The organism is Ruegeria sp. BHSC026, assembly GCF_059613065.1.
This window is the reverse complement of the sequence record NZ_JBXWRV010000010.1, coordinates 1-57671: the sequence shown is the minus strand read 5'-3', so window position 1 is coordinate 57671 and position 57671 is coordinate 1. Positions and strand designations below refer to the sequence as shown.

Below are 57671 nucleotides of genomic sequence, written 5' to 3'. Positions count from 1 at the left end.
TCTGGCCGAGGCCAATCAGGGCTATCAGATGGCTTACGGCGCCGACGATCTGATGAACGAAGTGCGCGACCGGATTCGGGCCATCTTTGAGGCGCCCGGGGCAGCGGTCTATCTGGTGGCAACCGGAACGGCGGCCAACTCGCTGGCCCTGGCGACCCTGTCGCAACCGTGGGAGACCATATTCTGCTCGCCCGTCGCGCATATTCATGAGGACGAGTGCAACGCGCCCGAATTCTACACCGGCGCCAAGCTGACGCTGGTTCCGGGCGGCGACAAGATGCAGCCGGATGCACTGCGCCGCACCATCGCCGCAGAAGAGACCCGCGGCGTGCACGGTCCTCAGCGTGGCCCGGTGTCGATCACTCAGGTGACCGAGCGGGGCTCGGTCTATTCGCTGGCCGAGCTGCAAGCGCTGTGCGGGGTCGCCAAGGAGTTCGGCCTGCCCGTCCACATGGATGGCGCACGGTTCACCAATGCGCTGGTCACGCTGAACTGCTCTCCGGCCGAGATGACGTGGAAGGCGGGCGTGGATGCGGTCAGCTTTGGCGGCACCAAGAACGGGCTGATGGGGGTCGAAGCGGTGATCTTCTTCGACGAAAGCAAGGCCTGGGAGTTCGAGTTGCGCCGCAAGCGCGGGGCGCATCTGTTTTCCAAGCACCGGTATCTGTCGGCCCAGATGGCGGCCTATCTGCGCGATGATCTGTGGCTGCGATCGGCCCGAAAGGCTAACGCCAACTGTGCGCGTCTGGCCGATGGGCTGCGGGCTGCGGGTGCGCAGTTTCTGCATGAACCCCAGGCCAACATCATCTTTGCCAGCTTTCCCCGCAGCCTGCACAAGCGGCTGGACGCGGCCGGTGCGATCTATCACCTGTGGGGCGACTCGCTGGACGGCCTGGACGAGGACGAGATGCTCGCCTGCCGGTTCGTCTGCGACTGGTCGACACCGACCGAAGAAATCGACCGGTTCCTGGCGCTGCTCTAGGCGCGCCAGAACGCCTCGACCTGCGCTGCCGTCTCGCCCGGGTGCGAGATGGGCAGCATGTGCCCTGCCCCCTCAAGAACAGCCTGCCGGGCATCGGGCAAGCGGGCGCGCAGCCCGGCATTGACCACCGCCATGATCGGGTGCGAGGCCGAACCATGCAGCAGCAGGATCGGCATCGTAGCCCGCGCCATGGCCGTCGGGGCCAGCAGGCCAGTAGTATCGCGGAACAGCGGCCCCTCGACCGCGCCAACCACGCCAACACCCCGGATCATCGCATTTCGGGTCCGCTCGGGCAGATCCGGCCAGCGCGGGCTACGGTCGGTCGTGCCCCACATGCGGTTGAACAGGCGGGCGGCCCGGGGCGCGTCGCCTTCAGCAAGGGCGGCTTTGTAGGGCTGAGACTCGGCCGCGTGTTGCGCCGCAAGCGCAGGCGCGTCTTGGTGGGCGACGGCAAAGAACACGGGTTCGATCAGAACGGCGCTGCGCACCAGGTCCGGGTATTCGATGGCCAGCCGCAGCGCGACCATCGCACCGAAACTATGCCCGATCACGTCCATCGGTTCGCTCAGCTGCGCCCGCGACAGGGCTGTGGTCAGGTCGAAGAAGTCTCCCTGCCCGTCCCAATCCGGGCTGCGCCCGTGCGACAGCATGTCGGGTGCGATCAGCGTGGCCCGGTTGCCCAAAGCGGCCGCCAGACCCGACCACGCACCGGAATGCGCGATCGTGCAATGCAGCGCCAGCACCTTTCGGGTGCCCGCCTCAAGAGTGCGAACGTGAACGGGCGGCAGCACGGGCTTGGCCTTGGTCATGCCTTGAGCGTCGCCAGATGCTGGTCCAGATCCTCAAGCCGGTCCTGCCCCCAGAACCTTTGGTCGTCTTGCGTGATGTAGAAAGGCGCGCCAAACACGCCGCGGTCCACCGCTTCTTCGAGATTGGCGGCGTAGGTCTCGGCCCCGATCAGCAGGCCGCTGTCGGCCAGCGCCGGGTCAAAGCCCGCCCCGGCCAGACAGTCGCGGATCACGTCATCCTGCGCGATGTCCCTGTCCTCGGCCCAGCAGGCGCGCAGAAAGGAATGGCACAGCTTGCCCACGTCGCCCGATCCATCCTGAATGGCCGCGATGATGGCGTATGAGGACGGCGCTGCGTTGGTCGGCCAATGTGCAGGTTGCAGGTTGAACGGCAGGCCCGTCTTCTTGGCTTGGCGCACCAGTTCCTGCGCACGATACTCGATGCGCGACGGGTGGCGGTCCTTGGGGGGCACGCCGCCGGTGCGCCCGAACAGCGCTATGATGTCAACAGGCTTGTACGCGATGGTGGCGCCGTGCTTGGCCGCGATCTCCTCCAGCCGCAGTCCGGCGAGGTAGGAATAGGGCGACAGTGTCGCAAAAAAGTAGTCAATGTCGGCCATGTGCACTTTCTCCACCCTGTTATCTTTGCGTGACGGTAAGGCCATGCTAAGCGGTGTCAACATCACGAATCTGTCACATTGCCACTGCTGCCCGGGGACCTCAGCCGATGCCGACACGTCACGAACCCAAGCTTATCGCTGGGAACGCAAACCTTCCGCTTGCCGAATCCATTGCCCGCCGCATGAGCCTGCACCGAGGTGTCGAGCAGGGGTTGGTCGATGCCCGCGTCGAACGCTTCAACGACGGAGAAATCTTCGTCGAGGTGTTCGAAAACGTCCGCGGCGAGGACATGTTCATCATCCAGCCGACCTCGAACCCGGCCAATGACAACCTGATGGAGCTGCTGATCATCGCCGACGCATTGCGCCGGTCTTCGGCGCGTCGGATCACGGCTGTGATCCCCTATTTCGGCTACGCTCGTCAGGACCGCCGCACCAAGGCCCGCACCCCGATCAGCGCCAAACTGGTGGCCAACATGCTGACCGGTGCCGGGATCGAGCGGGTTCTGACCATGGATCTGCACGCCGCCCAGATCCAGGGCTTTTTCGACATCCCAGTCGACAACCTCTATGCCTCGCCGATCTTTGCGCTGGACGTGAAAAACCAGTTCAAGGACCGGCTGGACGAAATCATGGTCGTCTCGCCCGACGTGGGCGGCGTGGCCCGTGCCCGCGAACTGGCCAAACGCATCAACGCCCCGCTGTCGATCGTGGACAAACGCCGCGAAAAGGCCGGAGAAGTGGCCGAGATGACTGTGATCGGCGACGTGACCGACAAGATCTGCCTGATCGTGGATGACATCTGCGACACCGCCGGGACCCTGTGCAAGGCGGCCCAGGTCCTGATGGACAACGGGGCCAAGGAAGTGCATTCCTACATCACCCATGGCGTCATGAGCGGCCCCGCCGTCGAGCGGGTATCGAACTCGGCGATGAAATCGCTGGTTCTGACCGACACGATCCAGCCCACCAAGGAAATCCAGGATGCCAAGAACATCCGCACGGTTCCGACCGCGCCGATCTTTACTCAGGCGATCCTGAACATCTGGAACGGAACCTCAGTGTCGTCCCTGTTCGAAGACAAAACCCTGACCCCGATCTACGAGACGCTGTACCACACGAGCTGACCGGGCGACCGCCTGGACCTTCACGACCCCAAAGCGAAAACCGCTCAGCCGGTTTTCGCTTTTTTTCGTTGCCCGACAAAGCCGGTCACGAGATGTCCCAGTCATCCGGGTGCGAAACCTCGCCGGTTGCCGTCCATGCGACCCGAATTCGGGCGATGCGGGTGTCGGACCATGTGCGAAACACAGCGTCAAAACCTTGCGGGCTGATGTTCTCGGCCAACAATTCGGCGCGCAGGGCCGAAGACGTATCGACATCCCAAAGAGAAACGCCAATCTGCACGACCGGGGCCGAGCGGAAAGCTTCGTTGAAGCGAATGGCGGCGCGCCGCTCGCGCGGCCCTTCGCCTGTCCACATATCGCCGCCGTCGGCGAATTCCGAAAACAAGACCGCCTCGCCTTGGTCAATTCCAATAGGGTGAGTCAGAAATTTCTTCATCATTCTTCTTTGGCTTGAATTTCCGAAGCTTAGCCCTGCACCCTGACAAAATCACGACAAAAAAACGGCCCCGCAGCAGCAGGGCCGTTTCCAATTCCGATAGTGCAGTGGCCTTACAGGCTCATATGCGTTCCCAGCGCTTCCATGTCGGCCAACAGCTTGGCTGCCTCGTCGACAATGGTCTGCTCGCCGTTTTCCTTCGCCGCCTCGTGCGAGGCGCGCGCCTCGGCAATCAGCTCGTCCAGATGGGTGCGGGTCACTTCGTCAACCGGGATGGCCTTTTCGGCCAGCACCGACAGGGCATCGCCGTTGATCTGGGCAAACCCGCCGGTGACCAGGTATTCGCTGGTCCCTTCGGGCGCTTCGACCTTCAGGATGCCCGGACGCAGCGTCGTGATCGTGGGGGCATGATCGGGCATCGCCGTCATGTCCCCGTCCGCGCCGGGAATCTGGACCGCGCTGGCCTGAAGCGAAGCAAGGCTCCGCTCCGGGCTGACGAGGTCGAATTGCATCGTGTTTGCCATCGGGGATACTCCTTAGGCAGCTGCTGCGGCCATCTTCTCGGCTTTGGCGATCACTTCGTCGATGCCACCAACCATCAGGAAGGCCGCTTCGGGCAGGTGGTCGAATTCGCCGGCCACGACACGCTCGAACGAGTCGATGGTAACTTCCAGCGGAACCTGAACACCCGGCGAACCGGTGAAGACTTCGGCCACGTCGAACGGCTGCGACAGGAAGCGCTCGATCTTACGGGCGCGGGCCACGGTCAGCTTGTCCTCTTCCGACAGTTCGTCCATGCCGAGGATGGCGATGATGTCCTGCAGCGACTTGTAGCGCTGGAGGATCTGCTGAACGTCGGTCGCAACCTTGTAGTGACGCTCGCCGACGATGGCCGGGTCAAGCAGGCGCGAGGTCGAGTCGAGCGGGTCCACGGCCGGGTAGATACCCTTTTCCGAGATCGCACGGTTGAGAACGGTGGTTGCGTCCAGGTGCGCGAACGAGGTTGCCGGCGCAGGGTCGGTCAGGTCGTCCGCGGGCACGTAGATCGCCTGCACCGAGGTGATCGAGCCCTTCTTGGTCGAGGTGATGCGTTCCTGCAGGGCGCCCATGTCGGTGGCCAGCGTCGGCTGGTAGCCCACAGCCGAAGGAATACGACCCAGCAGAGCCGACACCTCGGAGCCCGCCTGCGTGAAGCGGAAGATGTTGTCGACGAAGAACAGAACGTCGGTACCGGACTGGTCGCGGAACTGCTCGGCCAGGGTCAGACCGGTCAGAGCAACACGGGCACGCGCCCCCGGAGGCTCGTTCATTTGGCCGTAGACCAGGGCCACCTGGCTTTCCGACAGGTTGTCGGGCTTGATGACGTTCGATTCGATCATCTCGTGGTACAGGTCGTTGCCTTCACGGGTCCGTTCACCAACACCGGCGAACACCGAGAAGCCCGAGTGCACTTTCGCGATGTTGTTGATCAGCTCCATGATCAGAACGGTCTTGCCCACACCAGCGCCGCCGAACAGACCGATCTTGCCGCCTTTGGCGTAGGGGGCCAGCAGGTCAACGACCTTGATGCCGGTGACCAGGATTTCCGACTCGGTCGACTGTTCGTCGAACGAGGGGGCGGGCTGGTGGATGGCGCGGGTTTCAGTCGCTTCGACCGGGCCTTTTTCGTCGATCGGCTCGCCGACCACGTTCAGGATGCGGCCCAAGGTGGCGTTGCCGACCGGCACCGAGATCGGTGCGCCGGTGTCAACAACCTCGGCCCCGCGGACCAAGCCTTCGGTTGCGTCCATCGCGATGGTACGGACGGTGTTCTCACCCAGGTGCTGGGCAACTTCCAGCACCAGGCGCTTGCCGTTGTTTTCAGTTTCCAGCGCGTTCAGAATTTCAGGCAGCTGATCGTCGAAGTGCACGTCGACGACGGCCCCGATGATCTGTGTGACTTTGCCTTTTGCATTCGCCATGTTTCGTCTCCGGTTTGTCTCTACAGCGCTTCGGCGCCGGAAATGATTTCAATCAGCTCGTTGGTGATCACGGCCTGACGCGAGCGGTTGAACTGGATCGTCAGCTTGTCGATCATCTCGCCCGCGTTGCGCGTCGCGTTGTCCATCGCGGACATCCGTGCACCCTGTTCCGAGGCCCCGTTTTCAAGCAGAGCCGAGAAAATCGCCGTGGCGACCCCCTTGGGCAGCAAATCGGCCAGAATGGCCTCTTCGCTGGGCTCGTAGTCGAACACGGCGCCGCCGTCGTCCCCTTCGGCATCCTCGAACGAGGCGGGGATGATCTGCTGGGCCGTCGGGATCTGGGTCACGACGTTCTGGAACTTCGCGTAGAAGATCGTGGCAACGTCGAACTCGCCCGCGTCGAAACGCGACAGGATGTCCTTTGCGATGTCCTGCGCATTGGCATAGCCGATGCGCTTGACCTCGCTCAGGTCGATGTGACCGACGAACAGGTCGCCATAGTCACGCTTGAGCGCGTCGCGACCTTTCTTGCCTACGGTCAGGATCTTGACCGTCTTGCCCTTGCCGCGCAGCTCGTCCGCCTTGGCGCGGGCCAGGCGGGCGATGTTCGAGTTGAAGCCGCCGCAGAGCCCACGCTCGGCCGTCATCACGACCAGAAGGTGGACATCGTCGCTGCCCGTGCCGCGCAGCAGCTTGGGGGCGCTGTCGCTGCCCCCGACCGATGCTGCCAGCCCCGCCATCACGGCATTGAACCGCTCGGCGTAGGGGCGCGACTGTTCCGCAGCTTCCTGGGCGCGGCGCAGTTTCGCGGCCGCGACCATCTGCATGGCCTTGGTGATCTTGCGGGTCGATTTGACCGACTCGATCCTGTTTTTAAGGTCCTTAAGACTTGGCATCGCCGCGTCTCCTTAAGCGAAGGTTGCGGCGTATTCGTCCAGCGCAGCCTTGATCTTGTCGGCAGCCTCGCCCTTGATCTTGGGATCTTCGTCGGTGATCCACTGCAGCAGATCGGCATGCTTGCCGCGCAGATGCGCCAGCAGACCGGCCTCATAACGGCCAACGTCCGAAACGTCGATCTTGTCGAGATAGCCGTTGGTACCGGCGAAGATCACGCAGACGATTTCCGCGTTGGTCAGCGGCGAGTACTGCGGCTGCTTCATCAGCTCGGTCAGACGCGCACCACGGTTCAGCAGCTGCTGGGTTGCGGCATCGAGGTCAGAGCCAAACTGCGCAAAGGCAGCCATTTCGCGATACTGGGCCAGTTCCAGTTTCACCGGACCGGCAACCGACTTCATCGCGTTGGTCTGAGCCGACGAACCCACGCGCGAAACCGACAGACCGGTGTTCACGGCGGGGCGGATACCCTGATAGAACAGCTCGGTTTCCAGGAAGATCTGGCCGTCGGTGATCGAGATCACGTTGGTCGGAATAAAGGCCGACACGTCGCCGCCCTGGGTTTCGATGACCGGCAGAGCGGTCAGCGAACCGGCGCCGAAGTCCTCGTTCAGCTTGGCCGAACGCTCCAGCAGGCGCGAGTGCAGGTAGAAAACGTCGCCCGGATAGGCTTCACGCCCCGGCGGACGGCGCAGCAGCAGCGACATCTGACGATAGGCGACGGCCTGTTTGGACAGGTCATCGTAGATGATCAGGGCGTGGCGGCCGTTGTCGCGGAAGTATTCAGCCATCGCGGTTGCGGCATAGGGTGCCAGGAACTGCATCGGCGCCGGGTCAGACGCAGTTGCGGCCACGACGATCGAGTATTCGATGGCGCCGGATTCTTCCAGTTTCTTCACCAGCTGGGCCACGGTCGAACGCTTCTGGCCGATGGCCACGTAGACGCAGTACAGCTTTTTCGATTCATCGTCGCCGGCGGCGTCGTTGTAGACCTTCTGGTTCAGGATGGTGTCCAGAGCCACGGCGGTCTTGCCGGTCTGACGGTCACCGATGATCAGCTCGCGCTGGCCGCGGCCGATCGGGATCATAGCGTCAACCGACTTCAGGCCGGTCGCCATCGGCTCGTGCACCGATTTACGCGGGATGATGCCCGGCGCCTTGACGTCGGCGACGCCGCGCTGCTTGGCATTGATGGGGCCCTTGCCGTCCAGCGGGTTGCCCAAGCCGTCAACAACGCGGCCCAGCAGCTCGTCACCAACCGGAACGTCCACGATCGACTTGGTGCGCTTGACGGTGTCACCTTCCTTGATGTCACGGTCCGAGCCGAAGATCACGACACCGACGTTGTCGGCCTCGAGGTTCAGCGCCATGCCCATGATGCCGCCGGGGAACTCGACCATCTCGCCTGCTTGCACGTTGTCCAGGCCGTACACACGGGCGATACCGTCACCGACGCTCAGCACACGGCCGATTTCGGCCACTTCGGCTTCTTGACCAAAATTCTTGATCTGGTCCTTCAGGATCGCAGAAATCTCTGCAGCTTGGATACCCATTTATCCGACCTCTTTCATTGCATTCTGTAGGGAGTTGAGCTTGGAGCGGATCGAGCTGTCGATCATCTGCGAGCCCACTTTGACGACAAGACCACCGATGAGGCTTTCATCGACGGTCGCATGGATGGTCACGTCCTTGCCCACGCGCTCGGACAGTGTCTTGGACAGCTTTTCAAGCTGGGTCTTGGTCAGCGATTTGGCCGACACGACTTCGGCAGTGATTTCCCCGCGCTCCTCGGCCAGCATCTCGCGCAGGACCTTGATCAACTGCGGCAGCACGAACAGCCGGCGTTTCTGCGCCATCAGCGCCAGCGTGTTGCGCAGGATCGGGTTCAGCCCCATCTTTTCGGCAACGGCAGTGATCGCCTTCTGCTGGTCGGCGCGCGAAATCAAAGGTGAAGAAATCACGTCGCGCAACTCGGCGCTTTCGCTCAGGGCCTCCGACAGGTCGTTGATGCCGGATTCCAGGCCCGCAAGGTCATTGTTCTCTTTTGCGATCTCGAAGATCGCCGTGGCATAGCGCTTGGCGATGCCCGTGGAAATCGAAGCTGGTTCGGACACGTCCACCCTTCCGATATTTTAGGCCCCGGATTTGCACGGCAACAGCCAGCCCGGGGGCGTGAAGAAACCCCGTCCTTGAAGGGCGGGGATCAAAATCACCGGGGATGTAGCAGAGCCAATCCAACCTAGCAATATGTTATGCCGGATGGCAGTTTATCCACAAAACCTTTGATTTCATGCACTTACGTCAAGTGCGACCCTTTGAACCCATCTAGCGCGGTGAAAAATGTTACCAGGTTGCGGGTTTTTGCGATTCCTGTGGCCGATTTCCCTCAGCTTTTCGCCTCTGTGCCTGACCTTCCGCGCCTAGGCCATCACGCCGGCTTCAACAGCCCGTCCAGCGCTTTGATCGGGCGTTTTTGCCGATCTTTCGTGACGCTGCCGCTGGGGGGAAACACCTGCTTGCCGGCCTCGACCATCAGCACCCCGCCGGCCATGATCGTCGGAATGCGCTGGCCGGCTTTCTCGATCAGACTGCCCGAGCGCAGCCAGAAGCGCCGAAACGACGGCGGCATGTAGAGGGCCGAGCAGTGTTTTTCGGGCAGGAAATGGTGAGCCCGCAGCTGTTTGTCCAACTGGGTCGCCGAGTACGGGTGGCCATACCCGAACGGCGTGCGATCGGTCCGTGACCACAGCCCGGCCCGGTTGGGCACTACGAATATGGCGCGTCCGCCGGGGCCCAGCACGCGCCAGCATTCCTCCAGCAACTGGCTGGGCCGTTCTGAGGTTTCCAGCCCGTGCATCACCACCAGCTTGTCCACATGTCCGGTCTCAATGGGCCACGCGGTTTCTTCGGTCAGCACCGACACATTGGGCATTCCCGCGGGCCAGGGCATCACCCCCTGCGGGCCGGGCATCAAGCCCACCACACGCCTCGCATCCGCCAGATACGGACGCAACAGCGGAACGGCAAAGCCGAACCCCGCAACCGTCTGTCCTTTGGCCTCGGGCCAAAACTCGACCAACCGCCCACGAATGGCGGCCTGCGCGGCCCGCCCCAACGTGCTGCGATAGTAGAAGTTTCTCAGATCCTGCACATCGAGATGCATTGCGGACACCCGGTCAATCGGCTTAGCTGGCCGCAGTCTAGCAACGAAAGGGCAAAAGGCCATGCCTCTTGAAATCGTCACCGTTCCGTGCCTCAGCGACAACTACGCCTTTCTGGCCCATGACGCGACCACCGGCGAAACGGCCCTGATCGACGCCCCCGAGGCTGGCCCGATCTTGTCCGAACTCGACGCACGCGGCTGGCGCCTGACCCATGTGCTGCTGACCCATCACCACTGGGACCACGTCGATGGCTTGGCCGACATACTGGACCGGCACCCAGCCCAGGTCGTCGGCGCCGCGGCCGACGCGCATCGTCTTCCCAGCCTGGATATGCAGGTGGCCGAGGGCGACCTGTTCGAAATCGGCGGCGAACCTGTCGAGGTCTTTGACGTTTCGGGACACACGGTGGGCCATGTTGCCTATTACATGCCGCAAAGCCATGCGGTGTTCACCGCCGACAGCCTGATGGCGCTGGGCTGCGGCCGCCTGTTCGAGGGCAACGCCGAGCAGATGTGGTCCTCGTTGTCCAAACTGGCCGCCCTGCCCGACGATACGCTGGTCTGTTCCGGGCACGAATATACCCAGTCCAACGCGCGGTTTGCCTTGACCGTCGATCCGGAAAACCCCGCCCTGCAACGACGCGCTGCCGAAATCGACGCGGCGCGGGCGGCAGGCCGACCGACCGTTCCGTCATCATTGGGCCTGGAAAAGGCAACGAACCCGTTTCTGCGCGCCAGGGATCCCGCCATTCAGGCGCATCTGGGCATGGTCGGCGCAGACCCCGTCCAGGTTTTTGCCGAGATCAGGGCTAGAAAAGACCGTTTTTGATGCCTAAATGCCCTTCATCACGGACACGGTCGCAGTAAATGTGACTGTCAAGTGAAAGAAAACCCTTGAAGCGTCGGCCTGATCAACCAAACTCTAATAGTATGAGGTCATGGTTGGGATGGGGATCCGACCCATTCTCGAACCCCCTGTCCGGCCCAATACTAGAGGAGCACCCGCGTGCCTTCATTCTCGAGCACACTTGAACAAGCCATCCATGCGGCCCTGGCGGCGGCGAACGAACGGCGTCACGAATTCGCAACGCTGGAACATCTTCTGCTGGCGTTGCTTGAGGAGCCTGACGCGGTGCGCGTCATGAAGGCGTGCAGCGTGGATCTGGAAGAATTGCGCCGGTCTTTGGTCGAATTCATAGACGAAGACCTGTCGAACCTCGTCACCGACATCGACGGGTCCGAGGCGGTGCCGACCGCGGCATTCCAGCGCGTGATCCAGCGAGCGGCGATTCATGTCCAAAGTTCGGGTCGGACCGAGGTGACCGGTGCGAACGTGCTGGTGGCCATTTTCGCCGAGCGTGAAAGCAACGCCGCCTATTTCCTGCAAGAGCAGGACATGACCCGCTATGACGCGGTGAATTTCATCGCGCATGGTGTGGCCAAGGACCCGGCCTATGGCGAAAATCGCCCGGTCACCGGGGCTGATCAGGGCGAAGAGGAAACCCAGTCCTCTGCCGGCGAAGCCGACCAGAAGGAAAGCGCGCTGGGCAAGTATTGCGTGGACTTGAACGCCAAGGCCCGCGCAGGCGATGTCGATCCGCTGATCGGTCGCGCCGACGAGGTCGAGCGCTGCATTCAGGTTCTGTGCCGCCGACGCAAGAACAACCCGCTGCTGGTGGGTGATCCGGGTGTGGGCAAGACGGCGATTGCGGAAGGACTGGCCTACAAGATCGTTCAGGGCGACGCGCCCGAGGTGCTGTCGAACACGACCATCTATTCGCTGGACATGGGCGCGCTGCTGGCCGGCACGCGCTATCGTGGCGATTTCGAAGAGCGGCTCAAGGCCGTGGTGACCGAGCTTGAGGACCACCCCGACGCCGTGCTGTTCATCGACGAGATTCACACCGTGATCGGTGCCGGCGCTACGTCGGGCGGGGCCATGGATGCCTCGAACCTGCTGAAGCCTGCGTTGCAGGGCGGCAAGCTGCGCACCATGGGTTCGACCACCTACAAGGAGTTCCGCCAGCACTTCGAGAAGGACCGCGCGTTGTCGCGCCGGTTCCAGAAGATCGACGTAAATGAACCCTCGGTCGAGGACAGCGTGAAGATCCTGCGCGGTCTCAAGCCCTATTTCGAAGAGCATCACGACATCAAATACACCGCCGACGCGATCAAGACCGCGGTCGAGCTGTCTGCGCGTTACATCAACGACCGCAAACTGCCTGACAAGGCGATCGACGTGATCGACGAGGCCGGTGCGGCCCAGCATCTTGTGGCTGAAAGCAAGCGGCGCAAGACCATCGGCGTCAAGGAGATCGAGGCCGTGGTGGCCAAGATCGCGCGCATTCCGCCGAAGAATGTCACCAAGGACGATGCCGAGGTTCTGAAGGACCTTGAGAACTCGTTGAAACGGGTGGTGTTCGGGCAGGACCAGGCAATCGAGGCTCTGTCCAGCGCAATCAAGCTGGCACGGGCCGGTCTGCGCGAGCCGGAAAAACCGATCGGAAACTACCTGTTCGCCGGCCCGACCGGTGTGGGCAAAACCGAGGTCGCCAAGCAACTGGCCGATACACTCGGCGTGGAACTGCTGCGCTTCGACATGTCGGAATACATGGAGAAACACGCGGTCAGCCGTCTGATCGGTGCGCCTCCGGGCTATGTCGGCTTCGATCAGGGCGGACTGCTGACTGACGGCGTTGACCAGCACCCGCATTGCGTGCTGCTGCTGGACGAGATCGAGAAAGCGCACCCAGATGTGTTCAACATCCTGCTGCAGGTGATGGACCACGGCGAGCTGACCGATCACAACGGCCGGACGGTGAACTTCCGCAACGTGGTGTTGATCATGACCTCGAACGCGGGCGCGCAGGAACAGGCCAAGGCCGCTATCGGCTTTGCCCGCGACCGGCGTGAGGGTGAAGATACCGCCGCAATCGAACGGATGTTCACCCCTGAATTCCGCAACCGTCTGGACGCGGTGATCTCGTTCGCCCCGCTGCCGAAAGAGGTCATCCTGCAGGTGGTCGAGAAATTCGTTCTGCAGCTTGAGGCGCAGTTGCTGGATCGTGGCGTGACCATCGACCTGACCCCAAAGGCTGCCGAATGGCTGGCTGACAAGGGCTATGACGACAAGATGGGCGCCCGCCCATTGGGTCGCGTGATCCAGGAGCACATCAAAAAGCCCCTGGCCGAAGAGCTGTTGTTTGGCAAGCTGGCAAAGGGCGGCGTGGTTCGCGTGTCGGTCAAGAAGGGCGAGTTGGATCTGGAGATTCTCGGCCCTGAAAACCCGCGGATTTCCGGCAACAAACCGCCACTGTTGACAGCGGACTGACCCCGATGGGACATCAGACATGGGACCCGGCAGCGGTGCTGCCGGGTTTTTTTATGCGTTGCTCCCATTTGGCGGGCCCAGCGACGGATCGGCACCTGCCAACCGTATAATCCGAAACAGCCATCCAATTCGGAAAACGGTATGACCTGCCAAATCGCAATTATCTGGACAATTGCCCTTGCGACCACAGCCATAGGCTGCATTGCCATGGCAGGAACCGGCCCAGGCGATGCGCCTGGGACCATCGCGACTTTTTCTTCGATATGCAACTGCATTGAGGCGGACAACCGGCTGCCGACGTCCGTTCGAAATTCGCCGTGTCAGCGTTCGGTCAGCTTCAGCTCGATCCGGCGGTTTCTTGCGCGGGCTTCGGGCGTGTCGGCGTTATCCACGGGCTGAAACTCACCAAACCCGTTGGCGGCAAGCCTATTGGGTGGGATTCCCAGTTCGTCGACCATGTAGCGCACGACCGACAAAGCCCGCGCCTGACTGAGCTCCCAATTATCGCGATACCGCCCGCCGGGCGTCACCGGAACGTTATCGGTATGACCGTCCACACGGATCACCCAGTTCAGTTCCGACGGGATTTCCGCCGCCACGCTGCGCAGGATGTTGGCCACCTTGGCGACTTCGCGCTTGCCGTCTTCCGACAGGACGGCCGACCCCGGCGGGAACAGAACTTCGGAGGAGAACACGAAACGGTCGCCCTCGATGCGCACCCCCTCCTGGTTGCCCAGAACGTCCCGCAGCCGGCCGAAGAACTCGGAACGATAGCGTTGCAGATCCTCTGCCTGCCGCGCAAGCTCCTGGTTCTGGCCGGCCAGTTTCTCGGCCTCGGCCTCGAGACGGATCCGTTCCGCCTCTTCCAGAAGCCGCCGTTTCCTCTCTTCCGAAGCGGCCCGCGCCAAAGCTGCGTTCAGGTCCTGCCCAAGCGTCTGAATCTGCACCTCGGCGGCGGCGTTGCGTTCCTTGTAGTCATCCAACAGGGCCTGAAGCGACCCCAACTGATTGCGCAAAGCGGCTATCTGCTGGTTCAGCAAAGCCGTCTGGCGCTGCGCCTCGGTCGAAATGGCCTTTTCCTCGGCCAGCGTGTCACGAGCAATCTCCAACAGGGCCTCGCGCTCGGCTGCCAGCCTCCGTTGCCGGTCGGCCTCGGTCTCGGCCTCTGTCCGGGCGGTCAACGCCGCCTCCAACCGGACCTTGAGTTCTTCGGGGTTCAATTCACCGAATTGCCGCTCCAGCTCGGCCTTGGCGGCCTCGGCCGCCGCCAGCAGGGTCAGGGTTTCCTCGGCCTCTTTCCGCTGCGCCTCGAGCGCCAGCGTCATCGCGGTCAATTCGGCATCCGCGTCCTGCAGTTTCTCACGCAACGCTTCGGCGGCCGCAGTCTCGGCCAGGCGGGCGGCTTCTTCCTCGGTCAACCGGGACTGCAACTGGGAAATCTGCGCCGCCTGCTCCTCGCCGGCCTTTTCCAAATCCGCCACCATCGCCTCAAGCGCCTCGCGCCGCGCCGCCGCCAGCCGCGCGGCCTCGGTCTGGGCGTCGATCTCGTTCCGGCTTTGGGCCAGCGCCAGGTTCAGCGCCTCCTGCTCGGACAGCAACTGCTGACGTTGATCTTCCAAAGCGCCAATCCGAGCCTGCGTGCGCTGCTGTTCGGCCAGCAGGGCGGCCACCTGCGCTTCGAACCCGGTGATCCGCGTCTGGGCGGCCTCCAGTTCGGCGGCGCGCTGGTCGCGCTCGGCGGTCAACGAAGACACCAGCGCCTGTGCCTGTGCCAGATCCTGTTCCGTCTGCGACAGGGTTGCATTCAAGGCGCCCAGGCGAGCCTGAAGGCGACTGTTTTCCCGCTCTTCCAGCCCCAGCGCGTCGGCCAGCGCCGCGACCTTGTCCGACAGCAGGGTCAGTTCATCCTCCTGCCCCGAAATCGTTTCACGCAGAACGAACTGCACCACCATGAAGATCGTCAGCACGAAGGTCAGCACCATCAACAGCCCCGTCATCGCATCGACGAATCCGGGCCAGACCGAGCCCTGAAAACGCTGACCGGTGCGGCGGGACAGGGCCATGATCTAGTCTCCTCCCGAGGCCGGTCGCACCGCCCCGCGTGACGAGGTCAGCGCCTTGATCAGTACCTCGAAATCCTTGCGCAATTCGTTCATGCTGTCTTGGCGACCGGCCGCAATCTCTTCGAGAATGCGCAGCAACTGCACGTCCATCGACCGCAGGCGCATGCGGCTTTCGGCATCGAACCCCTCGCCCGCGCCATGTTCGCGCATGTGATCCAACAACGCCTCTTGCCCCAGCGCCACACGTTCCAGCGCGGCGGTCACGTCCTCGCCCTGCGCCTGGCGCTGGTTCATCTCGGCGATGACGTCGACCAGGCTGCTCAACCTGGCCGAAACCTCGGCCCGGTCTTCCTGCTGGGCGACGAACAGATCCTGCAGCGCGTCCATCTGTTCGGACATCGCATCCAGAACCGGCGTCAGCACGGCCAGTTCGGCGCCGCCTTCGTCGCCGGCGGCAAACCCGACCCGGGTGATCGAGGACAACCACTCCTCAAGCTCGCGGTAGAACCGGTTCTGACCGTGACCCGCGAACAACTCGAGCAGCCCGACGATCAACGACCCCGCAAGCCCCAGCAGCGAAGAGCCAAAGGCCACGCCCATGCCCTGAAGCTGGCTTTCCAGACCGGACATGAGACGGTTGAACACGGCCAAGCCTTCTTCGCCTTCCTGCGGGTTCAGGCTGCGGATCGTGTCGACGATGGCCGGAACGGTCGTGGCCAGACCGAAAAAGGTGCCCAACAGCCCCAGATAGATCAGAAGGTTGGTGATGTAGCGGGTGAACTCGCGCTCTTCCTCGATCCGCACGGCCACCGAATCCAGAATCGACCGGGCCGAGCTGGCGCTGATCTGGGACCGCGCCCCGCGTGACCGCAGCAGCGACGCCAACGGGGCCAGCAATTGCGGTGTCTGGGCGTCCTCGCGAACGACGCCGCCAACGAAGGCCTCGATCCAGCGAACCGAACCGATCAACTGCGTCACCTGATAGAAACAGGCCAACACCCCGATGAAAAAGACCAGAAGGATGAATCCGTTCAGATAGGGGTTCGCTTCGAAGACCGGCCGCACATAGGGAAGCGCCAGAAACACGCCCAGCCCCGAAAGCCCGATTGCGATCAGCATCATCACGATTTGCCGGATCGGTTGCGAGAAATGTGGTCTCGCGCCGTGCTGTGCCTGCGCCATGCGCGTTGTTCCCGGTTTTTGCCTGCTTTGTCGAGAATCTACAGAATTTCCGCCGGCGACGCCAAGGCTTTATGCGGTCAGGCTGCGCACGCGTCTCGACAACCACTCGAGTTCCGGGTCGTGCAGGCCGATCTCGGCCAGATGTGCGGCGGTGTTGTACAGATATTCGGTGTTGGGGCCGCGCCCGCCGACGGCCACGGCTATGATCTGCGCCTGCTCTTCCAGCGGCAGACCGCCGCAATACTGCACATGGTCGGGGTCGATCACATAGGTCACCGCATTCACGGTTCCTCCGGCATCCAACTGAACGTCCAGCATCTTTTCCACGTAGGCCGACGAGATCAACTCCCGCTCGCGCAGTTCGTCCAGCGTGCGCGCCTCGTGGCCCGGCTCGACCGCCAGCGCCAAGCCCTTGCAGTGCGCACTGGGATGTTCATCCAGCGCCAGGACCAGCCCGGGGTTTTCTTCGGTTCCCCGGTGGTGGATCGACCGCATGCAGAACGACCGGGCATAGCCATGCAGCGTCGCGTGTTCGCGCCGCGCCACGGGAAAGCCCGGATTCCACAAAAGCGACCCGTATCCGAAAACCCACATCGTCATAGTTCTGGTCCTTGCCCGTTTGGGTCTATAAACATCAATTCCAAGGCAGGAAAAAGGGCCATTCCTCATGCGCCGACTGATACGAGTTCTGATTTTTCTTGCGGTCGTCTGGAGCGCATATTGGGCCATCGCCGGGTACGGGTTGCGCAGCGCGATCACCGGATGGTTCGACCATCAGCAGGCCCGGGGCTGGCTGGCGGATTTCGCACAGGTCCATACCTCGGGCTATCCACTGCATCACCGCACCCGGTTGGACAGCCCGGCGCTGGCGGATCCGGCGACAGGCACGGCCTGGAGCGCCGACTGGATCGAGTTTCAAAGCCCCGCCATCTGGCCCGGGCGGCAAGTGTTGCGGTTTGCCGACACGCCGCAGAGGCTGTCGTATTTCGACCAGACGGCGACCATTCAGGCCCGGGACCTACAGGCCGAACTTCACCTGCGACCGGGCGTGGCGTTGGAGTTGGAACGGATGGCCCTGTCAGCGGGTCCGTGGTCGGTCATGCGCGATGGAACCGAGTCCGCGGCCGCCGGATCGCTGCATCTGATGATGGAACAGGTCGAGACACCTGAGAGCTATGCCGTCAAGATCAACTCGGATGCGTTCTCGCCCGGGGACGATCTGCGCGCACTCATGCGCTCGGCCACGTCCCTGCCGCAGGCGTTCGAGACGCTGAAGCTGGACATGAACGTAACCTTCGACAAAACCTGGGACCGTTCCGCGCTGGAGCAACGCCGTCCGCAACCCCGCCTGATCGACCTGCACCTTGCCGAGGTGCAATGGGGCGAACTGCGGCTGCTGGCAACCGGCGCGTTGGAGGTTGATGAACAGGGTATCCCAGTCGGCGAAATGGCGATCAAGGCCGAGAACTGGCGCGACATGATCGCCATGGCCAATGCTGCGGGTGCCCTGCCCGATCAAGCCGTTGATCCGGTCACGCGGGCACTGAACCTGCTGGCCGGATTGGGGGGTAATCCAAATGCGCTGGATCTGCAGCTGAATTTCCGCGACGGGTTCGTGGCGCTCGGCCCGTTGCCGTTGGGGCCTGCTCCGCGCCTGATCCTGCGTTAGCGGCAGTAGGGGCCGCGGCGGTAACGGGCGGTATCCAGATGGAAATGATCCCGGTGATAACGGTCGGAATTCGGCCCCAGAACCGTTCCGAACGGCCCGCACGCTCCACGCCAGATCTTGGTCAGCTGCTTCTTCGAGGGGTTCTTGCGCCACCCGTCCAGAACTGTCACCACCTCGCCATCGGCCATTTTGAACCCCGAGATATCAATGGCCCGACCCTTGCCATGTTCCGAGATCCTGGCGCCTTTCCGGTTGTTCCGGGTGCGGCAAGCGTAGTGTGCGGCAACCTGCAGTTCGACCACTGGACCGCGCCGTTTGAACGTCGGTTTGACGGTCTTGTCGACCCATTTGTTCAACGCGATGGCCGTGCCGCAATCCATCGTCGACGGCCGGCTGAGCGCCACGCCCGACACGGACGTGATTTGGACCGCATCCTTGATCCCGCAGGCCTGGATCTTGCCGGGTACGGTGCCGACCGGCTTGCCCTGTATGGCAATGTCGCCGCACACCGATCCCTTTTGCAGTTTGCGTTTCCTGAATAGGATTTCCTGTTCCAGCGTTTCGGGTCGCAGATAAGGTTTCAAGGACGAATCCGGCGCGAGGAACGGCAGTGCAGCCGGGCGCGCGGCAACAGCCAGAAACTGAGCGGAAACGGGCCGCAACACGGGTCGCGTCCTTTCTGAAACGGTGATCGGCGTTGCGGTCCCTGCCGGGACATAGGCCGCCGTGACCAGGTTCGTGTCGGGCACAGGCCGTGCAATCGGAACCAAGGAAGAATCGGGCGCCGCGGCGCTGGCAGCCTGGGCCAGAACCGCCGCCACCATCGACAAGATCGTTCCCCGAGCCGCCCTCATGACTTGGCCTTTACCCGTCCGAAATCGGGGGCGTCGGTGTCCTGACCCGCGTCGATGATGCCGCGCCGGATCGCCCTGGTGCGGGTGAAATAGTCGAACAGCTGCTGACCATCGCCCGTGCGAATCGCGCGCTGGAGGGCAAACAGCTCTTCGGTAAAGCGACCGAGGATTTCCAACGTCGCGTCCTTGTTGGTCAGGAACACGTCGCGCCACATGGTCGGGTCCGAGGCCGCGATCCGGGTGAAATCACGGAAACCGGCGGCAGAGTACTTGATGACCTCGGAGTCGGTGACGCGCCGCAGGTCGTCGGCCACACCCACCATCGTATAGGCGATCAGGTGCGGCGCGTGGCTGGTGACGGCCAGAACCAGATCGTGGTGATCAGCATCCATCTCGTCGACATTGGACCCCATCCCTTCCCACAAGGCGCGCAGGCGGGCGATGGCGCCGGGGTCGGACCCTTCGACCGGCACTAGCAGGCACCAGCGGTTGTCGAACAGCTCGGCAAAGCCGGATTCGGGGCCGGAATGCTCGGTCCCGGCCAATGGGTGGGCAGGCACGAAGTGCACGCCTTCGGGAATATGCGGGCCGACATCCTGAATAACGTGCCGCTTGACCGAACCGACATCCGAAACGGTCGCGCCGGGCTTTAGCACCGGCGCGATGTCCTTGGCGACGGCGCCCATCGCCCCGACCGGAACACACAGGACAACCAGATCGGCGCCCTCGACCGCCTCTTGCGCGGTGTCGCAGACCCGGTCGCAAAGCCCGATGCGCCGCGCAGTGTCGCGGGTGGCCTCGGACCGGGCATAGCCTGTCACCTCGCCCGCCAGCCCGGCGCGCTTGATCGCCCAGTACATCGAAGAGGCGATCAGGCCCAACCCGATCAGCGCCACACGATCATAGATCTGGCTCATGCGGCGCCCCCTTTGAACGCGGTGATGGCCGCAACCACGCGGCGACAGGCCTTTTCGTCGCCCACGGTGATCCGCAGTGCGTTGGGCAACTTGTAGCCCGCAACCCGGCGCACGATCAAACCTTTCGATTGCAGATAGGCGTCGCAGGCCTCAGCCTCGGCCTGATCCACGAACCGCGCGAGGATGAAATTGGTGCAGGACGGATCGGACGGAACGCCGATCTTGGCCAGTTCGGCCGACAGCCATTCGCGCAAGCGCGCGTTCTCTGCCCGACAGAACTCGACATATTCCACATCGGCCACGGCGGCCTCCGCTGCTGCGATGGCCGTCAGCGACAGGTTGAAGGGCTGGCGAACGCGGTTCAGCACGTCGATGATTTCGCGTTGCGCATAGCCCCAGCCGACCCGCATGCCGCCCAGCCCGTAAATCTTCGAGAAGGTGCGGGTCATGATTACGTTCTCGAACCGGTCCACCAGACCGGCGCCGCCGTCAAAGCCCGGTACGAATTCCGCGTAGGCGCCATCCAGGACCATCAGGCAGGTCTGCGGCAGGCCCTCGGCCAGGCGCGTCAGTTCGGCGTCCGAGATCATGGTAGAGGTCGGATTGCCCGGGTTGGTCACGAAAACGATCCGGGTGCGGTCGGTCACCGCGGCGAGGATCGCATCGACATCGACCTTGCGGTCGCGCTCGGGCACCTCGACCGGGGTCGCGCCGGCCATACGGGCGATGATCGGGTACATCGAGAATCCATGCTCGGTATGGATCACCTCGTCCCCCGGCCCGGCATAGGCTTGGGCCACGAATTGCAGCACTTCGTCACTGCCCACGCCACAAATAATCCGGTCGGGGTCCAGCCCGTGCCGCTCGCCGATCGCGGCGCGCAGGTTGTAGTGATCGGTCACCGGATAGCGATGCAGCATCGTGGCGCTGTCGCGCACGGCTTCGATCGCCTTGGGGCTGGGGCCAAAGGGGTTTTCGTTGGAACTCAGCTTGATGACGTTTTCCACGCCCTCGACATGCGACTGGCCGCCCTGATACAGCGCGATGTCCATGATGCCGGGTTGCGGGGTGATCTTGTTCATGAGGGGCTCCGTTGGTTGCGCCCCTCATACAGGTCTCAAGGCCTTGGGAAAAGCGGCAATTCCGTCACGCCGCCTTGAAGCGGGCGGTTGCCGGATCGGCGGCGTAGAACGGGGCGTATTCCTGCGTGCGGCGCGACAGGTCATTGACGCTGTCGATGATGAACTTAACCGTGTCCTCGGGCATCATGTACGAGAAGTTCAGCCGCACCCAACCCGGTTTCTTCATCTCTTCCCCGGCCGACAACGCCGCGTGCAGCGCCTCCGAGGCCGCCTTGTCGATACCCAGCAGCCGATGCGCATAGGGGCCGGCGCAGGCACACCCGCCGCGCGCCTGAATCCCGTAGATGTCGCTGAGCATCCGGGTGAATAGCTGTTGGTGCACCGGTTGCCCGGTGTTGTCGCGCACCAGGAAGGAAAAGATCGGCAGGCGGTGCGGGTGATCCACACCCAACAGTGTCAGGTTCGGGTTGTCACGCCATCCCTCCAGCGCCATGCGGTTGTACAGCGCCTCGCGCCGGGCGATCTCGTCGGTGCCCACGGCATCCTTGACGATGAAGGCCAGGGCTGCGCGGATGTCGCCGATCACGTTCGGGGTTCCCGCCTCCTCGCGGGTGGCCAGATCGGAGCTGTAGTCGTGGCGCCAGGGCGAAACGAAGCTGACCGTGCCCCCGCCCGGCCAGCTGGGACAGGTGCGGCGCACGGCGCTCTGGGTCACGATCAGAACACCCGAAGCCCCCGGCCCTCCCGGAAACTTGTGCGGAGAAACGACGATGGCATCCTTGCGCGCTTCGTCCGGCCCCATATCCATCGGCAGATAGGGCCCACCCCCGGCATAATCCCAGACCGCGCGCGCCCCGTGCCGTTTCAGCAGCCGCGTCACCGGATCGGGGTCGGTGATCACGCCCGTAACGTTCGACGCCGCCGAAAATGACCCGATCACCAGATCCGAATCCGAATGCTCGATCAGCGTCTGTTCCAGCACCGCCATGTCCGGCCCGCCCTCGGGGCCTTCGGGGATCTCGATGACCTGCGCCTTGCTCTCGCGCCAGGGCAGGATGTTCGAATGATGCTCGTACGGGCCGATCAAGACAACCGGCCGGTCAGCCTCTTGCACTCCCATCAAACTGACCAGCCGGTTGAGCCCCGCAGTGGCACCGGACCCGGTGAAGATCACCGCGTCATCTCCCCTCGCGCCAACGATGCGGGCTATTTCCGCGCGCGCCTCGCGGCGCAGTCGCGTCATGTAGGAACCGCAATAGGAGGCCTCAGTGTGGCTGTTCGCATAGAACGGCAACACCTGCTGGGCCACAAAATCCTCGACCTGCCGTAATGCGCGGCCCGAGGCAACGTAATCCGCGTACACAAGCGGCACGTCCCCATGCAGACCCGGGATCAGAACGTTCTCTCCGATCAGCCCGTCGCGCAGGGTCGACTTACGAGTGGCGGCTTGGATTTCTGCACGAAAATGGGACAGGGTCATGTCATCGGCTCCATATTGCGCCCCTGAATATGATCGGGTTTTCGCGAGAGAATTTCACCTTTCTTTGCTTGATTTACCGAGATCATGGGTCATATGATCCATCATGATCGAAAAAATAGATCAAATTGACACACGCCTTCTTCGCGAACTGCAAAAGGACGCGACTCTGTCCCAGCGTGAACTGGCCGAGCGTGTCGGCCTGTCTCAAAACGCGTGCTGGCGACGCCTCAAGGCGCTGAACGACACGGGTGTGCTCACGGGGTCGACAGCCCGGATCGCGCGCGAAAAACTGGGGTTGAACCTGGTGGTGTTCGTGATGCTGCGCACGCGTCACCACTCGGCTGAGTGGCTGAAGGCCTTTCGCAGCCATGTCCTCACCATTCCCGAGGTTGTGGATTTCCACCGGATCGGCGGCGACTATGACTATCAGCTCAAGGTCGTCACGCAGGATATGGCGAGTTATGACAAGGTTTATCAGCGCCTGATCGAGAAGGTCGAGTTGGACAGCGTGACCTCGTATTTCGCGATGGAGGCCATTGCCGAAGGACGACCGCTGCCTCTGTAAACTCTGCGTGGCCGAGGCCGGGCCGATATACGGCCCCGCCGGCCCGCGCGGGGTGTCAGTGATCCGACGCCCGGCCGTTCTTGATTGTGCCGTGATGGGCCGGGACGGCCCGCTCCTTCAGCCAATCCATACCCCCCAGCAGAAGGCCCGAAGCGACCAGAACCGCATGAATCGCCGAAAACCACCGGATCTGCTTGGCATCAACAGGCGCATCCTTTTCCTTGCTGATCTCCATCAACAGCTTCAGAAGATGGATCGCCGAAATTTCCGCGATCGAGCCCAGAAGTTTGATCTTCAAGCTCGGAAAAATCGATCTTGTCCAACCAGGCCGACCAGACACGGGTCGATCAACGTCAGAGTCGTCAGGATCGCGGTTTCAGCGCTCATCTCCATGGCCTGCGGCAGATAGTGGGCAAGCTCGCGCAGGAACACGACCATCAAAAGACCGATGGTTAGGCCGAGGCCCAGATAGACCTGCGCCATGAGCCAACGCAGCGCACAGATGGTTCGTTCGAGGATATGCTCGATTCTGAGTTTGGCGGGCACGGGACTCCCTTTCCTTGACAGGAAGCGCGCACGGACATGACAACGAAAAGGGCCGCACGCCTTGCAGCGTACGGCCCCAAATTCGCGAATGCCGCCGTCTTAGTTCTTGGCGTAGAATTCGACGACCAGGTTGGGTTCCATCATGACCGGGTACGGCACGTCGCCCAGCGACGGGGTGCGCACGAAGGTCGCGGTCATCTTCGAGTGGTCGACATCCAAGTAATCCGGCACGTCACGCTCGGCCAGGGCAACCGCTTCCAGAACGACGGCCAGCTGCTTGGACTTGTCGCGGACCTCGATCACGTCGCCTTCCTTGACGCGGTAGCTGGGGATGTTCACCCGCTTGCCGTTCACCTTGACGTGGCCGTGGTTCACGAATTGACGTGCGGCGAACACGGTCGGCACGAACTTGGCGCGATAGACCACGGCGTCCAGACGGCGCTCGAGCAGGCCGATCAGGTTTTCACCGGTATCGCCCTTCACACGCTCGGCTTCGGCGTAGATGCGGCGGAACTGCTTTTCGGTCAGGTCGCCGTAGTAGCCTTTCAGCTTCTGCTTGGCGCGCAGCTGCAGGCCAAAGTCCGACAGCTTGCCCTTGCGGCGCTGGCCGTGCTGGCCGGGGCCGTATTCGCGGCGGTTGACCGGGGATTTCGGACGACCCCAGATGTTTTCGCCCATCCGGCGGTCGATTTTGTACTTGGCAGACGTGCGTTTGGTCACGGCTGATCTCCTTCGTTAGGACGAGGCCCAGCGGGCCACTATGAAGGGCGTTGTCCTCTTGAGGTCTCCCCCATGACAGGCATCCCCTTGCGGGGGCCACCAACACCAATGGAGCCGCGCTTATATCTGCCGAACCTGCAGAGTCAACACGCATGCGTAACAATTCCGCCAAAAGGGTGAACGGCCGGTCTCGGCGGACCAAGGAAATCCGCGCCGAAAACTGCAACCTATATCGCGCAAGCCCGCCCCCGGCCCTTTGCCGCATTCGGCGGGAAAGCAAGCACGTTCGCTTGGGTCGCGCCGTGCGCATCGGTCCGGGTGACCGCGTTCACCGCGCTGACCCAGAATTCCTGACCACGGGCGGGGCATCCGTTTTCGAAGAACAACACCGGCTCTTTCGCGCCATCGACAAGCGCCAATTCCGCCTCGAAACTCTGAGCGCCATTTGTCAGCACAACCCTGGCAATCGGCGCGTACGGTTCAAACCCGGACAGCTGCGAAGCCGACCGTGACTGCGCCGCCCTGCTTGCTGATGCCACCGCTTGCGCGGACATCACGTGCCCGACATCGCGCAGATAGGTGACCCGGCCCATCAAAGACCAGGCGGACCCGACGGTCAAATCGGCCAAGGGCGCCGCTTCCAAACCGTCGATTTCCGTCTGCGACCAAAAAACCGCTGCGCGATTGTCATACTTGGCGTTCATCTGCCTGCCCAAACCTTTTAACGTATCACCCCTTACGCAGGCACACCTATCAAGGAAGAATCGGGCGGAAAAGAGACGGAAATGCAGCTATCACGAAAATGTTGCACCTCTGTCAAATCAAGATGAAAATTCCCGCTGCGAAAAACGGATCTTCAGCCCGGGGCGTGCTGCTGCTTGCCCGATGTCTCAACATGGGACTGTCGCGTAGTCATAAATTCCACCGACACGGCGACGCACCCCTCGGACGGAAGAAAGAAAGACCCATGGTCACCAAGGCCGAGCTTGAAAAGCAGGTCGAAAATTTGAAACGCCAGCTCGAAGAACGGTCGAAACAACTGCCCCTAGGCCTCGTCAGAGTCCGACGCGAAGGCCGCGAAAAGCGACCTCTCCGAGAAGCTGCCGGAAACGTTGGACGAATGGTCCAGCGAGCTTGATGACGTCCTGACCGAACTGGATTCGCTGCCCCACAAGGAGGCGATCCTGTTCGCCCTCGGGGTCTGTGCCCTGCGCTACATGATAGACCGTGCGCCAGGAGGGTGACAGATGAGCCGCATTTCACGAAACGCGTCCATCATTCTGCGAACCGAACGCCTGATAGCCCAGCGCAACCTGACGGTTCTGGCGAAAAGTACGGGCTTTTTCGCAGCCGCGGGGCTGGCGGCGGCGCTGGCCGTCGTGATGCTGAACATCGCGGGCTATTTTGCCCTGACGACCACCATGTCGAAACCGGTGGCCGCTCTGGTCGCTGGGGTGGTCAATCTTGGTGTGGCGTTGGTTTTTCTGGTCGTTGCCAATTCGATCAGCGCCGAAACCGACACCGCGCCGGTGGCCAAGCTGCGCAACATGGCGATCGCGGATATCGAGGCCGAATTTCAGGACACGCTGGCCGAAGCCCGCGATACGGTGCAGGGCCTCAAGGCCGTTTTGCGCGACCCGCTTGGCACCATGACCCCGGGGCTGGCCCGACTGCTTGCCATGCGATTATCCGGCACCTCAAGAAGCGCTAGGACTGAGACTTGGTCGCCGCCCCCGCGCGCGCCCCGAACCTCAGACCGTGGCGCCCTTGATCCGGATGGCGCTGCCCACGGTGCCTGCCAGCAAACCGACCAGAACTCCGATCGACAACTCCAGCGTTTCGACATTGCTGAACTGCCAATTGGCAAAGGCCAGGGTTTCCAGCAAACCCACGGCCGCACCCAGAACCGCACCCAGCCACAGCTTGCGCGTCATCATGCCCAGTGCAAGGCCCAGAATGCCGGGCAGGCTCAGGATGTTGCCGCCGATCGTTCCCAAAATCTCAAGCATGCCGTGCCACTCCTAGTCGGTTCTGCTGTTCAGGAATGACCGGATCTCGGCCGCGCCGATACTTTGCGCCACCTCGGTGCCGGTCACCGGCTCCAGCGATGCGACCACTTTCTGATACTCTTCCAGATAACCCGGCGGCAGGCTGTGCGCGATGCCCTTGTGGCAGTCGATGCAGGTCATGTTCTCGTCGATCGCACGCTGGTGCTCGTTGGCGCCGCGCGTTTCCTGAATGGTGAAGTCCATGTATTCGAAATTGTGACAGTTGCGGCATTCGCGGCTGTCCGAGGCCTTCATCTTTTTCCACACGGCCGAGGCCATCTGCAGGCGGTGATTCTCGTATTTCTCGGGCGTGCTGATGGTGCCGACCAGCTCGTGATAGACGTCTTTCACTGCCATGATCTTGGCTTCGATCTTAAAGCTCCATTCCTTGGGCACGTGGCAATTGGAACAGATGACCCGTACGCCGGAGTGGTTGTTGTAGTGGATCGTTTCCCGGTATTGCCAAGGTTGGTTTCCATCGTGTGGCACGAGACGCAGAATTCTTCGGTATTCGTCATCTCAAGCGTCCAGTGGAAACCACCCCAGAACAGGATGCCGGCCAGAAAGCCCACCAAGACCAGAAAGCCTGCGCTGAACGCGGCGGCCGGTGTCCAGATCCACGCCCAGATGCGGCCGATCAGGCCGCGCTTTTCAGGAGAGTCTGCCATTTCGGGTGCTCCTTTCAGTCCGAAGCTGGATCAGTTTCCGGCCGAGGGCTGGAACAGGTTGTCGACCAGGGCTGGCACATCCGCCTGCGGCACGTGGCACTGGTTGCAGAAATACCGAGTGCCCGCGATCTGATCGAGCTCGTTGCCTTCGCGATCCAGATAGTGGGTCATCGACAGGGTCGGCGCGTTGCGCTCACCGGCCTTGGTCCAGTCGTGGCAAGACAGGCATTGATTGGTGCGGATGTCGATCTGGTACTGGTCGATCTTGTGCGGGATCAACGGCGGCTGCTGGCGATAGTTGCGCTGCATGCGGCCCTCGACGTTGCGGTGGACCTCGTCCAGGATGACGGGCTCCTTCACATCCGCACCGCGCGAGGTCGACACCTGGGCGGATTGCGCAAAGGCAAGCCCACCCACAAGAAGCACCGGGATCAGGGCCATTGCGCCTGTCGCTATCGATTTTCTCATCTTGGCACTCCCTTACACAGGTCTGGCGGCACGCGCCTGAGGCGCGGCGGCCGGATCGGGTGGCGCGACGTCGGCGTCATTGAACCGGTGGGTAAGTTTGAAGACATCGACCGAGTACACATTGATGCAGCGGCCGCATGTTGTGCAATCGGGCGACAGGATCAGCGGGCTGGATTCCGGCTTGCCCTTCAGTGCGGGCGAGATCACCTGGTTTTCCGGGCAGACCGCATAGCAATCCATGCAGTCATCGCAGGCGGCGCGATTGGTGGCGCTGACTCGCAGCAGGCTTTTGGCGCCGATCAGGCCGTAAAAGGCGCCGACCGGGCAGATGTGGCCGCACCAGCCTTGCCGGGCCACAAACAGGTCAAAATCAAAAATCGCCACGACCATCGCCCAGAAAAAACCCATGCCAAAGACCAGCCCGCGGTGCAGCATTGTGATGGGGTTCACCAGTTCCCATGCGATTACGCCGGTCAGGGCCGACACGATCAAAACGGTCGCCAATATCCACAGCCGGGTGCTGCGTTTGGGCTGCCAGCCCTTGGGCAGGTCCAGCCGAAGGTGCAGCCAATGCGGGGCGTCCGTAACAGGTTTGATCGGGCACACCCACGAACAACAGACCCGCCCGCCAATCAGCGCATAGGCCACTAGAACGATCAGCCCGCGGATCAGCGCCAGTGGCCAGCCACCAGCTCCTGCAGCAGGATGAACGGATCGGTCAGCGGCAGCAGGTCCAGCGTCAGCGATCCGGCCAGCGTGCCCTTGACGATCCAGATGCCGAACCACGGCCCCAGCAGTAACAGCGCCAGAAAGAAAACCTAACTGAAGCGCCGCAGCAGCAGGGACCGATGCGCGCCGACCCATCCTTTGACCTCGCGGGCCTCGTGCCCGACGGGCATATGCGCGCGCGCCGTCATTGGTCTGCCCCTGGAAGGTTGTAACCCGGTTCGTACCCGCCCGGTGCGGCAAGGTTGTCCGCGCCCGGTCCGGGCAGGCCGCGACACAGGGGATGTCTTCGCACATCTCGCAGGGCGCATCGCGAGCGATGAAGTACGGCGTGCCGGTCGCCACCGCATCGAGACCCAACTCGGCCAGCTTCAGCGTTTCACAGGGACAGTCGCGGACGCACAGCCCGCAGCGGATGCAGGCGTCCAGAAAGCCATCTTCGGGCAACGCCCCCGGCGGCCGCAGGGCCTCGGCCGGCAGGGCGCGGGCGTCGCGGGCCAGAAAGGCCAGCAACGACCCGGCGACCAGACAGCCACCCGCCGCGCACGCCGAATCCTGCAGGAACCGGCGCCGTTGCGGCGAAAGAGGTTTGCCGACCAAAGACATCACACCCGACCTTTGCGACCCCTGCCCTTACGCCCGCTCAACCTTGCAGGCGCATTTCTTGAAGTCCGTCTCTTTGGACAGCGGACAGGTCGCATCCAGTGTCAGCTTGTTGGTCAGCTGGCCCTCGTCGAACCACGGCATGAGCACGAGGCCACGCGGCACTTTGTTGCGCCCGCGGATCTCGACGCGGCTGATCACTTTGCCGCGGCGGGTAGACAGCACGATCTCTTGCCCGCGGCGCACGCCGCGTTCCTTGGCGTCCTCGGGGTGCATGAACACCACAGCGGCGGGGAAGGCGCGGTGCAACTCGGGCACGCGGCGGGTCATCGCCCCGAAATGCCAGTGCCCCAGCACCCGGCCGGTGCACAGCCACAGATCGTATTCCTCGTCCGGCTCCTCGGCCGCCGGCTTGTAGCGCGCAAAGATGATCTTGGCCTTGCCGTCCTTGTGGCCATAGAATTTCACCTCGGCGCCTTCGGGCGCATACGGGTCATAGCCTTCGCGGAAGCGAAAGAGCGTCTCTTTCCCGTCCACGACCGGCCAGCGCAGCCCGCGCGCCTGATGATAGGTTTCGAACGGTGCAAGGTCATGCGCCTTGCCGCGGCCAAAGCTGGAATATTCCTCGAACAGGCCCTTCTGGACTTAGAACCCGAAATGCTCGGGTTCGTCGTTGTGGACCCCTTCAGCGGTCTCCGACAGCGGATATTTGTCGACCTTACCGTTGGCGAACAGCACCTCGAACAGGGTCTTGCCGCGATGCTCGGGCATCTTGGCAAGCAGTTATTCGTCCCAGACCTCCTCGACGGTGAAGCGTTTCGAGAACTCCATCTGCTGCCACAGGTCCGACTTGGCATCGCCCGGGGGCCTTGACCTGCTTACGCCAGAACTGGGTGCGGCGTTCGGCGTTGCCATAGGCGCCCTCCTTCTCGACCCACATGGCGGTGGGCAGGATCAGGTCGGCCGAAACCGCGGTGACGGTCGGGTACGGGTCCGACACGACGATGAAGTTGTCGGGGTTGCGATAGCCGGGATAGCCCTCTTCGTTCATGTTGGGCGCGGCCTGCATGTTGTTGTTGCACGGCACCCAATAGACGTTCAGGTCGCCATCCTTCAGTTTGCGGTGCTGCAGAACCGCGTGGGAACCCAGCTTGGCCGGGATGGTGCCTGCGGGGATGTTCCAATCGGTCTCGGCGATCTTGCGGTTCGGATCGGCATATTCCTTGGCCAGTTGCTCGAGCTGGCTCGCCGGCACGCCCGACAGCTCGGACACGTATTCCAGCGTGTAATCCGCGACCGAGGCAGAATATTCCTCGAACGCGATCGGCTCCAGCTTGCCCGAGTCCGGATGCGCGGCGGCCTGTTGCAGCGGGTTGGTCTCGCGCAGGCCGTAGCCGATGTCGGTGGCGGTCTTGGTGATGTTGACGTGGTTCTTGACGAAGTCCTCGTTCACCGCGCCGGTCTGGATGATGTAGTTGGCGATGTAGTTCAGGATCGCCGGGTCGGTCTGCGGCTTGAAGATGATGCCGTTGTCGGCCAGCTCGAACGAGCGGTGCTCGAAGGTGGACAGCACATGCACCTGCGCGCCGGCTTGGTCAGGCGCGTATCAGTCAGGCGCGACCACCGAATCGGGTGCATCTCGGCCATGTTCGAGGTCGTCATAGCAGCCTATGGGTTCGTCGATGCCGAAGGGCGCATGAAGCCCACCACGGCCGAGGCCATGCAGTGCCGCGCGTTCGGGTCGATGTTGTTCGATCGGAACCAGGCCTTCATCAGCTTGGCCGCGGCATAGCCCTCCCACACGGTCCACTGCCCTGAGCCGAACATGCCCACGCTGGTCGGACTTTTCTTGACCAGCGCCTCTTTCCACTTCTGGGCCATCACGTCGAAGCCTTCGTCCCAGCTGACGGGCTAGAACTCGCCGTTCTTGTCGTAGACGCCGTTCGACTTGCGCAGCAGTGGGTGGTCAGACGGTCCTTGCCGCACATGATCTTGGACAGGAAATAGCCCTTGATGCAGTTCAGCCCCCGGTTCACCGGCGCGTCAGGGTCGCCCTGGGTGGCGACCACGCGGCCATCCTTGTTGCCCACCAGAACCGAGCAGCCCGTACCGCAGAACCGGCACGGTGCCTTGTCCCAGCGGATGTCGGCATTGGCGACTTGGGCCGTAGCCTGGCCCGTTGCCAGCGGGATACCGGCCGCAGACGCTGTCGCGGCGGCAGTTGCTTTCAGAAACGTGCGGCGAGATTCGGTAATGGTCATGACGAGGGCCGCCGGCTGGAATCTTGGCTGGGAGTTTCAGGACGCGGGCGGGTCTCCGCGAGATCTTCGAAATGGTGATAGGTCAGGGACACGACCCCGGGGATCTGGTGCAGGTCCATGATCGTCTCCGAGGCTAGGCGTTCGGGCGTATCCTCGACGATCACCACGAACCGGCCATCCTCGGCCTCGGCATGGATTTCGACCCCGTCGAACCCGGCAATTGCCGACCGGGCCGAGGCGGTGTAGGTCGGCGCGACATGACCTAGGCATCCGCAGATATTCATTCGACGGCCTCCAGATGTTGTGCCCGCTGCAACGTGATCGCGCCCGCAGGACATGCGGTGGCGCAGGCTCCGCAGCCGATGCAGGCGTCTTCGTTCAGGACGGGGTCGGCCAATCCGCCGGTCTTCAAACGAAACCCGATGGCGCCCTGGTCGCAACAGTCCTGACAGATCCGGCAGCTGACCGCGTTCATAGACAGGCTGGTAGCGGCCACCTGCGCGCGCCACGGCCATAGGCAAACCGGGCCAGGTCCAGCGCCTTGGTCTTGCACACATTGGTGCAGTCGCCGCAGAAGGTACAGCCCGCATCCTGCGGCTGGAAAACCGGCAGGCGCGGGCGTTCAGCACCAGACCCTTCTCGGGGCAAGCCGCGACACAGTCGCCGCAACTCGTTCAGAGATCGGGGAAATTGTCGCGGTCCGCTCCCGGCGGCCACATTGCTCCGTCGTCTTCGCAAGACAGGCGCACCGTCAGGAACACCCGCCTGCTTGCGACTGCAGACATGTGCCGCCCACCAGTTTGTTCAACATGCGTGGTACTCCGTTCGTGCTGCGTGCATAGTCTGCGCGAGTCAATGTCGACTTAATCTGGATCAAGTCGCAGCCGGTATTGCCCTGACGAATCGACAGGCCTGCACTCAGGTTTTTGCAAGGCTGAGAGCTTGGAATCTGCCTGTAGGTATGGCTCGGTCTCGGGAAGGGCGCCCCAGTAAATGCATAGACATCATACGCCTTTGGCACGAAAAATGCAGACTCGGCCCTGTGTTCTGGTCTAGGCTGCGCTTGGGTGGATGCTTCTGAGGGCCCCGATGTCTGGCGACCTGAAGGAATGGCTGAGCGCGCTTGGGTTGTCGGACTACGCCCAGGCGTTCACGGACAACAAGATCGATCTGGCGATCCTTCCCGAATTGACGGGAGAGGACCTGCGCGAGATCGGCGTCACCGCCGTGGGCGACCGCCGGCGGCTGCTGCGCGCCATCGCCGAACTGGATGAACCCGAAACCGTTACCCCCTACCAGCCTGCGACCGCGCCGGAACCGGCGAGACGGCAGGTCACCGTTCTGTTCGCCGACCTGACCGGGTTCACGAAACTGTCCAGCGAGCGCGACGCCGAGGACATCCACGCCCTTTTGAACGCATTCTTCGGCAAGGTCGATCGCGCGGTCGAAAAGTACGGTGGCCGGATCGACAAGCATATCGGCGACGCCGTGATGGCCGTGTTCGGAGCACCGATCTCGCATACCAACGACACCGAACGGGCCGCACGCGCCGCGCTGGAGATCCACGCCGCCTTGCCCACGCTGGACCCGCCGCTGTCGTGCCATATCGGCATCGCCTCGGGGCAGGTCATCGCCAGCAACACCGGCAGCGCGGCCCATACCGAATACACGGTGACGGGCGACGGCGTGAACCTGGCCTCGCGCCTGACCGATATCTCGGCCCCGGGCGAGACACTGGTGTCGCACGACATCCAGAGGGCCCTGGGGCCGCTGTTCGTCGGCGAGGCGATCGGCACGAAGGCCATCAAGGGCCTGAACAAGGATGTCGAAGTCTGGCGCCTGGATCGCCTGACCCGGAACATCCGCGCGCGCCGGCACAAGTTCATCGGACGCGCCCGCGAGCTGTCGCTGTTCTCGGCCACATTCGACCGCTGCAAGCAACACGGCAAGGGCGAGGTGCATATCGTTCTGGGCGAACCCGGCATCGGCAAGACCCACTTTTCCGAACAGGTGGCGGACCTGGCCGAAAGCCTGTCCTACGCCGTGCATTCCGGCGTGGTGATGGATTTCGGGACCCGCGAAGGGCATTCCGCCATCCAGTCCATCGCCCGAAGCCTGATGGGACTGGACCCATCGGACGCCCGCGGTGCAGGAGCCGACGCCGTCCGGCAAGCCATCGACCGGGGCTGGGTCAGCCCGGCCGGTTCGGCCCATCTGAGCGCCCTGCTCGACCTCGAACAAGAGCCCGGCCTGGCCGAGGTGTATGCGGCGATGGACAACGCCGCGCGCATGCGCGGCCGGCGTCAGGTAATCGAAGATCTGCTGAGGGCCCGCAGCCGCGAGACCCCCCTGCTGATCCAGGTCGAGGACATCCACTGGGCCTCGCCCGAGATCCTGACCCAATGCTGCCAGATCGCTTCGGCAACGCGGGATCTGCCCTGTGTCCTTCAGATGACAAGTCGGGTGGAAGGCGATCCGATTGATCGCGATTGGGAAATGGCCACCGACGGCGCGCTGATCTCGAAACTGGAATTGTCCCCGATGGGTGACGCGCAGGCCCGCATGCTGGTCGAGGAATTCACTGCCATCGACCCCGCGCTTCTGGAAACCTGCGTTCAGCGTGCGGGCGGCAACCCCCTGTTTCTTGAACAATTGCTGCGCAACATCGATGCCCTGACCCGCGAAACCGTTCCGGGCAGCATCCAGGGTATCGTGCAATCGCGGCTGGACGGGCTGGACCGGAGCAGCCGGGCGGCGATCCAGTCGGCCTCGGTTCTGGGGCAACGGTTCTCGCCCGAGGTTCTGAGCTTTCTGCTGGGCGAAGATCAACTGGACATCTCGACCCTGACCCGCACCGCGCTGATCCGCGAAACCGGGTCCGATCTGATGTTCGCTCACGCCCTGATCCGCGACGGCTCGTACGCGACGCTGGTCAAATCCGAACGCGCCCGGCTGCATGAACAGGCCGCCCGGTGGTACGAAGGCAAAGACGCCACCTTGCGGGCAAGGCATCTGGACCGGGCCGGCGCCCCGAATGCGGCCCTGGCCTATCTGGAGGCGGCAGAAAACCTGATCCAGTCGTTCCAGTTCGACGATGCCAATCCCCTGATCGAGCGCGCCCTCGAATTGCCTGCCTCGCCGGACGTTCGGCTGGACCTGTACTGCGCGCGCGCCGAAATCCACCGGCTGCAGGGGCTGTCCGACGACGCCCTGCGGGAATTCAGCGAAGCGGCGGCGCTGGCCGACAGCGACGAACAGATCTGCCGGGTCCATATCGGCCTGGCCCAGGCCGCCCGTCAGGCTAGCCGGTATCAGGATGCGCTGAACAGCCTGGACATTGCCGAAGACGCCGCCAGACGCAGCGGTCTGGAACGGGATCTGGCGCAGATCAACTATGTGCGGGGCAACATCTATTTCCCGCTCGGCCGGGTTCAGGACGCCATGGACAGCAACGAAATCGCCCTGAAGCTGGCCCGCAAGCTGGGATCGGCGCGGCTGGAGGTCGGTGCGCTCAGCGGCTTTGGCGACGCCAATTTCATGAACGCGACCATGCAGACGGCTGCCACATTTTACACGCAGGCGGTCGAGCGGGCACGCGAACACGGTCTGGTGCGCGATCTGGCAGCCAACCTGCACAATCTGAGCGTTGCCCGCAGCTACTCCGGAGACGTCGCCCAGGGCCGCGCCGACGCGCAGGAAGCCATCGAGATCAGCCAGAAATACTTTGCCTTCGTCCCCGAATGCGTGGCCCAGACCTGTCTGGGTGTGGCCTGTACTTTTCAGGGAGACCTCGACGGCGCGCGTGACGCATTCGCCCAATCTGCCGCGATCGCCCAGCGCGTTGGGGCCAAACGGCTTGAGGCGCAGGCGCTGGAGCATCTTGCCCGGACTCAGGCCTATATCGGAGAGGCCAGCGCGGCGCGCGAAACGGGGGGACAGGCCGTTGACATCGCGTTGGAACACGGACGCAACTTCGTCGGCCCCAAAGCCCTTTCGGCACTGGCGCTGGCGCTGGATGATCCCGATCGGCAAGACGATCTGCTGGCGCAGGGCGCCGCCATCATCGCCGAGGGTTGCGTGGGCCACAGCCACCTGCATTTCTATACCGACGCCAGCGCGGTGATGCTGGCGCGGCACGAGTGGGACCGCGCGGTTGCCTTCGCCGACGATCTTGCGGCCTTTACCGCCTCGGAACCCCTGCCGATGGTCGATCTGTCCATCCGCCAGACCCGTATCCTGGCCGAGGCCGGACGCGCCGGGGTGGACCCCCGCACCCATGCGGAATTCGACGCGCTGCAATCCGGGTTCGCACAGATGGGCATATCGCGGTCGTTGACCGGCAGCCTGGATTTCCTGGCGCCGGAACCCGCGGAGTGACAGATACATCAGACCGAAAGGGCCCGGATGACGATCGAAAAAAAGGTTTGGCTGTTGTCGGGCATCCTGTCCGCCGTCTTGATGCTGGTTCTGTTCAAGCTCTGGGTCGCGTTGAACCGGTTTGACAACGATCCAACGCAATTGCCGGATGTGGACGCCGTCGATACCTTTCTGGCCGGGCTGGACAACGCGCCGGACCTGCGGGTCAAGACCGGCATCTTCATCAAGAGCTTCAGCTTCGAAGGCGCCAGCGATGTGCGGGTCTCGGGCTATGTCTGGCAGCACTATCTGGATGGCGAACACGATGCGATCCGGCCGGACCGGGACGAGGTGGGCTTTCTCCTGCCCGAAGCGGTCGATGTCGCGAATGGCGTGATCCAAGAGGCCTACCGAATGAAAAGGGACGGCAGTACGCTGATCGGGTGGTATTTCGAACAGACCCTGCGCCAGTCTTTCGACTACACCAGCTATCCGTTCGATCACAAAACCGTCTGGGTCCGGTTCTGGCCGGGGCGCTTCGACGTCAACGTGGCATTGGTACCGGATTTCACCGCCTACCCCGCCACGGGACCGCAGGACATCTTTGGCATCGACAACCGCATCGTCATGGGGACGTGGGAGCGTGAGAACACCTATTTCGACTACAAATTGTCCGATCTGGATACGACGCTGGGCATCGGCGAGAACGAGTTTCAGACCAATCTTCCGGAACTGCACTATAATTTCGTCATCAAACGCAATTTCGCCAACGCTTTCGTGGTGCACATGATTCCGCTGATCGTGGTGACGATGCTGCTGTTCGGCGCGGTGATGACCGTTACGCGCAAGCCCAGCCTGGTCGAGCGGCACGATTTCAGCACATCGGGCGTGATCGGAACCTGCTCGGTCCTGTTCTTCGTGATCCTGCTGGCCCATGTGCAACTGCGCGAAGGCTTTGCCGGGTCGCCGGTCATCTACATGGAATCGTTCTTTTTCCTGATGTATTTCATGCTGCTGGCTGTCTCGGTGAACACATATCTGTTCGCCTCGGAATCAGCGCCGTCGCTGTGGGTCATCCACTACAGGGACAATCTGATCCCAAAGGCCGCCTTCTGGCCCTTCGTCCTGATCTGCATGATCGCGATCACCGGCTGGAACCTCAGCGTGAAGGCGCGACCGGCCACCGGCGCGCCCCCGGCAGTGGCGCACCAGAGCGGTTAGGTCACCGCCTCGTACCCCGGCTTCAGTGTGCCCGTCGCCATGTCGATCGTATACTCGTCCACCAACTCGGACGTGCCGCGCTCCAGATCGGCCAGGTATTTTTCCGGATTGGCGATGACATAGACATAGGCGGGCTTTTTCACGCCATCCATCAGAACGTTGATCCGCTTGCGGACATAGACGTTGTCGGCCGCGCCCGGCCCGTGAAAGCCCTCGAGCTTGTCCAACTCCTTCAACCCGCCCGAGGTGACCCGATAGACCTCGCCCTTGATCGGACGCCCGGTGCCCTTGCGGTCGACCAGCGTGGCCATGCGGTGCAGATAGGCACAGTTCGGGTTGTCACAGAACGGCTCCTTGGGAACGATCAGGGGCATCGGCTGCCGGGTGATCGCAGGCCCGACCAGATCATCCAGCACATCCGCATGGGCGTCGTGGTTCGGAAAGCCTTTTTTGAGCGATCCGTAGGTGAAGTACAGATAGGTCTTCTCGCGGTCTTCGATCAGGTCGTCTTCGTCTTCCACTTCTTCCGGCTCTGACAGGCCATGGGTGTTGGCCCAGTTTTCCAACATTGCGCGGATCTCGTCCGATACCCTGATACCCCTGGAACGCACCGGATCCTGCAGGAAATGGATCAGCGGGCTTGCATCGATGCTATCCGCCGCCAGCAGGGTTGCGACCATCTCAGCCGAGTTGTTCATCGCCGCCACATGCAGGCTGGTAAAGCCGTGATCGTTGGTTGCGTTCACGTTGATACCGCGGGCGATCAGAGCCTTGGCGGCCTCGATGTCCGGCTTGCCCAGGTCCTGCCCGTTCTCGGTCAGTTCGCCCTCGCCGCCGGCTGCATAGTGCAGCAGCGTGTCGCCATTGTTGTCGTCCACGATGTCGATGCCGGCAATCCCGTCGTCGATGGCCTTGAGCACGGGTTCCCACCGCTTGAAATCATCCGAAGCCGCGGCCTCCTGCGCCCATTTGCAGATGTTGTGTTCGTGGTTTTCCAGCTCTTCGAACGCTTCTTCCAACACCTCCATGATCTGGTCGGGCGTGGCCATCATTCCGATGCCCATCATCCCGTTCGAAAGGCGCCCCTTGCGGGGACCGACAAGATCGATCCCCAGATCGCGCAGCTTTTCGACGTTTTTCTGGGTGGTGACGTTGTTCCACATGTTGGTATTACAGGCCGGGCAGAGGATCGCCGGCTTGTTGCGGTACTGCCAGGCCACAAAAACCGAGGTCAGCAAGTTGTCTGCAATGCCGTTGGCGATTTTACCCATCGTGTTGCAGGTGACCGGCGCGACGATCACGCAATCGGCCCAGTCGCACAAAGCCAGATGCGAGGCGCGCAACGGCATGGCAAACTCGGTATAGCGGAAATTCCACTCGTCATCGTCACGGTAGTAATCGTTGTGGGTGATGTAGTCCTCGACCTTCTGGGTCTTGGACTTTTTGCGGTTCCGCTTTGCTTTCCGGGCCTCGGCGTCCTTGTCGGATCCGATGTCGCGAAAGAATTTCTCGGCGGCGACCGAGGGGATCAGTTTCACGTTGTGGCCCGCCTTGGTGATCCGGGCGACAAGTTCCGGCACCTTGTCGGCCGCGGACGAGCCGCAGGCGCACAACAGAACGTTCCGCCGCCCGTTCGGCGGCGCGGTCAACCCTCCCTTGGGGTAGCCGAAGATGTTCTTGTCGAGGCTCGGCGACTCTTGGCGCAGCAAGACCGGCAGACCAGCCTTCTTCATCTCTTCCTGCAGGCTGCCGTCCAAGATCATGTCGACGATGTCGCTGCGCTTGCCCAGACATTTCCCCTTGAAGAAAAGATAAGGCACCTTTTCCTTACTGCTTTCCGCCACCAGTTGCCGGCGCATTTTCATGGCATTGGCCCCGTGCCCAGCGACATCGACAAGCCTAACGGAGGTCGCGCCGATATTGGCCAGGATGTTCTTCAACATATGCGACCACGGGTCCTCGTCCTCGTAAAACAGAACCAGCGGGTTCTCTCGGACAATCCGCGCCACGTCGCTGGGGTCTTCCGGGGGCTGGGTCTCCTCGATCACCAGCATGGCCGGACTCTTCAGGTCGCGCAGCCCGCGAAAGATATGCCCCCGCGGCGCCTGCCAGACCTGCGACGTGGCCGGGCTCATGTCGACGACGGTGACAAGGTCGGCCTTTTCGTCATAGGCGATGCACAGGCACCAGAACTCTTCCAGCAGCGCCGTCTCGCGGAACACGTTTTCAGGCGGCCGGATCACCTCGAACCCCAACACGCGGTTGAAGTCGATGTTGATCATCAGGTGGCGCCCCTCATGTTCGTTCAGACTGCGCAGCTGATCCCGGAACCAGTCTTGCGGCGATCTTTTGTCCTTGCCGGGTCGCTCCGCATAGCTGCGGAACGTGCTGCCGATATGCACCTCGGAAGTGCCGGCCAGATACCGTTGGGCCATCTCGCTCATCTTCTTGGCGGTCGATACCCGGCTCAGCGCCTCGGTGTACGAGGTCTGGGTCGCGATCAGCAGCTTGTCTTCGGTGACCTGGACATCGCCAAGAATCTGCAGGCTTTCGGCCAGAACGCCTAGACTGTTCATGTTCGGGCTGGCCCGCCGGAACAGGTTGCGGCGTTTCTTGGGGTCTCGGGCCAGATACCGGGTGCTGTCCACGTAGTTGCAGTCCTGACGGAAGGTCTGCAACGTGGTCTTGACCGCCTCGCGCGCGGAAAACCGCAACAGACCGCGCGCCCGCATCGACGTGCCGTCTCGGTCGGACATGGCTGCGTACAAGCGGTCGATCGTGGTGACCCACAGCTTGCCGTATTTTTCGGGATGCACGTCCATCATGTGCACCAGACCGGTGCTGGGGTTGCACTTGGCGATCACCGCGAAATGGCCGCCGGGCATGGTGGGCTTGCCATGCGCGACCCCAACCTGAAAATTCGCCACCAGAATGTCGTTGTCCCCGCCCAGGCGATTGGATTCGTCAATCGCCTCAAGCAGCAGCGGCACTGAGGTCGTGGCCTCGTCCATGAAATAGGCCTGGACCTGCACCAGATCGCGCAGACCCTGCGAATGGATATAGGTGCAGGCCACGTCGAACAGTTCACCCAGCGAGATGCCGTCATTGACGACAAAGCTGGTGGGTAGTTCGCAGACCCGGAAGATGTCGTTCACCTCGCAACTGAAGCCCAGCGCCGACATGCTCAGCGCGGCCGCGGTCACGCTGCAGCAGTTGATCGGCTGCTGGAAATTCTGCAGGTGCACGCTGACCAGATCGCCGAACAGGGTCGCGAAACACTCGGCGCGGATCTCGGACGGAATTTCATGCCACTTGCCGCGCGACAGATAGGCGATCCGCGTCCCCGCAAGCGCGACGGCCTGCAGGCTGACAGGGAGATCCGGGATTTCAAGATGTTCCTCATAGAAATAGTCACCATCATCGGCCGTCGCCAGGTTGACCCCGCCCTGCCGCAGCTTCACGATCCCGTCCAGCACGACATACATTCCGTCCGGCGCAAGGACCGCATCCTCGGTCACCTCGAACAATTCAAAACGGCTCTGCAACTGGTCAGGGTTATTCTTGGCCAATTCGCTGGGCAGAACGGCAAAGATCTTGCCCCAGTCTTCCGCAGTGGCGTTGATCGGCTTAGAATTTGAAATCGCTTCCGTGGTCATGGCCGTTCCCTTCCCCAAACAAATGGCGCAATCTCTTGTGTCGGGTTTTCACGTTCCAGAAATCGGAAACGGCGGATCTGCCCAATCGTAAGGCCCAGACCCGCGGACCGGCAAATGAAAGTGCCACCTTCAAATTACGCACACGCTAAATGAGCCATATCGCGCTAGATTAATGCATAATGGCAGCAAAATCACTGATATTTGTTCCTTATATGTCTGCTCAGGATCCGCCCGCGACAGGCGTGTTGATTGCGCCAACGTTGCTGTTAGCCTCGTGATCGCCGCCAGCGCACGCAACAAACGGAGCCAAGATGTCAGATCACGGATACGAGACCGGTCGCCTGAACCTGCCTTTCGTGGGCATTCCGACCTTTGCGAAGAAACCCTATGTGCAGGATTGGGACCGGATCGACGCGGATGTAGCCATTCTGGGCGCTCCTTTCGACTTTGGATGCCAGTACCGCAGTGGCGCCCGTTTCGGCCCGAGGGCGGTGCGCGAGGCCTCGACCCTGTTCAGCTTTGGCCATGCAGGCGCCTATGACCACGAAGACGACGCCACCTATCTGGGCAGCGACGTGCGCATCGTCGATCTGGGCGATGCCGACATCATCCACACGCGAACCGAAGCCAGCCATGCCAACATCGAACACGGGGTGCGCAAGATACTGAAGGCAGACGCGCTGCCGGTCGTGATCGGCGGCGATCATTCGGTCAACATTCCCTGCATCAACGCCTTTGCCGATGATTGCGCCCGCAACGGACCGATCCATGTGATCCAGATCGACGCCCATCTGGACTTTGTGGACGAGCGGCACGGCGTGACGGCCGGACACGGCAACCCGATGCGGCGCGCGATCGAGAAGCCCTATGTCTCGGGCATGACGCAACTGGGCATTCGCAACGTCTCGTCCACCGCTCGGGACGGATACGAAGACGCACGCGCCCGCGGGTCCGACATCCTGTCGGTCCGGCAAGTGCGCAAGTTGGGAACACCAGCAGTTCTCGACCGCATTCCCGCCGGGGCACGGTATTATGTGACGATCGACATCGACGCCTTCTGCCCCTCGATCGCGTCAGGCACCGGAACGCCCAGCCATGGCGGATTTCTGTACTATGATGTGCTGGAACTGCTTCAGGGGCTGGCCCGCCAGGGCGATGTCATCGGCATCGACCTGGTCGAGGTTGCTCCGGCCTATGACCCTACGGAAAGCACCCAGATTCTGGCCGCGCAAATTCTGCTGAACTTTTTAGGCTTCATCTTTCACGAAAGGACCTAGAACCCGAATGGCTGGAGTCAGGTCAACCCGGACAGATCGGCTGCCGGGCTCTGGCGCGTCAGGTCGAACCGTCGCGTGCCGGTTTCGGACCGGACGAGCACAACCAGACGGCGGGCCTTGGGGAAACGGTCGAAATAGGCGGTGCGCAGGGCGCTGATCGCGCTGATGTCGCGGCAACGGATCAGATACTCGGCCTCGAACTCGGGCGCCTTGCGGCCCTCGCCGCCGGGCGTTTCGACAAGCGCCACATTGGCGGAAACCGTGACGCAGTCCGCCTCGGGCGCCACGACAAAAATTTTCAGCGGCCGCGAGAGTTCCGAGACCGCCGCCGCCACCTGGGCCCGCTGGGCATTGTCGCCCGCGGGCAGGTCGAAGCCGACGATATCCAGACCGGGCGCCGACAGAGACAGTGTAAGGTCCATGGCGTGGATGCCGATCTTAAGCGTTGCGGGACCCGTTTCGCTTTTGGCCTCCTGCGCCCGGGATGCGGTGGACAGAACCAGCAAAGAAACCACCAGATACTTGAACACGACAGGCATCACCCACCCCGAAATCACCGTGTCATTCTACCCGGCCCGGACCGTCAGGCAATAAAGAACGGCGGGTCTCAGCCTCGCCGGATATGGGGAGGCGAGTGAGGCGCGCCATGCAAAGCCCCGGCATCGCCGCGCCCGAAAAGCTGACAAAAAAACTCAGATTGACATACCTGACAATTTAACTCAGTAATTCGGTGCCGCGCATCGACTTCGCGCGCCGAATTTTCATTGAAACAGGACTCCGAAAATATGCCCCGTTTTCTTTCCGCCGCCAGCACCTTGACCTTGCTGATCGCCTCGGCCGCATCAGCCGGAGGCGCTCCGGCGACCTCAGCCGTGCTGGACACCTATGCCGATATCGCCCAAGCCACTTACGAAGACAGCCTGACCGCAGCCAACCGCCTGCGGGCGGCCGTGGGTGCGTTGATCGAACGCCCTTCGGCCCAGACCATGCAGGCCGCTCGCGCGGCTTGGATCGCGGCTCGGGTGCCCTATCAACAATCCGAGGTCTTTCGGTTCGGCAACCCGATCGTCGATGACTGGGAGGGCAAGGTGAACGCCTGGCCGCTGGACGAAGGCCTGATCGACTATGTCGATGCGGCCTATGGCGGGGCCACCGACGAAAACGCGCTTGCGGCCCTGAACGTGATCGCCAACCCGACCTTCCAACTGTCGGGAGAAACCATCGATGCAAGCGAGATCACCCCGACTCTGCTGGCCGAAACCCTGCACGAGGCGGACGGGATCGAGGCCAACGTGGCCACCGGATATCACGCCATCGAGTTTCTGCTGTGGGGACAGGACATGAACGGCCATGGTCCCAGTGCCGGAAACCGCCCGTGGACTGACTATGCGCAGGGCGATGCCTGCACCAACGGGAACTGCGACCGGCGTGCGCAATACCTTCAGGCCGCAACCGATCTGCTGGTCAATGACCTGGAATGGATGGCCACCCAATGGCACGATGGCGGCGCCGCCCGCGCAGCCCTGTTCGAAAATGAAGGCGCTGGTCTGACCGCGATTCTGACCGGGATGGGGTCGCTGTCCTACGGCGAACAAGCCGGTGAGCGGATGCGCCTGGGCCTGATGCTGAACGACCCGGAAGAGGAACATGACTGTTTCTCGGACAACACCCACAACAGCCACTACTATGACGGGCTGGGCATCCAGAACGTGTATCTGGGCAGCTATGTCCGCATCGACGGCACGTTGGTTTCCGGTCCCTCCCTGTCGGATCTGGTTCTGGCCTCGGCCCCTGAACTGGACGACGAGATGAAGACCAAGCTGGCCAACACGATGCAGGCCCTGGGCCGGATCAAGACCACGGCCGAAGCCGGGCTGGCCTATGACCAGATGCTCGAACGCGGCCATGCGGGCGGCGAGGCGCTGATCATGGCGGGCGTCAACGCCCTGATCGACCAGACCAAGACCATCGAGCGGATCGTGACAGCGCTGGATCTGGACCAGATCGCGTTCGAGGGGTCTGACAGCCTCGACAACCCTGATGCCGTTTTTCACTGAAACGCCACCAGCCAGAGCGCGGCAGATCCGCAAGCGATCTTCACGCCGGGAAAAATCTACCACGCTCTGGGGAAATCGGCTGATTGCGGCGGCTGCATGCCACTGTTTCTCGAAACTATGCGCACAACCGATACCCTTGGGGTTCCAATGCAACTCCGGACTCTTCGTGCGGGGTCAACACAGGAGAGCGTAAATCAAAGGCGATCCAAAGGTCATCGAATACCTCAACACGTCCCTGCGGCATGAACTGACGGCGGTCAACCAGTACTGGCTGCACTACCGCCTGCAAGAGGACTGGGGCCGGGGCCACATGTCCAGGAGAAGCCGCGAGGAAAGCATCGAAGAGATGCAGCACGCGGACAAGCTGATCGCACGGATCATCTTCCTGGGCGGCCACCCCAACCTGCAGAAGCTCGACCCGCTGCGTATCGGTCAGACGACCAAGGAAACGCTGGAATGCGACCTGCCGGCCGAGATCGACGCTCGGGCCTTGCACAAGGAAGCGCGCGAATACTGCCAACAGGCCGGCGACTTTGTGTCGATGGCGCTGTTTGAACAACTCATGGCGGACGAGGAAGGGCATATCGATTTCCTCGAAACCCAGCTTGACCTGTATGAAAGGCTTGGCGAAGCAAATTATGCGCAACTCAATACATCGAAAATGGACGAGGCCGAATAGGTCTGGTTTTCTGGCGGTGGCCGTCCTTGCGGCCACGCCTTCCCTGTCTCAAGATCTGCGGGACAGTCATTTGAACCCCCTCCCCCGAACCGACGCTGAACGGGCACGGATCGCCACAGTTACCGCAGCGCCGTCGGATTTCACCCAGCCCCAGCGCTATGAGGACCTGCCGGCAGGCGCCGCGACGGTGCGCGCCCGGACCGATGCGGATGCATTCTCGCAACCCTCGGCCAACCTGAGCTTTGAGCAGGAGCTGGATTTCAAGGTCGGCAACGGGCTGTTCAAGAAGGTCTGGGTGTCGTCCCCGTCCTCGACCCTGGCCTCGGATGGGTTGGGGCCGCTGTTCAACGCGCGGTCGTGTCAGCGCTGTCACATCAAGGACGGGCGTGGCCACCCCCCTGCCGGACCCGAGGACAACGCCATTTCGATGTTCCTGCGCGTTTCCATCCCCGGGACGCCCGCGGACGCGCCGGAAGGGATCGAGGGTTATCTCGCCACCCTGCCCGAACCCACCTATGGCGGCCAAATGCAGGATTTTGCCCTACCCGGCCACAAGGCCGAGTACCGGCTGGACATCACCTACGAGGAGATACCGGTGGAGTTGTCCGGCGGCGAAACCGTGTCGCTGCGCAAGCCCACCTACAGAGCGGCCGATCTGGGTTATGGGCCTTTGCACCCTGACGCGATGCTCAGCCCGCGCGTTGCGCCGCAAATGATCGGTCTGGGCCTGCTCGAGGCGATCCCGGCCGAGGACATCCTGGCCCAGGCCGACCCGGAAGATACCGATGGAGACGGGATCTCGGGGCGGCCCAACATCGTGTGGTCGAGGGAATTCGGCGAACCCATGCTGGGCCGGTTCGGGCTTAAGGCGGGCATGCCGACGATCATGGAGCAGTCAGCCGCAGCCTTCGCCGGCGATATCGGCATTTCCAGCCCGCTCTACCCCGCGCCCTTTGGCGACTGCACCCCGGCGCAGGCCGATTGCCAGGCCGCCCCGCATGGTGACGGCGACGAACGCGGCTTCGAGATCGACCAGCAGGGCATGGATCTGGTGGCCTTCTACAGCCGCAACTTGGGCGTTCCCGCCCGGCGCGATGTGGATGACCCGCAGGTTCTGCGCGGGAAAGAGGTGTTCCACACCATTGGCTGCGCGTCCTGTCACACGCCCGCTTTCGTCACCCACCGCCTGCCCGACTGGCCCGAGCACAGTTTCCAGCTGATCTGGCCCTACACGGACCTGCTGCTGCACGACATGGGCGAGGGACTGGCCGACAACCGCCCCGAGGCCCGCGCCACGGGCCGCGAATGGCGCACCGCGCCACTATGGGGCATCGGCCTGACCGAACGGGTCTCGGGGCACACTCAGTTCCTGCATGACGGCCGCGCGCGCTCGCTTCTCGAAGCGGTCCTGTGGCACGGGGGCGAGGCCCAAGCCGCGCGCAATGCGGTCGTTTCCATGCCCAAGCCCGACCGCGATGCGTTGATCCGGTTCCTCGAAAGTCTGTGACCGATGCGCCTGATTGCCGTGATCCTTTCCGCCTTGATCCCGCTGTACGCGATGGCACAGAACCGCGATGCGGTCCTGGTCGACGTAACCAAGGCCCATATCCTGCCGCGTTTCGACCGCCTTGTCGAAGCGACGGCTGCGCTGGATGCCACTGCTCGCGCCGACTGCGCGCCGGGGTCCGCCGATCTGCGCGCGGCCTATCACGCCGCCTTCGACGCCTGGATATCCGCCAGCCACCTGCGGTTCGGCCCGACCGAAGTCGGTAACCGTGCCTTTGCCCTGGCCTTCTGGCCCGACAGCAAAGGGTTCACGCCCAAGGCGCTGTCGACGATGATCGCGGCCGAAGACCCGGCCATTGCCGACCCCGATGCCTTTGCCGAAACCTCGATCGCCGGGCGCGGTTTCCTCGCGCTCGAGAGGATGCTGTACGACCCGGCCTTTGCCGATCAGGGCGATGCGGCCTATCGCTGCGGGTTGATCCGCGCCATCGCCGCCGACATCCATCGCACCACCCGGGCCATCGACCGGGACTGGCACGGCTATGCCCGCATCATTACCCAACCCGGGCCGGACAGCCCCTATCGGTCGTCCAACGAAGCCCTGCAGGAGCTCTACAAGGCCCTTGTCATCGGGCTCGAATTCACGGCCGATACCCGTCTGGGCCGCCCGATGGGCAGTTTCGACCGCCCCCGCCCCAACCGGGCCGAGGCCCGCAGGTCGCTGCGGTCTCTGCGGCATGTGGAACTGTCGCTGGTGGCGCTGCGCGATCTGGCGGCGCGACTGGCGGCCGACCACCCGCAGATTGCGGCCTCGCTGGACGATGCCTTTGCCCGCAGCATCGCCCGGGCGCAGGCGCTGGATGATCCCGCGCTGGCCGGCGTGGCCGAGCCACAGGGGCGGTTTCGGGTCGAGGCGCTACGGCAGTCGATCAACGACATCCGCAGCCTTGCCGCCGCACAGCTGGGTCCGACCCTGGGTATCAGCGCCGGGTTCAATTCGCTGGACGGAGACTGACCCATGACCAGCCGCCGAGGATTTCTGGCCGGTCTGGCAGCCGCCGCTCTTGCCCCCCTGCCTGGCTGGGCGTCGGTCGGCTCGCCCGACTTTCTGTCAGCCGCCTTGTTGAAAGATGGGTTGTACCGCTTGGTTGGGTTGACCAGTTCAGGGGAGGTTCGGTTCTCGATCCCCCTGCCCGGCCGCGGGCACGCCGCCGCCGCCCATCCGCATCTCGCGCGGGCCGTTGCATTCGCGCGCCGTCCGGGGCGGTTTGCGCTGGTGATCGATTGCGCGACCGGGGACCAACTGGCCCGGCTCAAGGCGCCGGACGGGCGTCATTTCTATGGCCACGGCGCGTTTTCGCCCGACGGCCGCCGTTTGTTCACCACCGAAAACGACTACGAGGCAGGCACCGGGGTCATCGGCGTCTGGGACGCGGCCGAGGGCTATGCCCGGATGGGCGAGTTTTCTTCGTCTGGGGTCGGCCCCCATGACGTGGTATTGATGCCCGACGGCAAGTCTCTGGCCATCGCCAACGGCGGCATCGAAACCCATCCGGACACAGGGCGCACCAAGCTGAACCTGCCGACCATGCGCTCGAACCTGACCTATGTCAGCCTCGACGGATCGGTTCTGGAGCAGGTCGAACTCCCCGCGGCGCTACACAAGAATTCGATCCGACATCTGGCCGTTCGCGCGGATGGCCTGCTGGCCTTTGCAATGCAGTGGCAGGGCGACTTCTCCCACAAGCCGGCCCTGCTGGGGCTGCATCGGCGGGGTGGCCGTTACCACCTGCTGTCTGTGCCGGAAGACATACAGGCGACGCTAGCCGGCTATGCGGGCAGTGTCGCCTTTTCCGCCGAGGGACGACAGGTCGCCATCACCTGCCCGCGCGGCAACGCGCTGCTCGTCTTTGATGCCGAGGCGGTCCGTTTTGACCGCGCCCATTCGTTCAGCGACGTGTGCGGGTTGGGCCCTGGGCCATCCGGCTTTGTCTTTACCACCGGGCACGGCGATGTGGGGCATTTGGCTGGGCCAACCCCGGCGGTATCGCCCCATCCTCGGGTCCACTGGGACAACCATCTGGTTCCCATTCGACCCGTGATCTGAATTGGGCTAACCTCCGAAACAGATTACACTTGGAAGAATCGAACAGCTGCCGTATTGGCGGGCGAAATTTTCACGCCTGCAACGCAAGGACTGACTGGATTGAAACAGACGCCCGTCGCACCGCATTCCATCTACGGAGTTGAAAAATGGGGCAAGGGTCTCATCGAGGTGACGGAGGACGGCGAGATCGGTCTGCGCAATCCCATGGCACCCGATGCGGCGGCAATCAGCCTGCCCGGCATTCTGCACGACCTTGATCAGCGCGGGATCAAAGCGCCGATGATCCTGCGCATCAGCTCGTATCTGGAACGCGAGATCGCGCACATCAACGAAAGCTTCCGCGATGCGATCGCGCGTACCGGCTACAAGGGGTCCTATCGCGGCGTGTTCCCGATCAAGGTGAACCAGCAGGCGCAGGTCGTCGACCGGATCGTCGAGTTCGGCAAGCAATACAATTATGGGCTCGAAGCCGGTTCGAAGCCCGAACTGGTGATCGCCCTGGCGCACCGTCTGGCCCCCGAGGCGCTGATCGTATGTAACGGGGTCAAGGACGCAGAGTTCATCGAGTTGGCCATTCTCAGCCGCAAGATCGGGTTCAACACGGTCATCGTTCTGGAAAGCCCGAAAGAGGCCGACACGGTCATCGAGGTTTACAACGAGCTGGGCATCGAGCCGCTGCTTGGCGTGCGAGTGAAACTGACCAACCAGATCAGCGGCAAATGGCAGGAAAGCTCGGGGGATCGGTCGACCTTTGGCATGAACACCGATCAGCTGGTCGCGGTCGTCGACAAGCTGCGCGATGCGGGCCTGCTGCATTGCCTGAAGCTGCAGCATTCGCATCTGGGCAGCCAGGTGCCCGACGTGAACGACGTGCGCCGCGCCGTGGGCGAGGCCTGCCGTTATTACACCGAACTGACCCGCGAGGGCGTGCCGCTGACGCACCTGGATCTGGGCGGCGGCATGGGCGTCGATTACACGGGCGAGAAGAAGGCGACCGAGAACTCGATCAACTACACGGTCGAGGAATACTGCGCCAATGTGGTGGAAACCGTGGCCTATGCCATGGACGAAGCCGAAGTGGACCATCCCACGCTGGTGACCGAGAGCGGCCGCGCGGTGGTGGCGACTTCGTCGATGCTGGTGTTCAACGTGCTGGAAAGCACGCTCTATGACGCACCCAACGGCCCCGAGGTGGAACCCGACGACCACCACCTTGTGTCAGATCTGGCGGCGGTGAACGGTTATCTCAGCCACGACCGCCTGCAGGAATGCTGGAACGACGCTACCTTCTACCGCAACGAGTTGCGGGCCCTGTTCCGCCGCGGTTACGTGGACCTGCGTCAGATGGCCCGGGCCGAGCGCATCTACCTGTCGCTGATGGCACGGATCAAGGCGCTGGCGGCCTCGGACGAGGTCGATACTGATGTGGATGACCAGTTGGAGAAGCTGGCCGATATCTATCACTGCAACTTCTCGCTATTCCAGTCGCTGCCCGACGTCTGGGCAATCGACCAGCTGCACCCGATCGTGCCGCTGCAGATGCTGGATCAAGCCCCCGACCGCCGCGCGGTGCTGTCCGACATCACCTGTGATAGCGACGGCAAGATCGACCGGTTCATCTTGGCTGACGGCGTCTCGCCCAGCCTGCCCGTGCATTCCCTGCCCGAAGATCGCGACTATTACATGGGCGTGTTCTTCGTCGGCGCCTATCAGGAAACCCTTGGCGACCTGCACAACCTGTTCGGCGACACCAATGTCGTCACCATCGACCTGCGCGCCGATGGCGGGTTCGACCTGCTGCACGAGCAAGAGGGCGACACCATCAGCGAAGTCCTGTCCTATGTCGAGTTCGACCCGAGCGATTGCATTGCCGCCTTCCGCAAGATGGTGGACGAGGCGATTTCGACCGGCACGCTCAAGGCCAAGGACCGCAAAACCCTGATGAGCGCTTACCGCGACAGCATCAACGGCTATACCTATTACGAATAACCCCGGCGAAAGGAGATTTTCCCATGGGCAAGACACTGGTTGTTGGCGCGGGTGGCGTCAGCCACGCCGCCGTGCACAAGATGGCGATGAATTCCGACATCTTCACCGAGATCACGCTGGCCAGCCGCACCAAGGCGAAATGCGACGCCATCGCCAAGTCGGTCAAGGAACGCACCGGCGTCGACATCAAGACGGCCGAGCTTGACGCCTACAAGATCGCCGACACCGTCAAGCTGATCAAGGAAACCGGTGCCGAGATCCTGGTGAACCTTGCCCTGCCCTATCAGGACCTGGTGCTGATGGATGCCTGCCTCGAGGCCGGGTGCCACTACCTGGACACAGCCAATTACGAGCCCGAGGACGAGGCCAAGTTCGAATACCACTGGCAATGGGCCTATCAGGACAAGTTCAAACAGGCCGGCCTGACCGCCATTCTGGGGTCGGGGTTTGACCCGGGCGTTACATCCGTCTTTGCCAAGTGGCTCAAGAAGCACAAGCTGGACACGATCCGCCAGATCGACGTGCTGGACGCCAATGGCGGCCAGAACGATCAGGAATTCGCCACCAACTTCAACCCCGAGATCAACCTGCGCGAAGTGCTGGCCGACGCCCGCCACTGGGAAGGCGGCGAATGGAAAGTGACGCCGGCCATGACCCACAAGGTCGAGTTCGACTTCCCCGGCATTGGGCCGAAGAACATGTACCTGATGTATCACGAGGAACTCGAATCGCTCTCGACCCACTTCCCCGAGATCGAGCGTGCCCGTTTCTGGATGACCTTCGGCGATGCCTACATCACTCATGCCAAGGTGCTGCAGAATGTCGGTATGACCCGGATCGACCCGGTGGTGCATAACGGGGTCGAGATCATCCCGATCCAGTTCCTGAAGACGCTGCTGCCCGACCCCGGCGATCTGGGCGCCGAAACCAAGGGCAAGGCCTGCATCGGTGACATCGCCACCGGCCAGGCCAAGGACGGCTCGGGCGAAAAGACCTACTACATCTACAACATCTGCGACCACGAGGAATGCTACCGCGAGGTCGGCAGCCAAGCCGTCAGCTACACCACCGGCGTCCCGGCCATGATCGGCGCGGCACAGGTGCTGAAGGGCAACTGGCGCGAGCCGGGCGTGTGGAACATGGAACAGCTCGACCCGGATGATTTCATGGACATGCTGAACAAGCACGGCCTGCCCTGGCAAGTCCACGAACTCGACGGCCCCGTCGATTTCTGATCCCTCGGGGCGGTCCGCGCGACCGTCCTGCTTCATCTGGCCCAAAATATCCCGGGGGTCCGGGGGCAGCGCCCCCGGCCTCTCCACTTTCAGGAGATGCCGGACATGACCCAATTGATGCAGACACAGGCCGGAGATGCCGGCGCCTTCCGCCACTTCGACCTGAACCGCGTCCCTTCCCCCTGCTTCGTCGTCGACGAAAAAGCGGTGGAGCGAAACCTGGCGGTTCTGGCCGATATCGGCGAGCGTTCCGGCGCGCATATCCTGTCCGCGCTCAAGGCTTTTTCGATGTTCGCGCTGGCGCCACTGGTGCGCCGGTATCTCGGCGGGACCTGCGCCAGCGGCATCTACGAGGCCCGGCTGGGCCGCGAGGAATATGGCGGCGAGGTCGCGACCTTCTGCGCGGGTTACAAGGATTCCGACATCGACGAAATCCTCGCCCTGTCGGATCACATCATCTTCAACAGCCCGGCCCAGAAAGACCGCTTTCTGGCCAAGGCTCAGGCCGCCGGGCGGCAGGTCGGGCTGCGCATCAACCCCGAACACTCCGAAGGCGAGGTTGCGAAATACGACCCCTGCGCTCCGTGCTCGCGCCTCGGCACCCCGGTCAGCCAGTTGGACGCCAAGGCGCTGGAAGGCGTGGATGGCCTGCACATGCACACGCTCTGCGAACAGGGGTTCGAACCGCTGGCGCGCACCTGGGCCGCGGTCGAACCGAAACTGGCGCCTTTCCTGAACGGCCTGAAATGGCTGAATTTCGGCGGCGGCCACCACATCACCCGCAGCGACTATGACCGCGACGGGCTGGTGGATTTCATCAAACACATCCACACAGAATACGGCGTCGAGGTCTATCTGGAACCCGGCGAGGCGGTGGCGCTGGATGCGGGCATCCTGGTGGGCGAAATCCTGGACCTGCCACACAACGGCATGGATCTGGCGATCACCGACATCTCGGCCACCTGCCACATGCCCGACGTGATCGAAGCCCCCTATCGCCCCGCCCTGATGGACGAGGCCGAAACCGGCCACACCTATCGTCTGGGCGGCCCCTCGTGCCTGGCGGGCGACGTGATCGGCGATTACACCTGGGCCGAGCCGCTGCGGATCGGGCAGCGCTTTGCCTTCCTCGATCAGGCGCATTACTCGATGGTCAAGACCAACACGTTCAACGGTGTGCCCCTGCCCACGATCGCCCTGTGGAACAGCGAAACCGATGAGCTGAAGATCATCAGGCAATTCGGCTACGACGACTTCAAAGAGAGGCTTTCATGAGCATTTTCCTCGACAGCGAACTGACCGAGGCCGAACGCAGCGAAGACGCCCGGTTCCGCGTGATCCCGGTGCCTCTGGAGCGCACGGTCTCCTACGGCTCGGGCACGGCAGGCGGACCCGCCGCGATAATCGAGGCCAGCAATGAGCTCGAACGCATCACCGGGCATGCCGAACCCTGTGTCGAAGGCATCTTCACCGAGCCCCCGCTGGACTGCGAAGGCCCGCTGCCGGACGTCATGGAGCGTCTGGCCCAGCGCACCGAGGTGGCCGTCCGCGCCGGCAAGGTGCCAGTCACGCTGGGCGGCGAACACTCGCTCAGCTACGGCGCGGTCATGGGTGTAGCCCGCGCCTTGGGTCAGCCTCTCGGCATCGTGCAGATCGACGCCCATGCCGACCTGCGCAATGCCTACCAGGGCGAAAAGCACAGCCACGCCTCGGTCATGCACCTGCTGGCCGAAGAAGGTATCCGCCTGGCCCAGTTCGGCGTCCGCGCCTTCTGCGAGGAAGAGGCCCAGAGCCGTTTGCGCCACCACGTCTTTCACGTTGATGCCGAGGAACTGGTGACCGGCAACATCCATGCCGTCGATCTGCCCGAGGATTTCCCCGAACTGGTCTATGTCAGCTTTGACGTCGACGGGCTGGACCCGTCGCTGATGCCCGCAACCGGCACGCCGGTTCCGGGCGGGCTGGGATACTATCAGGCGCTGCACCTCGTCGAGCACGCCCTGAAGGGCCGCCGCTGCGTCGGCTTGGACGTGGTGGAACTGGCCCCGGACGGCAACGCGGCGTGGGATTTCACCGCCGCGCAGATCGTCTATCGCCTGATGGCCTCCTGCTAGTCCTCGGCGGTCTCGTTGAGCTCCATGTGCCCCTCGCCCCTGTTCAGGATGCGGCGCAACATAGGCTCGAAAAACTCCAGGGGCCTGGTCGGATAGTCCGGGTCAAACGCCTTCTGATCGTATTCATGGCAAAAATGGCGGCAGTCCTCCCAATAGGGGCTGTCGCGATACTTGTCGCGCGCATTGCGGTCTCCGCCCAGATGGTGGTTATAGTAATAACCCTGAAACACGCAGTGATGTTTCAAAATCCAATAAGCCTTTTCGCTCACGTAGGGCTTCATCATCGCCGCTGACAGCTCGCCGTGGTTGTAGGGCGACAGGATGTCGCCCACGTCATGCACCAGTGCCGCAATCACGATTTCCTCGTCCGCGCCATCCTCGTAGGCGCGCGTCGCGGCCTGCAGGCAATGCTGGTAGCGGTTGATCGGATAGGGCGTCCAGTCCTCGTCCAGTGACCGGATGGCGTCGAGGATGCGGTCCGGCAGGGCAGCGTTGTAGGCGTCCTCGTAGGCCATGACCGCATCCCAATCGGCCTTCGTTGCCTCTTCGAAACTGGTCCAGTTGGGTGTGTGGCGATTGTCTGGCATGGCGCGCCCCTCGGTTGGATATTGCCCCGAGAGTAGCGCGGCGGATTGCATCCTCAAAGCGAAATGACCCGCGCAGTATCCGTCAGGCCGCCGCCTGACAAGCCGCATCGGACCGGCCGCGTCTACGGGTCAACGGCCGGCCAGCCAGGGCCAGAAACACTCCCGACACAATCACGCCAAGCGCCGCTGGCGCATAGAGAAGCGGCCACAACTGCGGGTCGCCGATGACGATCGGCGAAACGAACCCACGCACGCCTTCAAGCAGAACAAGGATCGTGAAGGCCCCGAATATCTGCGGCCAGAGACCGAAACGCGAAAAACTGCCCAGCATCAGCGTTGCATATCCTACCATGGCAACGGCCACGCAGATCGCAACCCACGAGAACCGCTGATGCAGCTCATCCACCAACTGCCCGATGGAATGGCCCTCTTGCGCGGCCAAGGTATCCAGGTCGCCCAGAAGTTCGGCCGTCGAGATGGCTTCGATGCTGCGCTGTCCCAAGTCCGATTTTCGCGTCAGCTCCGAGATGTCATAGGCGGCATCCTCGAACCGCGTCGATGCAAGCGTTCGGCCGGCCCGGTTCAGCCTTAGTGCCAGCCCGTCAACCATGACCAGATGCACGCCCGACCCATTGTTCACCAGATAGGCCGAGGTGCTGGAATAGGTAGCCGGATTGGCCCTGTCACGCCGGTCCGACACGAAGACTTCGTGCAACGTGCCGTCCAGATCGATTCGGCCAATATAGACCGTGACGCCCGGCACCGGATGCATGAATTCGCCTTCGTTCAGCAACTGCGCAGTGACATCGGCGGCCACTTCGGATTCGCGCCGTTCGAGCTGATCGACCGAAGCGGGGCGCAGGAACACGCTGATGATCGCCATCATCACCCCTGTGACCACCCCGAACAGGAAAACCGCGCGCCCCAACCGCCATGGGCTTGAGCCCGTGGCCAGCATCACCGTCAGCTCGCTTTCGCGGGTCAGGCGGTTGGTGACATATACGGCCGCCGCGAACACGGCCATCGGCATTACCGTGCGGATCAGCGTCGGCAAAGTCAGCGCAGTGAACTCGAGGAACACCATAGCCGACTGACCGCCGCTGATGACCCGCTCGAACAGGCTGACCGAGCGGGTGATCCAGAAGACCCCCACCAGCACCAAGGTGAAAAAGCCGAAAAGCACCAGCAATTGCCGCAGGAAATATCCGTCAAAGCGCGACATGTGACCTCGTTCAGCTGTTCCTGCGATCACGCGGACAATAGGCCATTTGCTAGGCGGAAGAAACCATGATTGCACGTTCGTTGCGCGCGTGGGTTCGGCGGCAAAGCAACGATCGATGTGCGGTAAATGGCAGGGGCAGCAGGGTTCGAACCCGCGACCTACGGTTTTGGAGACCGTCGCTCTACCAACTGAGCTATACCCCTGTACTGCGCCTCAGATATGCCAGCCACGCGGCGGACTCAAGAGGCTTTTTGCAGTTTCCCGCGCCTTCCGGTTTCGACAAACAAGTTGCGCAGGCCGTGCAGTTCGCTAAGACAGGGCTCGGCCAGAAAGAGGATACCCGCCGTGAGCCTGCGCAAGAAGATTGCAGACAGCGAAGCCGTTCTGAACTGGTTGGCTCGGCGCATCGCCGGATATATTCGACTGGTCCATCGCAACACGCGATGGCAACGGATCGGCTATGAAGAGCTGGACAAGCTGGCCGAACAGGGCGAGCCGGTCATCGTGGTGTTGTGGCATCAGCGTCTGGCGCAGTCCCCCTATTTCTTCCCGCTGGACAAGGGGCGCATCTGTTCCATCACCTCGGCCGCGCGCGCCGGCAGCATGGTGGGGCGGGTGCAGAAACTGTTCGGAATGGACACCATCGCCATGTCCAGCCACAAACGTCATGTGGCGCTCTCGCGCGAAGTGTTGGGCAAGATGAAGCAGGGCATCTCAATCGGCATAGCCGCAGACGGCCCACGAGGACCCGAGCGGATTTGTTCAACTGTTCCGCTGGTATGGGCACGCAGTTCGGGCAAACGAGTGTTCGGGATCACATATTCCGTGCGCCATGGCCGTGAGGCCGGCACTTGGGATCGTCTCCTGCTGCCTCGCCCCTGGCGAAACGAAGGGGTGTTCCTGTGCCGCGAATGGACCGAAACCGTCCCGCGCAAGGCGACGGAACAAGAGATCGAATCGCTTCGTCTCAGTCTGGAACAGCACATGAACGACATCACCGCCGAAGCAGACCGGATCGTCGGTCGAGAACCCTGGGCGCCGGAATAGGGCCGTCCGGTTTGCCCTGGGCAGCGTTTCCTCCGCGACCACGGCCGTCGACCTGATATCGGTCATGCTGCTCCAAGCCCCATGGAACCCAAACGCTGCGCATGCCGCCGCCTTTACGTTCTGCATGAGAACGCGCACCAGAGGCTGGGAGGAATTTGTCGCGTTCGTCAACCGTCGCTCATCAATATGCAACTGATCGCAAGGCGGTCTGCTGAGAAAGCCGACGGGTCTCGACGGCACTATGAGCTGTCTTGATCAATACCAGCGCCCTTGACACACTCATATCTACCTTAAGCAGAATGCAATAATTTCTACAAAGCTTTTTGTTGTTGCGCTGGGGGGGCAATTTGCGCCGCACTTTTTGTTGGTCCATTTCTCCCAAGCCAGAAACAGAAAGCACAGGCGGCTCAGATTGAGCGCATGGTGAAGGGCAAGGCAGACCCCTACGACGCATCCACATTCGAGCCATCTGATTTCATTTACCCGACCGTTCAGTCTGACAATATAACCGTTTTCCTGGAATTTCAGCCGTACATCGAAAAGGTTTGCTTAAGCACCCCGCGCGGTTATTTCGATCCACGACTTAAATTTCGAAACAACGCGACGCGGCAAGACCAAGTTTTACTGATTCAAGGTGAAGCTTTCACCCCCTGGCAACCTGAGCTTTTGCCCAAAAACCTGGAGGGGCCCTATGTCGAAACGTTGTCGACCGACTAAGTCCCGATGGATGACCTCACTGCATATCATGTCACCCCCGTTCGCGGGTATACAGCCACTGATGTACCAGCGTTTTATGCGGTCGAGTCTATCACTTGGGCTGAAAACGTTAGTGTCTGGTGCGCCGCCTTTCCGAGATCCAAAAAACCAGCGCCTACGGCGATACAGAGCTGAATATTTACCGCAATTCCAGCGGTCCAATCACCAACGTGAAAACGTGCAAAAAACCGGGCTCTGTACTGTATCCGGGCTGTCGAATTTACATGGAGTCGCCGCTGGTCGACTTCGATATTGGTTAATTTCTGAACCTTCTACCCCATTGGCAAGACATGTCATGCAATGCACGGGCGAGTGTGTCCTGCATAACCACCAATTCTCTCTGGTTCCCGGGTCGAAGCGGTCGTTTTCCGAGCCCCAGACGCAAAAAAGGCCGCCCCATTGGGAGCGGCCTTCTCTGATTTCCTCACCGTGTTGCTTTCGGCAGATTTTCCTTTGGAAAATCGCCTGCCGCAACCAGGCGCGGCAAGCGCGCCTTGCGCGATGATTTTCGACACACTTTTTGTGCGCGTCTCGTGATTATTGAATCCAAACAAAAAGGGCGCCCCGAGGGACGCCCTTTCCGTTTGATCATTCGCTTGTGCGAATTACTCGATGATTTTCGAGACGACGCCGGCGCCGACGGTGCGGCCGCCTTCGCGGATGGCGAAACGCAGGCCGTCTTCCATCGCGATCGGAGCGATCAGTTCG

At 62.5% G+C, this 57671-nt stretch carries 51 protein-coding genes, 1 tRNA gene and 2 pseudogenes (1 of these 54 running past the window's edge); 22 read left to right on the top strand and 32 right to left on the bottom strand.

Annotation, left to right across the window (positions count from 1 at the left end; translation table 11 throughout):
• Nucleotides 1–982, top strand: partial view of a threonine aldolase family protein gene (locus AC2FME_RS13165; RefSeq protein WP_496800643.1) — the 3' portion only. 53 nt of this gene lie to the left of the window's left edge; only the last 982 of its 1035 coding nucleotides appear in the window; the start codon falls outside the window, past its left edge; it ends in the stop codon at nt 980–982.
• Here the strand turns inward: AC2FME_RS13165 and AC2FME_RS13160 are convergent.
• The gene (locus AC2FME_RS13160; RefSeq protein ID WP_496800642.1) at nt 979–1791 is read right to left on the bottom strand and encodes an alpha/beta fold hydrolase; all 813 of its coding nucleotides are present in this window, start codon (nt 1789–1791) and stop codon (nt 979–981) included. The two genes, AC2FME_RS13165 and AC2FME_RS13160, sit on opposite strands and share 4 nt — an antisense overlap.
• On the bottom strand, nt 1788–2390 hold the full coding sequence (locus AC2FME_RS13155) for a 2-hydroxychromene-2-carboxylate isomerase (protein ID WP_496678620.1): 603 nt from the start codon (nt 2388–2390) through the stop codon (nt 1788–1790). Before AC2FME_RS13155 ends, AC2FME_RS13160 begins: the two co-directional genes overlap by 4 nt.
• A 107-nt stretch (nt 2391–2497) precedes the next feature.
• Between AC2FME_RS13155 and AC2FME_RS13150 the strand changes: the two genes are divergently transcribed.
• Nucleotides 2498–3517 (top strand): ribose-phosphate pyrophosphokinase, encoded by a 1020-nt coding sequence (locus tag AC2FME_RS13150; RefSeq protein WP_496678622.1) that lies wholly within the window; start codon nt 2498–2500, stop codon nt 3515–3517.
• Between the two features lie 85 nt (nt 3518–3602).
• Here the strand turns inward: AC2FME_RS13150 and AC2FME_RS13145 are convergent, their stop codons facing one another.
• From AC2FME_RS13145 to AC2FME_RS13115, 7 genes are all read right to left on the bottom strand, one after another.
• Nucleotides 3603–3953 carry an H-type lectin domain-containing protein gene (locus AC2FME_RS13145; RefSeq protein ID WP_496800641.1) on the bottom strand — a complete coding sequence of 117 codons (351 nt, stop codon included), beginning with the start codon at nt 3951–3953 and terminating at the stop codon, nt 3603–3605.
• Between the two features lie 113 nt (nt 3954–4066).
• Nucleotides 4067–4477 (bottom strand): F0F1 ATP synthase subunit epsilon, encoded by a 411-nt coding sequence (locus AC2FME_RS13140; protein WP_170365421.1) that lies wholly within the window; start codon nt 4475–4477, stop codon nt 4067–4069.
• 12 nt (nt 4478–4489) lie between these two features.
• Nucleotides 4490–5914 (bottom strand): F0F1 ATP synthase subunit beta, encoded by a 1425-nt coding sequence (gene atpD / locus AC2FME_RS13135; protein WP_490359724.1) that lies wholly within the window; start codon nt 5912–5914, stop codon nt 4490–4492.
• 20 nt (nt 5915–5934) lie between these two features.
• Entirely contained in the window at nt 5935–6810 is an 876-nt protein-coding gene (locus AC2FME_RS13130) for a F0F1 ATP synthase subunit gamma (RefSeq protein ID WP_496743473.1), read from the bottom strand.
• Nucleotides 6811–6822: 12 nt separating this feature from the next.
• Complete coding sequence (atpA, locus tag AC2FME_RS13125) at nt 6823–8361, bottom strand: F0F1 ATP synthase subunit alpha (RefSeq protein ID WP_496678627.1); 1539 nt, start codon at nt 8359–8361, stop codon at nt 6823–6825.
• Nucleotides 8362–8922 carry a F0F1 ATP synthase subunit delta gene (locus AC2FME_RS13120; RefSeq protein WP_496678628.1) on the bottom strand — a complete coding sequence of 187 codons (561 nt, stop codon included), beginning with the start codon at nt 8920–8922 and terminating at the stop codon, nt 8362–8364.
• Between the two features lie 314 nt (nt 8923–9236).
• A complete protein-coding gene (locus AC2FME_RS13115) occupies nt 9237–9971 on the bottom strand; it encodes a class I SAM-dependent methyltransferase (RefSeq protein WP_496678630.1) in 735 nt (244 codons plus the stop codon).
• Between the two features lie 61 nt (nt 9972–10032).
• Here AC2FME_RS13115 and gloB point away from each other — a divergent pair, with 61 nt between their 5' ends.
• Together gloB and clpA are read left to right on the top strand one after the other, a co-directional pair.
• Nucleotides 10033–10800 (top strand): hydroxyacylglutathione hydrolase, encoded by a 768-nt coding sequence (gene gloB, locus AC2FME_RS13110; RefSeq protein WP_496743469.1) that lies wholly within the window; start codon nt 10033–10035, stop codon nt 10798–10800.
• 177 nt (nt 10801–10977) lie between these two features.
• Nucleotides 10978–13302, top strand: a complete 2325-nt coding sequence (gene clpA, locus AC2FME_RS13105; RefSeq protein WP_496800640.1) for an ATP-dependent Clp protease ATP-binding subunit ClpA — start codon at nt 10978–10980, stop codon at nt 13300–13302.
• Nucleotides 13303–13622: 320 nt separating this feature from the next.
• Here the strand turns inward: clpA and AC2FME_RS13100 are convergent, their stop codons facing one another.
• From AC2FME_RS13100 to AC2FME_RS13090, 3 genes are all read right to left on the bottom strand, one after another.
• Nucleotides 13623–15365 (bottom strand): peptidoglycan -binding protein, encoded by a 1743-nt coding sequence (locus AC2FME_RS13100; RefSeq protein ID WP_496800639.1) that lies wholly within the window; start codon nt 15363–15365, stop codon nt 13623–13625.
• A gap of 3 nt (nt 15366–15368) precedes the next feature.
• The gene (locus tag AC2FME_RS13095; protein WP_496800638.1) at nt 15369–16547 is read right to left on the bottom strand and encodes a biopolymer transporter ExbB; all 1179 of its coding nucleotides are present in this window, start codon (nt 16545–16547) and stop codon (nt 15369–15371) included.
• A 69-nt stretch (nt 16548–16616) separates the two neighbouring features.
• Entirely contained in the window at nt 16617–17147 is a 531-nt protein-coding gene (locus AC2FME_RS13090) for a gamma-glutamylcyclotransferase (protein WP_496678639.1), read from the bottom strand.
• Nucleotides 17148–17214: 67 nt separating this feature from the next.
• Here AC2FME_RS13090 and AC2FME_RS13085 point away from each other — a divergent pair, with 67 nt between their 5' ends.
• The gene (locus tag AC2FME_RS13085; protein ID WP_496711276.1) at nt 17215–18216 is read left to right on the top strand and encodes a DUF2125 domain-containing protein; all 1002 of its coding nucleotides are present in this window, start codon (nt 17215–17217) and stop codon (nt 18214–18216) included.
• On the opposite strand, the gene AC2FME_RS13080 is transcribed toward AC2FME_RS13085, so the two are convergent.
• From AC2FME_RS13080 to AC2FME_RS13065, 4 genes are all read right to left on the bottom strand, one after another.
• The gene (locus tag AC2FME_RS13080; protein ID WP_496800637.1) at nt 18213–19070 is read right to left on the bottom strand and encodes an extensin-like domain-containing protein; all 858 of its coding nucleotides are present in this window, start codon (nt 19068–19070) and stop codon (nt 18213–18215) included. The two genes, AC2FME_RS13085 and AC2FME_RS13080, sit on opposite strands and share 4 nt — an antisense overlap.
• Complete coding sequence (locus AC2FME_RS13075; protein WP_496800636.1) at nt 19067–19987, bottom strand: prephenate/arogenate dehydrogenase family protein; 921 nt, start codon at nt 19985–19987, stop codon at nt 19067–19069. The genes AC2FME_RS13080 and AC2FME_RS13075 overlap by 4 nt, the downstream gene beginning before the upstream one ends.
• On the bottom strand, nt 19984–21069 hold the full coding sequence (gene hisC, locus AC2FME_RS13070; protein ID WP_496678645.1) for a histidinol-phosphate transaminase: 1086 nt from the start codon (nt 21067–21069) through the stop codon (nt 19984–19986). Before hisC ends, AC2FME_RS13075 begins: the two co-directional genes overlap by 4 nt.
• 64 nt (nt 21070–21133) lie before the next feature.
• Nucleotides 21134–22549: an aminotransferase class V-fold PLP-dependent enzyme gene (locus tag AC2FME_RS13065; protein WP_496800635.1), complete on the bottom strand. Its 1416-nt coding sequence runs from the start codon at nt 22547–22549 to the stop codon at nt 21134–21136.
• A 103-nt stretch (nt 22550–22652) separates the two neighbouring features.
• On the opposite strand from AC2FME_RS13065, the gene AC2FME_RS13060 reads away from it, so the two are divergent.
• The gene (locus AC2FME_RS13060) at nt 22653–23114 is read left to right on the top strand and encodes an Lrp/AsnC family transcriptional regulator (RefSeq protein WP_496800634.1); all 462 of its coding nucleotides are present in this window, start codon (nt 22653–22655) and stop codon (nt 23112–23114) included.
• A gap of 55 nt (nt 23115–23169) precedes the next feature.
• Here AC2FME_RS13060 and AC2FME_RS13055 read toward each other — a convergent pair whose 3' ends face one another.
• From AC2FME_RS13055 to AC2FME_RS13040, 4 genes are all read right to left on the bottom strand, one after another.
• Nucleotides 23170–23412 carry a hypothetical protein gene (locus AC2FME_RS13055; protein ID WP_496800633.1) on the bottom strand — a complete coding sequence of 81 codons (243 nt, stop codon included), beginning with the start codon at nt 23410–23412 and terminating at the stop codon, nt 23170–23172.
• Nucleotides 23409–23660 carry a YqhA family protein gene (locus AC2FME_RS13050; protein WP_496800632.1) on the bottom strand — a complete coding sequence of 84 codons (252 nt, stop codon included), beginning with the start codon at nt 23658–23660 and terminating at the stop codon, nt 23409–23411. Before AC2FME_RS13050 ends, AC2FME_RS13055 begins: the two co-directional genes overlap by 4 nt.
• Before the next feature lie 99 nt (nt 23661–23759).
• Nucleotides 23760–24380, bottom strand: coding sequence for a 30S ribosomal protein S4 (rpsD, locus tag AC2FME_RS13045; protein ID WP_005981478.1), 621 nt, complete (start codon nt 24378–24380; stop codon nt 23760–23762).
• A gap of 227 nt (nt 24381–24607) precedes the next feature.
• Entirely contained in the window at nt 24608–24973 is a 366-nt protein-coding gene (locus AC2FME_RS13040) for a hypothetical protein (protein WP_496800631.1), read from the bottom strand.
• 519 nt (nt 24974–25492) lie between these two features.
• Between AC2FME_RS13040 and AC2FME_RS13035 the strand changes: the two genes are divergently transcribed.
• Entirely contained in the window at nt 25493–25624 is a 132-nt protein-coding gene (locus tag AC2FME_RS13035) for a hypothetical protein (protein WP_496800630.1), read from the top strand.
• Nucleotides 25625–25762: 138 nt separating this feature from the next.
• A complete protein-coding gene (locus AC2FME_RS13030) occupies nt 25763–26428 on the top strand; it encodes a hypothetical protein (protein ID WP_496800629.1) in 666 nt (221 codons plus the stop codon).
• Here the strand turns inward: AC2FME_RS13030 and AC2FME_RS13025 are convergent.
• The 6 genes and pseudogenes from AC2FME_RS13025 to AC2FME_RS13000 all read right to left on the bottom strand — a co-directional run bounded on the left by AC2FME_RS13025 (nt 26402) and on the right by AC2FME_RS13000 (nt 31650).
• Nucleotides 26402–27096: pseudogene (locus AC2FME_RS13025) on the bottom strand (NapC/NirT family cytochrome c). The gene AC2FME_RS13030 and the pseudogene AC2FME_RS13025 overlap by 27 nt on opposite strands.
• A gap of 30 nt (nt 27097–27126) precedes the next feature.
• The gene (locus AC2FME_RS13020; protein ID WP_496800628.1) at nt 27127–27564 is read right to left on the bottom strand and encodes a nitrate reductase cytochrome c-type subunit; all 438 of its coding nucleotides are present in this window, start codon (nt 27562–27564) and stop codon (nt 27127–27129) included.
• Between the two features lie 12 nt (nt 27565–27576).
• Nucleotides 27577–28896 carry a quinol dehydrogenase ferredoxin subunit NapH gene (gene napH / locus AC2FME_RS13015; protein ID WP_496800627.1) on the bottom strand — a complete coding sequence of 440 codons (1320 nt, stop codon included), beginning with the start codon at nt 28894–28896 and terminating at the stop codon, nt 27577–27579.
• Nucleotides 28897–28923: 27 nt separating this feature from the next.
• A pseudogene (locus AC2FME_RS13010) lies at nt 28924–31154 on the bottom strand (molybdopterin-dependent oxidoreductase).
• Nucleotides 31151–31438, bottom strand: a complete 288-nt coding sequence (locus tag AC2FME_RS13005; RefSeq protein ID WP_496796536.1) for a chaperone NapD — start codon at nt 31436–31438, stop codon at nt 31151–31153. The pseudogene AC2FME_RS13010 and the gene AC2FME_RS13005 overlap by 4 nt, the downstream one beginning before the upstream one ends.
• Complete coding sequence (locus tag AC2FME_RS13000; RefSeq protein ID WP_496800626.1) at nt 31435–31650, bottom strand: 4Fe-4S binding protein; 216 nt, start codon at nt 31648–31650, stop codon at nt 31435–31437. The genes AC2FME_RS13005 and AC2FME_RS13000 overlap by 4 nt, the downstream gene beginning before the upstream one ends.
• A 593-nt stretch (nt 31651–32243) precedes the next feature.
• On the opposite strand from AC2FME_RS13000, the gene AC2FME_RS12995 reads away from it, so the two are divergent.
• On the top strand, nt 32244–35531 hold the full coding sequence (locus AC2FME_RS12995; RefSeq protein ID WP_496800625.1) for an adenylate/guanylate cyclase domain-containing protein: 3288 nt from the start codon (nt 32244–32246) through the stop codon (nt 35529–35531).
• 27 nt (nt 35532–35558) lie between these two features.
• Nucleotides 35559–36731: a hypothetical protein gene (locus AC2FME_RS12990; protein WP_496683420.1), complete on the top strand. Its 1173-nt coding sequence runs from the start codon at nt 35559–35561 to the stop codon at nt 36729–36731.
• Here the strand turns inward: AC2FME_RS12990 and AC2FME_RS12985 are convergent.
• The gene (locus tag AC2FME_RS12985; RefSeq protein WP_496800624.1) at nt 36728–40387 is read right to left on the bottom strand and encodes a flavoprotein; all 3660 of its coding nucleotides are present in this window, start codon (nt 40385–40387) and stop codon (nt 36728–36730) included. The two genes, AC2FME_RS12990 and AC2FME_RS12985, sit on opposite strands and share 4 nt — an antisense overlap.
• A 311-nt stretch (nt 40388–40698) precedes the next feature.
• Here AC2FME_RS12985 and speB (AC2FME_RS12980) point away from each other — a divergent pair, with 311 nt between their 5' ends.
• Nucleotides 40699–41664, top strand: coding sequence for an agmatinase (gene speB / locus AC2FME_RS12980; protein ID WP_496800623.1), 966 nt, complete (start codon nt 40699–40701; stop codon nt 41662–41664).
• Nucleotides 41665–41681: 17 nt separating this feature from the next.
• On the opposite strand, the gene AC2FME_RS12975 is transcribed toward speB (AC2FME_RS12980), so the two are convergent.
• Nucleotides 41682–42203, bottom strand: coding sequence for a ZrgA family zinc uptake protein (locus tag AC2FME_RS12975; protein WP_496800622.1), 522 nt, complete (start codon nt 42201–42203; stop codon nt 41682–41684).
• Between the two features lie 246 nt (nt 42204–42449).
• Here AC2FME_RS12975 and AC2FME_RS12970 point away from each other — a divergent pair, with 246 nt between their 5' ends.
• From AC2FME_RS12970 to speB (AC2FME_RS12930), 9 genes are all read left to right on the top strand, one after another.
• Nucleotides 42450–43721 carry an imelysin family protein gene (locus AC2FME_RS12970; RefSeq protein ID WP_496800621.1) on the top strand — a complete coding sequence of 424 codons (1272 nt, stop codon included), beginning with the start codon at nt 42450–42452 and terminating at the stop codon, nt 43719–43721.
• Between the two features lie 193 nt (nt 43722–43914).
• The gene (gene bfr, locus AC2FME_RS12965; RefSeq protein WP_496743131.1) at nt 43915–44400 is read left to right on the top strand and encodes a bacterioferritin; all 486 of its coding nucleotides are present in this window, start codon (nt 43915–43917) and stop codon (nt 44398–44400) included.
• Entirely contained in the window at nt 44360–45907 is a 1548-nt protein-coding gene (locus AC2FME_RS12960; protein WP_496800620.1) for a di-heme oxidoreductase family protein, read from the top strand. The genes bfr and AC2FME_RS12960 overlap by 41 nt, the downstream gene beginning before the upstream one ends.
• Nucleotides 45908–45910: 3 nt before the next feature.
• Nucleotides 45911–46921 carry an imelysin family protein gene (locus tag AC2FME_RS12955; protein WP_496800619.1) on the top strand — a complete coding sequence of 337 codons (1011 nt, stop codon included), beginning with the start codon at nt 45911–45913 and terminating at the stop codon, nt 46919–46921.
• Between the two features lie 3 nt (nt 46922–46924).
• The gene (locus tag AC2FME_RS12950; protein ID WP_496800618.1) at nt 46925–48013 is read left to right on the top strand and encodes a DUF1513 domain-containing protein; all 1089 of its coding nucleotides are present in this window, start codon (nt 46925–46927) and stop codon (nt 48011–48013) included.
• A 99-nt stretch (nt 48014–48112) separates the two neighbouring features.
• A complete protein-coding gene (speA, locus tag AC2FME_RS12945; protein WP_496683395.1) occupies nt 48113–50002 on the top strand; it encodes a biosynthetic arginine decarboxylase in 1890 nt (629 codons plus the stop codon).
• A 23-nt stretch (nt 50003–50025) separates the two neighbouring features.
• Nucleotides 50026–51237 (top strand): saccharopine dehydrogenase family protein, encoded by a 1212-nt coding sequence (locus tag AC2FME_RS12940; RefSeq protein WP_496687182.1) that lies wholly within the window; start codon nt 50026–50028, stop codon nt 51235–51237.
• Between the two features lie 105 nt (nt 51238–51342).
• Nucleotides 51343–52512: a carboxynorspermidine decarboxylase gene (gene nspC / locus AC2FME_RS12935; protein ID WP_496800617.1), complete on the top strand. Its 1170-nt coding sequence runs from the start codon at nt 51343–51345 to the stop codon at nt 52510–52512.
• Nucleotides 52509–53351, top strand: a complete 843-nt coding sequence (speB, locus tag AC2FME_RS12930; protein WP_496800616.1) for an agmatinase — start codon at nt 52509–52511, stop codon at nt 53349–53351. The genes nspC and speB (AC2FME_RS12930) overlap by 4 nt, the downstream gene beginning before the upstream one ends.
• On the opposite strand, the gene AC2FME_RS12925 is transcribed toward speB (AC2FME_RS12930), so the two are convergent.
• From AC2FME_RS12925 to AC2FME_RS12915, 3 genes are all read right to left on the bottom strand, one after another.
• On the bottom strand, nt 53348–53938 hold the full coding sequence (locus AC2FME_RS12925) for an HD domain-containing protein (protein WP_496800615.1): 591 nt from the start codon (nt 53936–53938) through the stop codon (nt 53348–53350). The genes speB (AC2FME_RS12930) and AC2FME_RS12925 overlap by 4 nt on opposite strands.
• A gap of 82 nt (nt 53939–54020) precedes the next feature.
• Nucleotides 54021–55160 carry an LPS export ABC transporter permease LptF gene (gene lptF / locus AC2FME_RS12920; RefSeq protein ID WP_496711310.1) on the bottom strand — a complete coding sequence of 380 codons (1140 nt, stop codon included), beginning with the start codon at nt 55158–55160 and terminating at the stop codon, nt 54021–54023.
• Nucleotides 55161–55287: 127 nt separating this feature from the next.
• Nucleotides 55288–55363 (bottom strand) — tRNA-Trp (locus tag AC2FME_RS12915).
• A gap of 142 nt (nt 55364–55505) precedes the next feature.
• Between AC2FME_RS12915 and AC2FME_RS12910 the strand changes: the two genes are divergently transcribed.
• Nucleotides 55506–56207 carry a lysophospholipid acyltransferase family protein gene (locus AC2FME_RS12910; protein WP_496683381.1) on the top strand — a complete coding sequence of 234 codons (702 nt, stop codon included), beginning with the start codon at nt 55506–55508 and terminating at the stop codon, nt 56205–56207.
• Between the two features lie 420 nt (nt 56208–56627).
• Nucleotides 56628–56924 (top strand): hypothetical protein, encoded by a 297-nt coding sequence (locus tag AC2FME_RS12905; RefSeq protein WP_496800614.1) that lies wholly within the window; start codon nt 56628–56630, stop codon nt 56922–56924.
• A gap of 644 nt (nt 56925–57568) precedes the next feature.
• On the opposite strand, the gene AC2FME_RS12900 is transcribed toward AC2FME_RS12905, so the two are convergent.
• A partial coding sequence (locus AC2FME_RS12900) for an EF-Tu C-terminal domain-related protein (protein WP_480918583.1) occupies nt 57569–57671 on the bottom strand: 103 nt, incomplete at its 5' end.

Bases quoted from the DNA above. Each gene is read 5' to 3' on its own strand.
- AC2FME_RS13160 (WP_496800642.1), bottom strand. From the start codon at position 1,791: ATGACCAAGGCCAAGCCCGTGCTGCCGCCCGTTCACGTTCGCACTCTT.
- AC2FME_RS13155 (WP_496678620.1), bottom strand. From the start codon at position 2,390: ATGGCCGACATTGACTACTTTTTTGCGACACTGTCGCCCTATTCCTAC.
- AC2FME_RS13150 (WP_496678622.1), top strand. From the start codon at position 2,498: ATGCCGACACGTCACGAACCCAAGCTTATCGCTGGGAACGCAAACCTT.
- AC2FME_RS13145 (WP_496800641.1), bottom strand. From the start codon at position 3,953: ATGAAGAAATTTCTGACTCACCCTATTGGAATTGACCAAGGCGAGGCG.
- AC2FME_RS13140 (WP_170365421.1), bottom strand. From the start codon at position 4,477: ATGGCAAACACGATGCAATTCGACCTCGTCAGCCCGGAGCGGAGCCTT.
- atpD (WP_490359724.1), bottom strand. From the start codon at position 5,914: ATGGCGAATGCAAAAGGCAAAGTCACACAGATCATCGGGGCCGTCGTC.
- AC2FME_RS13130 (WP_496743473.1), bottom strand. From the start codon at position 6,810: ATGCCAAGTCTTAAGGACCTTAAAAACAGGATCGAGTCGGTCAAATCG.
- atpA (WP_496678627.1), bottom strand. From the start codon at position 8,361: ATGGGTATCCAAGCTGCAGAGATTTCTGCGATCCTGAAGGACCAGATC.
- AC2FME_RS13115 (WP_496678630.1), bottom strand. From the start codon at position 9,971: ATGCATCTCGATGTGCAGGATCTGAGAAACTTCTACTATCGCAGCACG.
- gloB (WP_496743469.1), top strand. From the start codon at position 10,033: ATGCCTCTTGAAATCGTCACCGTTCCGTGCCTCAGCGACAACTACGCC.
- AC2FME_RS13100 (WP_496800639.1), bottom strand. From the start codon at position 15,365: ATGGCCCTGTCCCGCCGCACCGGTCAGCGTTTTCAGGGCTCGGTCTGG.
- AC2FME_RS13095 (WP_496800638.1), bottom strand. From the start codon at position 16,547: ATGGCGCAGGCACAGCACGGCGCGAGACCACATTTCTCGCAACCGATC.
- AC2FME_RS13090 (WP_496678639.1), bottom strand. From the start codon at position 17,147: ATGACGATGTGGGTTTTCGGATACGGGTCGCTTTTGTGGAATCCGGGC.
- AC2FME_RS13085 (WP_496711276.1), top strand. From the start codon at position 17,215: ATGCGCCGACTGATACGAGTTCTGATTTTTCTTGCGGTCGTCTGGAGC.
- AC2FME_RS13080 (WP_496800637.1), bottom strand. From the start codon at position 19,070: ATGAGGGCGGCTCGGGGAACGATCTTGTCGATGGTGGCGGCGGTTCTG.
- AC2FME_RS13075 (WP_496800636.1), bottom strand. From the start codon at position 19,987: ATGAGCCAGATCTATGATCGTGTGGCGCTGATCGGGTTGGGCCTGATC.
- hisC (WP_496678645.1), bottom strand. From the start codon at position 21,069: ATGAACAAGATCACCCCGCAACCCGGCATCATGGACATCGCGCTGTAT.
- AC2FME_RS13065 (WP_496800635.1), bottom strand. From the start codon at position 22,549: ATGACCCTGTCCCATTTTCGTGCAGAAATCCAAGCCGCCACTCGTAAG.
- AC2FME_RS13060 (WP_496800634.1), top strand. From the start codon at position 22,653: ATGATCGAAAAAATAGATCAAATTGACACACGCCTTCTTCGCGAACTG.
- AC2FME_RS13040 (WP_496800631.1), bottom strand. From the start codon at position 24,973: ATGGGCCGGGTCACCTATCTGCGCGATGTCGGGCACGTGATGTCCGCG.
- AC2FME_RS13030 (WP_496800629.1), top strand. From the start codon at position 25,763: ATGCTGAACATCGCGGGCTATTTTGCCCTGACGACCACCATGTCGAAA.
- AC2FME_RS13020 (WP_496800628.1), bottom strand. From the start codon at position 27,564: ATGAGAAAATCGATAGCGACAGGCGCAATGGCCCTGATCCCGGTGCTT.
- napH (WP_496800627.1), bottom strand. From the start codon at position 28,896: ATGTCTTTGGTCGGCAAACCTCTTTCGCCGCAACGGCGCCGGTTCCTG.
- AC2FME_RS13005 (WP_496796536.1), bottom strand. From the start codon at position 31,438: ATGAATATCTGCGGATGCCTAGGTCATGTCGCGCCGACCTACACCGCC.
- AC2FME_RS12995 (WP_496800625.1), top strand. From the start codon at position 32,244: ATGTCTGGCGACCTGAAGGAATGGCTGAGCGCGCTTGGGTTGTCGGAC.
- AC2FME_RS12990 (WP_496683420.1), top strand. From the start codon at position 35,559: ATGACGATCGAAAAAAAGGTTTGGCTGTTGTCGGGCATCCTGTCCGCC.
- AC2FME_RS12985 (WP_496800624.1), bottom strand. From the start codon at position 40,387: ATGACCACGGAAGCGATTTCAAATTCTAAGCCGATCAACGCCACTGCG.
- speB (WP_496800623.1), top strand. From the start codon at position 40,699: ATGTCAGATCACGGATACGAGACCGGTCGCCTGAACCTGCCTTTCGTG.
- AC2FME_RS12975 (WP_496800622.1), bottom strand. From the start codon at position 42,203: ATGCCTGTCGTGTTCAAGTATCTGGTGGTTTCTTTGCTGGTTCTGTCC.
- AC2FME_RS12970 (WP_496800621.1), top strand. From the start codon at position 42,450: ATGCCCCGTTTTCTTTCCGCCGCCAGCACCTTGACCTTGCTGATCGCC.
- AC2FME_RS12960 (WP_496800620.1), top strand. From the start codon at position 44,360: ATGCGCAACTCAATACATCGAAAATGGACGAGGCCGAATAGGTCTGGT.
- AC2FME_RS12955 (WP_496800619.1), top strand. From the start codon at position 45,911: ATGCGCCTGATTGCCGTGATCCTTTCCGCCTTGATCCCGCTGTACGCG.
- AC2FME_RS12950 (WP_496800618.1), top strand. From the start codon at position 46,925: ATGACCAGCCGCCGAGGATTTCTGGCCGGTCTGGCAGCCGCCGCTCTT.
- AC2FME_RS12940 (WP_496687182.1), top strand. From the start codon at position 50,026: ATGGGCAAGACACTGGTTGTTGGCGCGGGTGGCGTCAGCCACGCCGCC.
- nspC (WP_496800617.1), top strand. From the start codon at position 51,343: ATGACCCAATTGATGCAGACACAGGCCGGAGATGCCGGCGCCTTCCGC.
- speB (WP_496800616.1), top strand. From the start codon at position 52,509: ATGAGCATTTTCCTCGACAGCGAACTGACCGAGGCCGAACGCAGCGAA.
- AC2FME_RS12925 (WP_496800615.1), bottom strand. From the start codon at position 53,938: ATGCCAGACAATCGCCACACACCCAACTGGACCAGTTTCGAAGAGGCA.
- lptF (WP_496711310.1), bottom strand. From the start codon at position 55,160: ATGTCGCGCTTTGACGGATATTTCCTGCGGCAATTGCTGGTGCTTTTC.
- AC2FME_RS12905 (WP_496800614.1), top strand. From the start codon at position 56,628: ATGGTGAAGGGCAAGGCAGACCCCTACGACGCATCCACATTCGAGCCA.